The organism is Parabacteroides chongii, from assembly GCF_029581355.1.
Taxonomy (GTDB): domain Bacteria; phylum Bacteroidota; class Bacteroidia; order Bacteroidales; family Tannerellaceae; genus Parabacteroides; species Parabacteroides chongii.
Genome location: NZ_CP120849.1, coordinates 721,877 through 779,547, shown reverse-complemented (window position 1 = coordinate 779,547; position 57,671 = coordinate 721,877). Strand labels below are relative to the sequence as shown.

At 45.2% G+C, this 57,671-nt stretch carries 50 protein-coding genes, 1 tRNA gene and 1 pseudogene (2 of these 52 running past the window's edge); 23 read left to right on the top strand and 29 right to left on the bottom strand.

Translation table 11 applies throughout. The annotated features are described in order from the left end of the window. The 4 genes from P3L47_RS03325 to P3L47_RS03310 form a co-directional block, all read left to right on the top strand. Window positions 1–1,095 carry the 3' portion of an MATE family efflux transporter gene (locus P3L47_RS03325; protein ID WP_277782674.1) on the top strand. 258 nt of this gene lie to the left of the window's left edge, so 1,095 of the gene's 1,353 nt are visible here — the last part of the coding sequence; its start codon lies off the left edge, out of view; its stop codon occupies window positions 1,093–1,095. A gap of 459 nt (window positions 1,096–1,554) precedes the next feature. Then, the gene (locus P3L47_RS03320; RefSeq protein ID WP_277782673.1) at window positions 1,555–5,400 is read left to right on the top strand and encodes a DUF6383 domain-containing protein; all 3,846 of its coding nucleotides are present in this window, start codon (window positions 1,555–1,557) and stop codon (window positions 5,398–5,400) included. A gap of 264 nt (window positions 5,401–5,664) precedes the next feature. Beyond that, window positions 5,665–6,036 carry a hypothetical protein gene (locus P3L47_RS03315; protein ID WP_277782672.1) on the top strand — a complete coding sequence of 124 codons (372 nt, stop codon included), beginning with the start codon at window positions 5,665–5,667 and terminating at the stop codon, window positions 6,034–6,036. Window positions 6,037–6,125: 89 nt separating this feature from the next. Continuing rightward, on the top strand, window positions 6,126–8,276 hold the full coding sequence (locus P3L47_RS03310) for a VapE domain-containing protein (RefSeq protein WP_277782671.1): 2,151 nt from the start codon (window positions 6,126–6,128) through the stop codon (window positions 8,274–8,276). 246 nt (window positions 8,277–8,522) lie between these two features. On the opposite strand, the gene P3L47_RS03305 is transcribed toward P3L47_RS03310, so the two are convergent. Both P3L47_RS03305 and P3L47_RS03300 read right to left on the bottom strand, forming a co-directional pair. Continuing rightward, a complete protein-coding gene (locus P3L47_RS03305; RefSeq protein WP_122361175.1) occupies window positions 8,523–8,819 on the bottom strand; it encodes a helix-turn-helix domain-containing protein in 297 nt (98 codons plus the stop codon). 151 nt (window positions 8,820–8,970) lie between these two features. Then, entirely contained in the window at window positions 8,971–9,195 is a 225-nt protein-coding gene (locus P3L47_RS03300) for a DUF4248 domain-containing protein (RefSeq protein ID WP_122361174.1), read from the bottom strand. 198 nt (window positions 9,196–9,393) lie between these two features. On the opposite strand from P3L47_RS03300, the gene P3L47_RS03295 reads away from it, so the two are divergent. Together P3L47_RS03295 and P3L47_RS03290 are read left to right on the top strand one after the other, a co-directional pair. Beyond that, window positions 9,394–9,840 carry an HU family DNA-binding protein gene (locus tag P3L47_RS03295; RefSeq protein WP_277782670.1) on the top strand — a complete coding sequence of 149 codons (447 nt, stop codon included), beginning with the start codon at window positions 9,394–9,396 and terminating at the stop codon, window positions 9,838–9,840. 117 nt (window positions 9,841–9,957) lie between these two features. Further along, window positions 9,958–10,898: pseudogene (locus P3L47_RS03290) on the top strand (type II toxin-antitoxin system death-on-curing family toxin). A 188-nt stretch (window positions 10,899–11,086) separates the two neighbouring features. Here the strand turns inward: P3L47_RS03290 and P3L47_RS03285 are convergent. Together P3L47_RS03285 and P3L47_RS03280 are read right to left on the bottom strand one after the other, a co-directional pair. Next, window positions 11,087–11,159 (bottom strand) — tRNA-Lys (locus P3L47_RS03285). A 110-nt stretch (window positions 11,160–11,269) separates the two neighbouring features. Beyond that, window positions 11,270–12,406: an AI-2E family transporter gene (locus P3L47_RS03280; protein WP_277782669.1), complete on the bottom strand. Its 1,137-nt coding sequence runs from the start codon at window positions 12,404–12,406 to the stop codon at window positions 11,270–11,272. Between the two features lie 59 nt (window positions 12,407–12,465). Here P3L47_RS03280 and dacB point away from each other — a divergent pair, with 59 nt between their 5' ends. Further along, window positions 12,466–13,935, top strand: a complete 1,470-nt coding sequence (gene dacB, locus P3L47_RS03275; protein WP_277782668.1) for a D-alanyl-D-alanine carboxypeptidase/D-alanyl-D-alanine endopeptidase — start codon at window positions 12,466–12,468, stop codon at window positions 13,933–13,935. A gap of 86 nt (window positions 13,936–14,021) precedes the next feature. On the opposite strand, the gene P3L47_RS03270 is transcribed toward dacB, so the two are convergent. From P3L47_RS03270 to queC, 9 genes are all read right to left on the bottom strand, one after another. After that, a complete protein-coding gene (locus P3L47_RS03270; RefSeq protein WP_277782667.1) occupies window positions 14,022–14,792 on the bottom strand; it encodes a LytR/AlgR family response regulator transcription factor in 771 nt (256 codons plus the stop codon). A gap of 113 nt (window positions 14,793–14,905) precedes the next feature. Continuing rightward, complete coding sequence (locus P3L47_RS03265; RefSeq protein ID WP_122351809.1) at window positions 14,906–15,979, bottom strand: sensor histidine kinase; 1,074 nt, start codon at window positions 15,977–15,979, stop codon at window positions 14,906–14,908. A gap of 26 nt (window positions 15,980–16,005) precedes the next feature. Next, window positions 16,006–17,226, bottom strand: a complete 1,221-nt coding sequence (locus P3L47_RS03260; protein ID WP_277782666.1) for an ABC transporter permease — start codon at window positions 17,224–17,226, stop codon at window positions 16,006–16,008. Window positions 17,227–17,238: 12 nt separating this feature from the next. Continuing rightward, entirely contained in the window at window positions 17,239–17,979 is a 741-nt protein-coding gene (locus P3L47_RS03255; RefSeq protein WP_122374859.1) for an ABC transporter ATP-binding protein, read from the bottom strand. A 49-nt stretch (window positions 17,980–18,028) separates the two neighbouring features. After that, on the bottom strand, window positions 18,029–19,249 hold the full coding sequence (locus P3L47_RS03250) for an efflux RND transporter periplasmic adaptor subunit (protein WP_122351806.1): 1,221 nt from the start codon (window positions 19,247–19,249) through the stop codon (window positions 18,029–18,031). 25 nt (window positions 19,250–19,274) lie between these two features. Next, entirely contained in the window at window positions 19,275–20,630 is a 1,356-nt protein-coding gene (locus P3L47_RS03245; protein WP_277782665.1) for a TolC family protein, read from the bottom strand. Between the two features lie 220 nt (window positions 20,631–20,850). Beyond that, window positions 20,851–21,636, bottom strand: a complete 786-nt coding sequence (locus tag P3L47_RS03240; protein WP_277782664.1) for a 3-keto-disaccharide hydrolase — start codon at window positions 21,634–21,636, stop codon at window positions 20,851–20,853. An 89-nt stretch (window positions 21,637–21,725) separates the two neighbouring features. After that, on the bottom strand, window positions 21,726–22,190 hold the full coding sequence (queF, locus tag P3L47_RS03235) for a preQ(1) synthase (RefSeq protein WP_277782663.1): 465 nt from the start codon (window positions 22,188–22,190) through the stop codon (window positions 21,726–21,728). 4 nt (window positions 22,191–22,194) lie between these two features. Then, window positions 22,195–22,857 (bottom strand): 7-cyano-7-deazaguanine synthase QueC, encoded by a 663-nt coding sequence (queC, locus tag P3L47_RS03230; protein ID WP_277782662.1) that lies wholly within the window; start codon window positions 22,855–22,857, stop codon window positions 22,195–22,197. 235 nt (window positions 22,858–23,092) lie between these two features. On the opposite strand from queC, the gene P3L47_RS03225 reads away from it, so the two are divergent. Beyond that, complete coding sequence (locus tag P3L47_RS03225; protein WP_277782661.1) at window positions 23,093–24,469, top strand: OmpP1/FadL family transporter; 1,377 nt, start codon at window positions 23,093–23,095, stop codon at window positions 24,467–24,469. A gap of 272 nt (window positions 24,470–24,741) precedes the next feature. Here the strand turns inward: P3L47_RS03225 and P3L47_RS03220 are convergent, their stop codons facing one another. The 5 genes from P3L47_RS03220 to P3L47_RS03200 form a co-directional block, all read right to left on the bottom strand. Beyond that, entirely contained in the window at window positions 24,742–25,071 is a 330-nt protein-coding gene (locus tag P3L47_RS03220) for a T9SS type A sorting domain-containing protein (protein WP_277782660.1), read from the bottom strand. An 86-nt stretch (window positions 25,072–25,157) separates the two neighbouring features. Then, window positions 25,158–26,072, bottom strand: a complete 915-nt coding sequence (locus tag P3L47_RS03215; protein ID WP_277782659.1) for a ribonuclease Z — start codon at window positions 26,070–26,072, stop codon at window positions 25,158–25,160. A gap of 259 nt (window positions 26,073–26,331) precedes the next feature. Beyond that, window positions 26,332–27,486, bottom strand: a complete 1,155-nt coding sequence (locus tag P3L47_RS03210) for a cytochrome d ubiquinol oxidase subunit II (RefSeq protein WP_277782658.1) — start codon at window positions 27,484–27,486, stop codon at window positions 26,332–26,334. Between the two features lie 74 nt (window positions 27,487–27,560). After that, complete coding sequence (locus tag P3L47_RS03205; protein ID WP_122361158.1) at window positions 27,561–29,150, bottom strand: cytochrome ubiquinol oxidase subunit I; 1,590 nt, start codon at window positions 29,148–29,150, stop codon at window positions 27,561–27,563. A gap of 11 nt (window positions 29,151–29,161) precedes the next feature. Further along, on the bottom strand, window positions 29,162–29,389 hold the full coding sequence (locus tag P3L47_RS03200; RefSeq protein WP_122352010.1) for a DUF4492 domain-containing protein: 228 nt from the start codon (window positions 29,387–29,389) through the stop codon (window positions 29,162–29,164). A 288-nt stretch (window positions 29,390–29,677) separates the two neighbouring features. On the opposite strand from P3L47_RS03200, the gene P3L47_RS03195 reads away from it, so the two are divergent. From P3L47_RS03195 to P3L47_RS03175, 5 genes are all read left to right on the top strand, one after another. After that, on the top strand, window positions 29,678–31,168 hold the full coding sequence (locus P3L47_RS03195) for a Gfo/Idh/MocA family protein (protein WP_122361157.1): 1,491 nt from the start codon (window positions 29,678–29,680) through the stop codon (window positions 31,166–31,168). A gap of 21 nt (window positions 31,169–31,189) precedes the next feature. Continuing rightward, window positions 31,190–32,041, top strand: coding sequence for a 3-keto-disaccharide hydrolase (locus P3L47_RS03190; protein ID WP_122361156.1), 852 nt, complete (start codon window positions 31,190–31,192; stop codon window positions 32,039–32,041). Between the two features lie 163 nt (window positions 32,042–32,204). Continuing rightward, window positions 32,205–32,570 (top strand): DUF6249 domain-containing protein, encoded by a 366-nt coding sequence (locus P3L47_RS03185; protein ID WP_277782657.1) that lies wholly within the window; start codon window positions 32,205–32,207, stop codon window positions 32,568–32,570. A gap of 10 nt (window positions 32,571–32,580) precedes the next feature. After that, on the top strand, window positions 32,581–33,144 hold the full coding sequence (locus P3L47_RS03180; protein ID WP_277782656.1) for an RNA polymerase sigma factor: 564 nt from the start codon (window positions 32,581–32,583) through the stop codon (window positions 33,142–33,144). Then, window positions 33,141–33,515: a hypothetical protein gene (locus tag P3L47_RS03175; RefSeq protein WP_122361153.1), complete on the top strand. Its 375-nt coding sequence runs from the start codon at window positions 33,141–33,143 to the stop codon at window positions 33,513–33,515. Before P3L47_RS03180 ends, P3L47_RS03175 begins: the two co-directional genes overlap by 4 nt. Before the next feature lie 7 nt (window positions 33,516–33,522). Here the strand turns inward: P3L47_RS03175 and P3L47_RS03170 are convergent, their stop codons facing one another. The 6 genes from P3L47_RS03170 to surE all read right to left on the bottom strand — a co-directional run bounded on the left by P3L47_RS03170 (window position 33,523) and on the right by surE (window position 38,544). Then, entirely contained in the window at window positions 33,523–34,599 is a 1,077-nt protein-coding gene (locus P3L47_RS03170) for a hypothetical protein (RefSeq protein WP_277782655.1), read from the bottom strand. Between the two features lie 13 nt (window positions 34,600–34,612). After that, window positions 34,613–35,158 carry a hypothetical protein gene (locus tag P3L47_RS03165; protein WP_277782654.1) on the bottom strand — a complete coding sequence of 182 codons (546 nt, stop codon included), beginning with the start codon at window positions 35,156–35,158 and terminating at the stop codon, window positions 34,613–34,615. Between the two features lies 1 nt (window position 35,159). Then, on the bottom strand, window positions 35,160–35,729 hold the full coding sequence (locus tag P3L47_RS03160) for an RNA polymerase sigma factor (RefSeq protein ID WP_427910532.1): 570 nt from the start codon (window positions 35,727–35,729) through the stop codon (window positions 35,160–35,162). A 95-nt stretch (window positions 35,730–35,824) separates the two neighbouring features. Then, window positions 35,825–36,556, bottom strand: a complete 732-nt coding sequence (locus P3L47_RS03155; RefSeq protein ID WP_277782652.1) for a NigD1/NigD2 family lipoprotein — start codon at window positions 36,554–36,556, stop codon at window positions 35,825–35,827. A gap of 85 nt (window positions 36,557–36,641) precedes the next feature. Further along, on the bottom strand, window positions 36,642–37,775 hold the full coding sequence (lpxB, locus tag P3L47_RS03150; RefSeq protein ID WP_277782651.1) for a lipid-A-disaccharide synthase: 1,134 nt from the start codon (window positions 37,773–37,775) through the stop codon (window positions 36,642–36,644). Between the two features lie 4 nt (window positions 37,776–37,779). Continuing rightward, entirely contained in the window at window positions 37,780–38,544 is a 765-nt protein-coding gene (gene surE / locus P3L47_RS03145) for a 5'/3'-nucleotidase SurE (protein WP_122361446.1), read from the bottom strand. A 1,054-nt stretch (window positions 38,545–39,598) separates the two neighbouring features. Between surE and P3L47_RS03140 the strand changes: the two genes are divergently transcribed. The 8 genes from P3L47_RS03140 to P3L47_RS03105 all read left to right on the top strand — a co-directional run bounded on the left by P3L47_RS03140 (window position 39,599) and on the right by P3L47_RS03105 (window position 50,579). Continuing rightward, on the top strand, window positions 39,599–42,766 hold the full coding sequence (locus P3L47_RS03140) for a DUF6383 domain-containing protein (RefSeq protein WP_277782650.1): 3,168 nt from the start codon (window positions 39,599–39,601) through the stop codon (window positions 42,764–42,766). Between the two features lie 410 nt (window positions 42,767–43,176). Continuing rightward, window positions 43,177–43,941 carry a ParA family protein gene (locus P3L47_RS03135; protein ID WP_122361146.1) on the top strand — a complete coding sequence of 255 codons (765 nt, stop codon included), beginning with the start codon at window positions 43,177–43,179 and terminating at the stop codon, window positions 43,939–43,941. Between the two features lie 89 nt (window positions 43,942–44,030). Beyond that, window positions 44,031–44,915, top strand: a complete 885-nt coding sequence (locus tag P3L47_RS03130; protein WP_122361445.1) for a ParB/RepB/Spo0J family partition protein — start codon at window positions 44,031–44,033, stop codon at window positions 44,913–44,915. Window positions 44,916–44,975: 60 nt separating this feature from the next. Further along, complete coding sequence (locus P3L47_RS03125; RefSeq protein WP_317127510.1) at window positions 44,976–45,653, top strand: DUF5683 domain-containing protein; 678 nt, start codon at window positions 44,976–44,978, stop codon at window positions 45,651–45,653. A 6-nt stretch (window positions 45,654–45,659) separates the two neighbouring features. After that, the gene (locus tag P3L47_RS03120) at window positions 45,660–47,186 is read left to right on the top strand and encodes a lytic transglycosylase domain-containing protein (RefSeq protein WP_122361144.1); all 1,527 of its coding nucleotides are present in this window, start codon (window positions 45,660–45,662) and stop codon (window positions 47,184–47,186) included. 95 nt (window positions 47,187–47,281) lie between these two features. After that, window positions 47,282–49,561, top strand: coding sequence for a RelA/SpoT family protein (locus tag P3L47_RS03115; RefSeq protein WP_277782649.1), 2,280 nt, complete (start codon window positions 47,282–47,284; stop codon window positions 49,559–49,561). 99 nt (window positions 49,562–49,660) lie between these two features. Beyond that, complete coding sequence (gene fldA, locus P3L47_RS03110; RefSeq protein WP_277782648.1) at window positions 49,661–50,170, top strand: flavodoxin FldA; 510 nt, start codon at window positions 49,661–49,663, stop codon at window positions 50,168–50,170. Window positions 50,171–50,213: 43 nt separating this feature from the next. After that, window positions 50,214–50,579: a DUF2023 family protein gene (locus P3L47_RS03105; RefSeq protein WP_075559068.1), complete on the top strand. Its 366-nt coding sequence runs from the start codon at window positions 50,214–50,216 to the stop codon at window positions 50,577–50,579. A gap of 156 nt (window positions 50,580–50,735) precedes the next feature. Here the strand turns inward: P3L47_RS03105 and P3L47_RS03100 are convergent, their stop codons facing one another. The 5 genes from P3L47_RS03100 to P3L47_RS03080 all read right to left on the bottom strand — a co-directional run bounded on the left by P3L47_RS03100 (window position 50,736) and on the right by P3L47_RS03080 (window position 56,036). Further along, a complete protein-coding gene (locus P3L47_RS03100; protein ID WP_277782647.1) occupies window positions 50,736–53,045 on the bottom strand; it encodes a TonB-dependent receptor in 2,310 nt (769 codons plus the stop codon). Window positions 53,046–53,261: 216 nt separating this feature from the next. Beyond that, entirely contained in the window at window positions 53,262–53,612 is a 351-nt protein-coding gene (locus tag P3L47_RS03095; protein WP_277782646.1) for a hypothetical protein, read from the bottom strand. 139 nt (window positions 53,613–53,751) lie between these two features. Next, complete coding sequence (locus P3L47_RS03090) at window positions 53,752–54,081, bottom strand: DUF6686 family protein (protein WP_082212058.1); 330 nt, start codon at window positions 54,079–54,081, stop codon at window positions 53,752–53,754. Between the two features lie 197 nt (window positions 54,082–54,278). Then, entirely contained in the window at window positions 54,279–55,559 is a 1,281-nt protein-coding gene (eno, locus tag P3L47_RS03085; RefSeq protein WP_122351766.1) for a phosphopyruvate hydratase, read from the bottom strand. Between the two features lie 90 nt (window positions 55,560–55,649). Continuing rightward, on the bottom strand, window positions 55,650–56,036 hold the full coding sequence (locus P3L47_RS03080; RefSeq protein ID WP_075559064.1) for a thioesterase family protein: 387 nt from the start codon (window positions 56,034–56,036) through the stop codon (window positions 55,650–55,652). A gap of 114 nt (window positions 56,037–56,150) precedes the next feature. On the opposite strand from P3L47_RS03080, the gene P3L47_RS03075 reads away from it, so the two are divergent. After that, window positions 56,151–57,305, top strand: a complete 1,155-nt coding sequence (locus P3L47_RS03075) for a DUF362 domain-containing protein (protein WP_277782645.1) — start codon at window positions 56,151–56,153, stop codon at window positions 57,303–57,305. Next, on the top strand, window positions 57,302–57,671 hold the start of the coding sequence (locus P3L47_RS03070; RefSeq protein ID WP_277782644.1) for a DUF6599 family protein. The gene runs 395 nt beyond the window's last position; only the first 370 of its 765 coding nucleotides appear in the window; its start codon is at window positions 57,302–57,304; its stop codon lies beyond the right edge, outside the window. Before P3L47_RS03075 ends, P3L47_RS03070 begins: the two co-directional genes overlap by 4 nt.

Sequence of the window (57,671 nt, the reverse complement as noted above, 5' to 3'; positions counted from 1 at the left end):
GGGCAGGGTGACCGCAAGCGTGCCGGAAAAATATTGGGGAATGGTTTCATTCTGCTGATCCTGTTTACCGTACTGACTTCTTCCGTCGCCTATACCTTTATGGAGCCCATCCTGCTTTTTACCGGTGCTTCCGAGCATACGCTGGGGTATGCGGTCGATTATCTTTCCATTTATTTGCTGGGTACTATCTTTGTGGAGATTTCCACAGGATTGAACTCTTTTATCAATGCGCAGGGGCGGCCTGCCGTCGCCATGTGTTCGGTGCTGATCGGTGCTTTTCTGAATATCGTTCTCGATCCGATCTTTATTTTTGGGTTCGACATGGGAGTGAAAGGGGCTGCGTTGGCAACGGTGATCTCACAGGCTTGCAGTGCCATGTGGGTGTTGTTTTTCCTCTTTTCCCGACGTGCGTCTTTGCCTTTGGAACGGCGTTATATGAAGCTGGACAAAGGGATTGTGCTTTCGATGCTGGCTTTGGGTGTTTCTCCGTTTATCATGGCGAGTACCGAAAGCCTGGTCGGCTTTGTGCTGAACAGTAGTCTGAAAGAGTTCGGGGATATTTACGTCAGTGCCTTGACGGTGTTGCAGACTTCGATGCAGTTTGCGAGTGTGCCGCTGACAGGATTTGCGCAGGGTTTTGTCCCGATAGTTAGTTATAATTATGGCCATGGCGACAAGCAGCGAGTGAAGGAGTGTTTCCGTATCGCACTGGTCACGATGTTTTCTTTCAATCTGATCCTGATGCTGTTCATGATCTTATTCCCTTCCACAATAGCATCTGCTTTTACCAGCGACGCGAATTTGATAGAGACTGTACGATGGACGATGCCTGTTTTCCTTGGTGGCATGACCATTTTCGGATTGCAGCGTGCTTGTCAGAATATGTTTGTTGCCTTGGGGCAGGCGCGGATATCCATTTTCATCGCTTTGCTTCGCAAGGTAATCCTGCTGATCCCGTTAGCACTGATATTGCCGCACTTTATGGGTGTGACAGGTGTGTATGCCGCTGAAGCCATCTCCGATGCTACCGCAGCCATTTGTTGTACGCTGTTATTCTTTTGGCAATTTCCGAAGATTCTGAAGAAGATAAAATAGGGCAAAATCAGACAACGAAAATGGCAAAAATCTCCCTTTTTTGAGTGACTGCTCCAAAACCGAAAAATGCTATATTGAAAATCAATGAGTTATAAATTGGCTTTATCGATTTATTACTTATCCGGAAAAGAGGTGAAATGATGGTTATTTTTCTGAGGTAGAATGTATTACTAATAGGTCGTAATGACGAGAAAAATCGTTCCTTTAAATTCGTCAGCAAAGTTACTGCATTTTTCCGAACCGCCAATACTTTCCCAAATAATTTTCCTTTTCCTATATCCTTTCTTATCAACCGAATAGCAAAGTTTGTACAAAATAGCCGCTTCAACTCACGAATCCCCAAAAAATGACTAGAAAAAAGGAACGTTTAAACTCGTCATTTAACATTTCGATGATATAAACGGGACTTGTGAAAAGGCTTTTTAAGTAACACTATTATTAATATTAAATTAAAGATTTATGAACAAAAAGTTTTCTACGCTTGTAGCAACGTTACTGCTTAGCGGTGCGTTGTTTACTTTGAATGCTGCTACGTTCAATGATGATGTCTTTAAAGACAAGTATCAGAAAGAAGTGGTAGGAGAGGTTACAACTTACAAACTTACGAGCAATGTGACGCTTGCTTACAACAATCCGTTGATCATTTCTGAAAATAACGTGGTTGTGGATGGTCAAGATAATAAGTACACTTTAAACGGTCAGATTATCATTACAGGTGAAAATGTTACCGTTAAGAACTTGAACGTTGTTTTCGTAAATGAAGGTTTAAATGGTTCTACTCCAGGAATTGATGGTACGACTCCTCAAGCTAAAAATGCAATCTTGTTAGTTGCTAAAAGTGGAACATTAACAGGTAATGTAATTACAAGTTCTGCTAAAGAAGCTACATGTAATGCGAATGCTATTTGTGTTCTACCTACTGATGCCAAAGGGACATATACTATTAGTGGTAATACCGTTACTGCTAACAGTATAACATCTCACGAAGGCGCTGGTAAAACAGTTTCTGCCGGTATTGTAGTTTGGGCAAATATGCCTGCAGATGGATACACGGAAGGATCTGTTGCATTGGAAACTCCTATCAATTTGTCAAATAACACATATAAAGATTGTTCAGCAGACTTTATTGTTGAAGCACTTGATGATTCTTATAACACTGTAGTGGAAAGTATTCAAGTAACTCCGCTTGTGAAGGATGGCGAAATCATTAATGGTGCAGCTTTGACTGGTGCTGATGGTTTAAATTTTTCTACAGAGACAACTTCTATTGTATTCAAAGGTACTACAGAACAATTGGTAGAAGCTATAGGAAAAGCAAATGTTGAAAATCTTTCTATAAAGACTAATGACGGAATTGTTGTTTCTGGTGTTACACAGTTGGATGCAGAAATTAAAGGCTATGACTTGGTTGCCAATATCTCTGACAAGGATTCTTATGAAACTTCAGAATATTATCTATTAGTTGTAAAAGGTGATGATGGCAAATCTTATGCTGTAACAGCTGATAAAGACGGTAAACCTACTTGTGTAGATGTGGCTAGCCTTACTACTGAACAGGCTACAGCAAACACTAATTTGTGGAAGATGAAGCAAACTTTGGATGATGACCATAAGTATACTTTTACTTTCACTAATAAAGCGGGTAAGGTATTGACGGTAGCACAGACAGATGGTGATGTAGACTTCTTCCAGTCTGTAGCAAATGCACCTTATGGGTATGGTGTCGTATTTAACTTGAATGGTGCAAATTTGAATGAAAAAGACGCGGAACCTCATTACTTCGGTCTGTACAAATCAGGCTTGTACACATTGACAGCAGAAGACTTGTATTTCTTTGAAAAGACAGGCTTTACAATCACTATCGAAGATGAAGTTAAAAAAGCATTAGCAGGCGATCCGTTCACTGGCAACCGTCTGGCTCCGATGACTTGGAATGCTTCTACAAAAACATTTGTAAAAGCTGCTGATGTTGCAACTGCTGTGTCTCTCCGATTCAAGAACGCAGACGATGAATATGAATATATCGTAGCGAAGAAAACAAATGCAGGTGGTACGGCTGTTAACCAGTATGTATATGCTTTCACGACTGTTTCTGAAAAGGATTTGATCGCAGAACGTAAACTGGAAGATAAGGAACGTACTATGTTCGACGTATTCACAACATTCCACAAACCGGTTAGTGCAGATGATAACTTAGAAACTTTGACAAGCATCGACAGCATGACTGTTCAGGTTTTGAATAAGGATAACCAGTTGCAAGCTGCTCCTGTTGGTTACTTCAAGCTGACAACTGACGGAACTAAGACTCTGGGTGCTTCTATTGATTACAAGTTGTTCCAAATCAAGATCAGCATGGGTAACAACGTTGTTGATCCGGTCGCTTTCTTGAAGAATGCTTTCTTCACTATCACGAAGTTGGATGAAAAGAACGGCAATAAGATTTACGCTGTAAATGGTTGTGATCAAAAAGGTTGGGTTAAAACAGTTAATAACGAATTGGATGCTCAGTGGGCAATCACTTATGATGCAGAAAAAGCCTTGTATACAGCTGTAAACCGTGAAGATAAGGATGTTAAGTTTACATTCACAAAGAACTCTTTGCGTGAAAACGGAGATAAGACAGACGATATCTATACAGACGGTGAAGACCTGTACAAGATTGAAGCTGTTAAAGATGCAAAAGAATCTGACGGTTACAACTGGCTGGGTGATGTGAAGAACCAACGTTATGCTATCGCTCACTTCTCTTCTGTATATGAAAACAATGCTTGGGTTTCTGCCGACAAGGATGGTAATGCAATCCTGGATCTTGACAAAGGAAATGCGGTTGAAATGGTTGCTTATGAAGTAGTTGATACGATCAAAGTAGAAAGTATAGTTGGTTTCTATGAAGGAACTACTTACAAAACAGATAAGCATATTTTGAAAGTGCCTGTATATGAATTCAAAAACGTAGCCGGTAAAGGTTTTGGTTATGACTGGAATGCTGAAAAATATACATTTGATGGATATTGGTCAAGATTGGCTATCCGTAAAGATGGTGTTGATGATAAGTTCAACTTGCGTATAGTTAATAACTATTCTGACGTCTTGAGTTTAGGATGCGAAAAGATCTACGCAGGGACTTCTACAAACTTCTTGGCAAATTGTCCTTTGTATGATGTAAACAACAGCTTGTTCATTGTTGAAAATTTGAACCGTCCTGAATATCGTCGCTTGGGTGCAACTGTAGCTAACGATGGTTTCGAAGACATGAACGTTAACTTGGCTAAGTTCTTCCGTACAAATGTTCCGAATACATTCTTGTATGAAAATACAATGAACCGCAATGCAAACAATGGCAACAGTATCGCTAAAGATAGCTTGAACTTCTTGGGTGAAGTGAACTTGTCAGACAAACCAGCTAACGCAGCTCTGCCTTTGTTCGTAGATACAGCATTCGTTCGCGAAGATGTAGCAACTGGCGAACCTACTACTAAACCGTTGTATATGCTGGCTGTACGTAACGGTGACTGGGTGGAAGATGAAATCGTAGTTGCTCCTTGTGATGCTACTAACCACCAGCATATAACAGCTGACGGTGAAAAGACTGAAGATGCAAGCAAGTGTATACATGCTACAACGAAGAAGATCCATTCTCGTACAGCTGATTACTTGGTAGCTTTGACTGATACAGCTTATCAGAATAAAGAAGATAGATATCCGGTTGCTAATCCTCAGGCATTGTATCAGGGTAATGTTCGTTTGGCATTTGTACCGGCTACTCACTTCGAAAACGATACAATGGTTATCGTTAACTCTAAGTACACTGGAACTAAACTGGCTGCTAACGATACATTGAGCTTCGTAAATGAAAAGGGCGAACAACAGATGAACGCAGCAACCTTCGCATTCCGTTTGGTTGATCCGGCTGCTGAAGACGGTGCATTCTATATCGAAGCTGAACCGAAAGTATATGCTAATGACGACTATACATGGTCACAACCTCAGTATGTACGTATCCACAACAGTGTTCCTGTATTGGTTACTAGCTTGGATCAGGCTGCTACATTCAACGTAGAACAGACTGAAGAAGCTGCTACATCTAACGAAGGTATCGAAGCAACAGGTGTTAAGGTTGTTGCTACTGAAGGTGCCGTAATCGTTAAGGGTGCTGAAGGCAAGAAAGTTACTATCAGCAACGTACTTGGTCAGACAATTGCCAACACAGTAATCACTTCTTTTGAAGCAACTATCTCTGCTCCTGCAGGTGTAGTCGTAGTAGCCGTAGAAGGTGAAGCCGCTGTAAAAGCAATCGTAAAATAAGAAACTATTTATAATCAATAAATTTAAATTGACTGCGTGGTGATATCGAACCAAGTATCCCGTGAGGGTGAACAAGCGGTCAGTATTAATACTAAAGTAATGAAATAAAGTTCTTCTGTTCGATCTCTGTGAAGAGCGAAGACAGACAAAAACAAGCCCCGACGGTTCACTCCGCCGGGGCTTCGTTTTTTATGTGCTACAGATTATCTGTGAAACCAATCATATAAAATAAATAAACATGAAAAAAAAGTAGATATCCTTCAGTTGAACGAAGCAGTCAGAGAGCTGAGAGAACAGTGCGAACGGATGGAAGCCAATTTGCACGAAATAAATAAAAATGCAAGAATCATCAATCGGTTACTCGACCATGTTGATTTTGAAGAAAATCTAGTGGAAGTGGAGAAGATCGTTTTTCAGGGTGATACCAGCGAGTTTGTCGAACTCATTGCTCCCTTGCTCCGTAGTAACAAATGGCGGGTGAACGGGACAGCGAAGGCGAAAAAGTTTCTGCGTGCCATCGATGAAGTCTTTAAGATTCAAAATAAGAAGATTCAGGGCTTTCTCAAATTCGACAGTCTCTATTCTGCCGTGAAAGAATATTTCGACAGCTACTTCCCCGACGATCCTTTTTCGTAAAAAAAGGAAAAAAGCAGGAAGCTATTTAATAGCTTCCTGTACCTTTGAAATATACCGGATAACCGGTAAACCTCCTAAATCTAAATGATATGATAGAAGCAACTCTTTTCACTAGTTTCAGGTATTGTCAGGGTAACAAGCCGCTTATCGAGATTCTCTACGACATCCGTGACGGAAAGTATGAAACAACTGTCAGCCTGCACCAAGCTGCGTTGAAAGCAGGCGACCGGGCTACCGCCGACCGGATCAAACGTTCGCTCAACGCTTTTACCGTCTCCGCTACCTATCGGAATGTACGTAAGGAAACTGATATCACCCGCTACAATCCGCTTTTGATCCTTGATATCGACCATCAGCCGGTGGAGACCATCGCTCGCCTGCGCGCGACGATCAATGAGTCTGTCTATACAGTTGCCAGCTTTCTGAGTCCCGGCGGACAAGGGCTGAAAATTATCACCTGGTCAGCCGTGAATATCGAACTGCTCCCGAAGAACCACCGGATCATTTACAATACGGTCAAGGTTTGGTACGAACAACTGCTTGGTGTGGAGATCGATGCTTCGGGAAGCGACGTGGGCCGCCTCTGCTTCGTATCCAGTGATCCGTCGCTTTATATCTCTCCCCGTTTCGACGACTGGCAGGATGCCGGCGAAGCGTTGCCCGACGACCTGCCGCTGCTGCCTCCCCGAGGGCAGGAAGCGAAACTCCCGAAGCCTGCCCGTACTGCCATCGGTTTGTTTGAAAAGGCACGTAAGCAACTCGACAAACAGGAACGGTATGAGGAAGGCAATCGCAACAACTACGTCTATCATTACGCTTGTCTCTGTAACCGCCTGGGAGTACCCGAGCAACGGCTGGCAGACTATTGCGGGGAAAACTTCACCGATCTTTCCGCCGAAGAAGTACTCAGCGCGATAACAAGTGCCTATAGTCACAAAGAGGAACACAATACCAATTCGAAAAAAGCAAACGGGAAGAAAGTAGAGTGTATCCAGGAATATCTGTCAAAGCATTTCTACCTGCGGAAGAATGTCGTCCGTAACCTGGTGGAATATCGCGATAAAAGAGCCAAAAGCCAGAAATACCATCCGGTCACCGATTACTGGGAAAACACGGTCTGGTGCAACCTTCAGCTGAGCGGTATCTTCTGTAAAATCTCGGAGTTGCGTTCGGTGATCCATTCCGGTTTCAGTAAAGAGTTCGATCCTTTCAAATCCTATTTCAGCAAGCTGCCCGCCTGGGACGGGGAGACCGACCATATTGCCTGGCTAGCTTCGACCGTCAGCACCACCCGCCCTGAATACTGGTTGACCTGTCTCCGCAAATGGCTCGTTGCCGCCGTAGCGTGCGCCATAGACACTAATATGGAGAATCATACTGTATTGCTGCTGAGTGGGGGACAGGGATTGGGAAAAACAACCTGGTGCCGTAACCTGGTACCGCCCGAACTGCGCGAGTACACCTATTCCGGTAATCTCGATCCCTCTTCGAAGGATGCTTCCCTGCTTCTGAGTGACTGCTTCCTGATCCTCCTGGACGAGCTTTCGGGACAGAGCAGCATGGAACTGAACCGGCTGAAGGCGATGATCACAAAAAACTATGTGCACGAGCGGCGTGCCTATGCACATAATTCGGAGACCTACGAGCGGCGTGCGTCGTTTGCCGCCACGGTGAATGACAGCCAGGTGTTGAGCGACCGTACCGGTTCGCGTCGTTTCCTTTGTTTCGAAGCGGCGCGGATAGACTATCTGTCTCCTGTCGATTATAAGAACGTGTATGCTCAGGCATTGGCTTTGTATAAGGATGGTTTCAAATGTTGGTTCTCTGACACCGATATTACGGAGATCAATGCAAACAACGAACCTTTCCAGCAGAGTAGTCCGGAAGAAGAGCTGTTCTATACTTATTTTCGTAAACCCCGTCGTTTTGAGGCTTTTTTGCAGTTATCCAGCAGTGAAATCCTGGCTAAAATAGCCGAAAAGACACGTATGCCTATTACAAAAATCAACGTGGTTAACCTCGGGAAAATGCTGAAAAGGGCAGGTTTCGAACATTTTGTTCGTAATGGCAAACGTCTTTTTACTGTCATAGAGCTCACGTTCGACGAAGTGAAATCTATCCAGCAGGGAATCTCTTCCTATGAAATAGGTGTTGATGAACCGGTTGATAAACAATATGAACATGCTGATAATGAACCTGGGAAAGAGAATGAAAATCCGCAAATATCCTTGCCTTTCTAATGTTTCCGGGTGGAGAAGGTGGAGATGAAAACGTATTTCCCTACTTTTAATATATTGTATATTCCTATTTAGCATCGGTACTCCTCCAAAATGTCTCCAACTATTTATAAAAGTTACCCAAAACACCTTTTTATCTCCACCTTCTCCACCCGAAATCGTCCCGTACCCTTTTCCGAAACAGCTCTTGACCGAAAAAAAATAGCTCCCGACCCGTTTCTTTTCGGTCGGGAGCTATTTTTATTATAATCAAAAGACTATTTCAAGATGAAGTTTAGCTCCTAAACCTTTCTCTACAATATCGAAAAGTGTTTTCAGGGTGATATTACTCGCATCATTTTCAACTCTTGAAATATATGAACGCTTTTTATTCACAAGTGCACCTAATTCTTCCTGCGTTATTGCTTTCTTTTCGCGAGCCTGGCGAAGTAGCAATCCGATTTTTAAGGATTCAAACTCTCTTTCAAGTTCGTCTCTGCGTTGTGTTCCGATTTCACCATAAACACTATCCTTAATATCGCTCCATGATTTTATATTATTTTCCATATTCTAGTTGTGACAGCAAAAACTGTTCAAAATAATCTTTATAGGCAATAATTGTTCTTACTTTTTTCATAGCTGGCTTTTTATTTTGTTACAAAGGTAACTTATAAGTTACGATAAGGCAAATAAAAATGAAATATTTTTTGATTATTTTTTAAGGTTCTCCTAAATGTTCCACAATACATTCTACCTGTTTAGGGGTGAAGCAGCGTGTTCCCGGATGGTAACCCAGGGCGGTTAGTTTTTCTTTGAGGATGCCGTGATGGTTGATCCAGCGCCAAAGTTGCATGATGGCTCCGCGATGGGAGAGGTGGGGATTGTATAGTAGGGCTAGTTCGCCGACACCGTATGCCCGGATGATAAATGTTTTTTGTTCCATGGTTTCTGTGTTTTTTCTACTGTAAATATAGCTATTAAGAGTAAGATAAACAAGGGTTTGATTGATTAATAAACGAAATAAAGTGTCGCATCGTCACGTCCCGTCATCCCAGGTTTCAGTAGGGGTATCCGGCTGCCCTATCTTTACATTGTAATTAATTACAACGCGATTTATCAACTATTAAAAACAATACAGATTATGGCAGTACAGTATCATTTGGTTCTCAGAAAAAACATGAGTAAAGAAGTAGAAGCAGGTAAGGAAAAGCTTTATTATGCCCAGACACGTGCAACGCGCACCTGTGGCTTTGAAGAATTATGCGATCTGATTGCGGAGAGTTCAACGGCATCGAGCGGTGATGTCAAAGTGGTTCTCGACCGCATGGTTAAATTTGCAACGAAGGCACTCGAACGTGGTGAAGTGATACAGCTTGGGGAACTCGGTAGTTTGCAGCTGATTATGGGGAGTAAGGGTAGTGAGACTGTGGAAACTTTCTCTTCAACCTTGCTGAAGAAAGCACGTTTATGTTTCCGTCCCGGTACCCTTTTGCGGAACACGACGCAAACAGCAAAAGGAGAGCGAACAACTATCAATATCACACCGCCCAAAGACGACGGTGAGGACGATCGCCCGGTAATCGAATAGTAATCCTAAAAAGAAAACAGCCTCAGAATAAATCTGAAGCTGTTTTCTTTTGATTTGTAATTTGTTATCAAAGAATTCGTTATCTTTGTGGAAGTGTGTAATCAAAATTTTAGCGATATGGAAAATAAGATTGTAATATTCAGAGATAATGAAATGACACTGGAAGTGCCGGTATCAATCAATGAAAAAACCGTATGGTAAAACCGTCAGCAGATGGCTGAACTTTTTGATAGAGATGTGAAAACGATTGGTAAGCACATTACCAATGCTCTGCGCGAAGAATTAGAAGGTGAAGTGGTAGTCGCAAAATTTGCGACCACCACACGTCATGGTGCTATTGAGGGAAAAACTCAGGTTCGACAGACGGAATTTTATAATCTTGATGTGATTATTTCGGTAGGGTATAGAGTTAAGTCAAAACGAGGTGTGGTTTTTCGTAAGTGGGCTAATTCTGTCTTAACAGACTACGTCATCAAAGGTTATGCCATTAACGACCAACGTCTGCAACAACTTGGTGAAGTTATTCGTATCATGAAACGCACTCAGAACGCTCTCGATGCCAAACAAGTGCTGAACGTGATTGAGAATTATAATACGGCACTGACCCTGCTTGATGATTACGACCATCAATGTATGCAACGTCCTAAGGGAAGCGAAGCAACCTATGTACTGACTTATGAAGAATGCCGGAATATTATTGACCAAATGCGTTTCAATGCCGATTCGGACTTGTTCGGGCATGAGAAGGACGATTCTTTTAAAGGCAGTATCGGTATGTTTATCAAAGTTTTGCTGGAGAGGATGTCTATCCAACGCTACAAGAGAAAGCTGCCAATTTGCTCTATTTTGTCACCAAAAATCATAGCTTTAGCGATGGCAACAAACGTATTGCGGCTACTGTCTTTCTCTATTTCTTGGATAAGAACGGTATTCTTTACGATGAAGACGGACAGAAGCGCATTGCTGATCATACGTTGGTGGCACTGACTATTATGATTGCTGAGTCGAGAACGGAAGAAAAGGAAATGATGGTTAGTATTATTATGAATTGCATATAAAAAGTAGTAACCCTGTTTCAACAGGCTTTTCAACATAGTTATCAACAGGTTAATTTATTGATATTAGTTGCTTTAACTGTTTTGTTGATAGGATATGAACAAAAGCTTGTAACACGGTTGTGAATAACTTAGGCGAGTTATAAAAAGAAAACAGCCTCAGAATAAATCTGAAGCTGTTTTTTTTTGAGTGATCCGCCTGGGGTTCGAACCCAGGACCCCATCCTTAAAAGGGATGTGCTCTACCTGCTGAGCTAGCGAATCATCCTGTGCATACTTTGTATTGCGGTGTGCTTTACTTCTGTATTGCGGGTGCAAAGGTAGAGTTTATTTTTTAATTTGCAATAGCTGATGGATATTTTTTTTGAAAAAAGTTACTTTTTTTCTTTCTTCTCCGGTTGAATATCGGCTGGCGGAGGAGGAATAATATCCCCTTCCAGCAAGATAAAACGCTTATAATAAGAGAGACAGAGTGTCGTAAGCGGTAATGCGATGATCAATCCGATAAATCCGAGTAAAGTTCCCCAAATGGATAAAGAAAGAAGAATGATGGCAGGATTCAGGCCCATCGCTTTTCCCATGATACGGGGCGTAAGGTATAAATCCTGGATGCACTGGACAATTCCGAGTATCAGCAATCCCGATCCGAAAATGATCCAGAAATTTTGTCCTGTCTCTGCCGACTTCAGTAAGCTGAGGATAATCATCGGGATCAGTCCGATCGTTTGCAGGTAAGGGATCAGGTTAAGTACTCCGATAAGCAGCCCGAGTGTGACCCCCAACGGGAAACCTACAATCTTGAATCCGATAGCCAGCAGGACACCGACACACAATGCGATCAGCGACTGGCCGCGGAAGTAGCGGTTCATGCTCTGCTCCACGTCGTCGGCAAGCCCTTTGGCGAAAGGACGGATATGCGCCGGGATCAGGTTGATCCATCCGTTGGCTATCTTCTCGTAATCCAGCAGGATGAAAATGAAATATAACAGGATCACAAAGATAATCGTTATGCTGAAAAGGATGGAGAAAGTGTTCGACAGGATATTCCATACTTTGGGAGCCAGCTGCTTGATGGCATTCTGTATGTTCTCGCGGCTGAGAAGCTCCATCAGCTGGTTGATGTCCACATTGGTTTCCAGATACGTGATCCAGGACTCGGGGATCAACGGGATATGTCCTTCACCCGGATTGTGCGTACGCATCAGGCTGAGAGTTCTCTCGGCTTCCTGGGCGATGGAGGGAACAACCAGTGCAGCTGCCGTACCGATAACGAGCGAAGCGCAGATGATCACGGCTATGATAGCCAGGATACGGCTTTTCAGCTTCAGCTTGTATTGGAAAAACTTCACGAAAGGTTGCATCATATAAGCCAGCAACCATGCGATCAGGAAGGGAAGCAACGCGGTCCGCAGTATGGTGATCAGATAGAGCAATGCGCCGATGATGACGATACTGAATACGATACGTGTGACACGGTCGAATGTAAATGGCCTTTCAAATAATGAGTTCATATTTTAATTTTTATCTTTGCCTGTGACAAAGATAAAATAAACTGGAATAGGATAATAAGATGATAAAGAAAATATTATGTGCAGCTTTGCTGTTAGGCTGCCTTTCACAGCCGAAGGCACAGACTCCCCAACCTGTAAAACAATTGCTGAATGCCCCTTATATGAAGGGGGCGACCTTCTCCATTGTGGTGAAAGACGTGCAGGATGGAAAAACGGTTTACAGCTATGACGAGGATCGTGCCGTTTCTCCGGCTTCTGTTCTGAAAACGGTCGCGACGGCTACGGCTCTCGAAATATTGGGAGACGATTATCGGTATGCTACGTCGCTGGAGCATGACGGGAGTATCAAAGAGGGTGTCCTGAACGGAAATCTGTATATCAGGGGAGGCGGTGACCCGTCGCTGGGGTCGTCGCATTTCGCTCCCGACAGGAATCGTTATACGCCCGCACAGAATACCTTTATTCCCGAATGGATAGCGGCGCTGAAGAAGGCGGGTATCCGGAAGATCACCGGGGCGGTGGTGGCCGACGAACGTATTTTCGATACGGAGGGTGCATCTATCAAATGGCTGCGGGAAGATATGGGGAATTATTATGCACCGGGAAGCTACGGGCTTTCGGTGTTCGACAATATGTATAAGTTGTCCCTGAAGACGGGGGCTGCCGGAACTCGTCCGGAGGTTGTTGGGACTGATCCGGCAATTCCTTCCCTGCGGTTTATCAATTATCTGAAAGCGTCGTCGTCTGATAGTGCTTATATAATCGGTGCCCCGTTGTCCGGCGAGCGTTATTTACAGGGTGTTGTTCCTGCTAACCGCGAGAATTATGTGTTGAAAGGCGATATTCCCGATCCGGCTTTGTTTCTGGCGGAATATCTGACCGGTTGCCTTGAGCGCGAAGGTATTGTGGTAGGAAAGGAGCCGACTTGTTACCGGATCGAATCGGAAGCCGGGCGGTGGAAAACGGTCGAGAGGAAGCCGGTTGTAACGACTTATTCGCCGACATTGAAAGAGATTGCGAGCGTGACGAATCATGTCAGTCATAATTTGTTTGCGGATGCGCTGGTGAAAACGGTCGGTCTGCAATATGTTCCCCGGAAAAACGAGGTGATCTCTTCTTTCGGACGGGGCGTGCAGGTGGTACTCGATCATTGGAGGAAGAAGGGGCTGGATGTGTATCCGTTGCGGATGTATGACGGCAGCGGACTGGCTCCGGCCGATAAGGTATCGGCTGAGTTTATTGCTGATCTACTGGTGTATATGGCGACGAAATCGGAGGTTTCCGAAGCTTTCTTCGAGTCATTGCCGCAGGCGGGTGTGGAAGGCTCGGTCCGCAACCTGTTGAAAGGAAGCAAGTTGCAAGGGAAAGCTCGTTTGAAGAGTGGCGGGATAACGGGAGTACGTAGTTATGCCGGGTATATAGACAAAGACGGTAAACGCTATGCTGTTGCCGTTTTCTCCAATAATTATTCCTGTAGCATGGGGCAGATGACGAAGGGGCTGGAAAAGTTGCTGTTGCAACTTTTCTAGTTGACAGTTGACAGTTGACAGTTGACAAGTGACAGGTTATTGATAGAGTCTCAAACTGTCAACTGTCACTTGTCAACTATCAACTGCTAAGGCAGTAGCGACCTCTGTGCCAGAAACTCCATGAACTTCTGTTTGTAGTTGTCGGAGATAGGGATATATTCTTTGCCAAAGACGATGCGGTTGCGTTCGATCACTTTGATCTTTTCCGGCTGGACGATGAAGGAACGGTGTACACGGATGAAGCGGTTGGTCGGCAGCATGTCTTCCAGGCTTTTCATGCTCATCAGCGAGAGGATCGGATGCGGTTCGCCTTCGATAAATATTTTGACATAATCTTTCAGTCCTTCGATGTATAATATCTTGCGGAGTTCGACCTGCACCAGTTTGTATTCTGTCTTGATAAAAATGCTTTCGATCGATGTCTGGGATTGTACTGCCGGGGCGGTCGGCTGGTCGTTTTTCCCGGGATCGGCTTTCCCCTCTTTCCCTTCCCGCAACAGTTCGTACCATTGCAGCGCCTTGTTGGCCGATTTCAGGAAGTCGGCATAACTGATCGGTTTCAGCAGGTAATCGAGAGCGTTTACCTTGTAACTGTCGAGTGCATATTGGCTGAAAGCCGTTGTGAAGATGATCCGTGTCTCGGCTTCCAGTATGCGGGAAAATTCCATGCCGTTGAGTTCGGGCATCTGGATGTCCAGGAACAGGAGGTCGACAGGCTCTTTGGTGAGCATGGGCAGGGCATTGACCGCACTGTTGTATTTCCCGGCAAGTTCCAGGAACGGGGTCTTGTTGACATAACTTTCCAGTAGGCTGATTGCCAAAGGCTCGTCGTCGATGATTGCACAAGTCAGTTTCATAAATAATACTTATTTAGTTGACAGTTGACAGTTGACGGTTGACAGTTATTTCGGCTTTTACCGATTTGTTTACCGGATGCGAAGCCTAACTGTCAACTGTCACTTGTCAACTGTCAATTGATTTGTATTTCCAGCATGCTATGATAACTGTCACCGTCTACACCGCATGAGAAAATATGTTTGTTCGGATAAATTAATTCAAGCCGTTTGCGCAGGTTCTTGATGCCGATTCCCGAACCGCTCTTGTCCTGTTCCGCATCTTTGGGGAAATAACTGTTTTTCAGGATGCAGACAACCAGGTCGCCGTTCTGGTGTATATCCAGATGGATGAACGAGGGCTGGCTGTTGCTGACGCCATGTTTGAAGGCATTCTCGATCAGGGAGATGAACAACAAGGGGGCGATCATGGCATCCGGTTTGGCGGCAGATATCTCCGTTTTCAGTTCCACATGCTCCGGCAGGCGGATGCGCATCAGTTCTACATAGTTGCGGATAAAATCCAGTTCGCTTTCCAGCAAGACGTGCGGCTGGCTACTGTCGTAAAGGACGTAACGCAGCAGGCGACTTAGGTCGTGGACTGCTTCTTGTGCTCGTTCGGGACTGAAAGCGATCAGGCTGTAGATATTGTTGAGCGTGTTGAACAGGAAATGCGGGTTCAGCTGGCTTTTCAGGTTCTGAAGTTCGGCTTCCGCCCGGCTCTTCTCCAGTTCGCGGCGCATGGATTCTACCTGATACCAGCCGCTTGTCATCTTGATGGCGACACTCAGTCCTGCCACCAGTGCATACAGCATGGCATTGACGAGGAAGAAGCCGATGATCTCCTGCAACTCCCTTTCCGGACGGTGCGGGCGGTGTATCTCTGGCGGCGGAAGCAGTTGCATCAACAGATGTACCGCCAGCATCGCAAAGGCGATCAGCAGGACGTTGCTGAGGAAGAACTTCCATCCGTGGCGTGAAAACAGATAACGGTTTACCAACAGGAAATAGTTCACATAGAAAACCATCATGAACGAAAGCGGAACGATGACGGAGCGCAGATAGCTGATCACCGTCAGTTCCTGTGATTCCCTGCCCGTAAAGAAGAACGGCAGGCCGAACAAAATCCCCCAGGCAGCAATATGGATAATGCTGCCCATTCCCTTGAAAGGGGGAGATATATGCGTATGTGTTGTCGTTTCTGTTTTCATCTTTTACAAAGATATTAAATAATTTCTTATTCGTAACGGATTGCTTCGATCGGATCGAGCTGGGCGGCTTTCTTGGCCGGATACCATCCGAAGAAGACACCGGTGACGGTACAGACAGCGAATGAAAGCATAACGCTCCACGGTTGGATATAGATCGGGAAGTGGGCGATGCCGTTCACCACCAGGGCGGCTCCTACACCCAATACGACACCGATCAGTCCGCCGGTCACACTGATCAGGATGGATTCGATCAGGAACTGGGCGAGGATGTCGATCCCTTTTGCCCCGATACTCATACGCAAGCCGATCTCGCGGGTACGCTCCGTGACGCTGACATACATGATGTTCATAATACCGATGCCACCAACGAGCAACGAAATACCCGCCACAGCCGCCAACAGCACGGTCATCATGTCCGTAGTACTTGTCAACATCGTGCTTAACTCCTGCTGACTACGGATGGTAAAATCATCATCGTCACTTTCCTTCAACTTATGGTTGCGGCGCAGTATTTCCGTTATCTCGTCAATGGCCTGGTCGGTGTATTCCTCTTTGAGGGCCGAACAGGTGATGCCTTGCAGATGGGTGATGGCCAGAACTTTTTTCTGAATAGTTGTGTATGGAGCTAAGATTAGGTCGTCCTGGTCCATTCCCATGCTGTTGTATCCTTTGCTTTCCAGCACACCTACGATGCGGAAAGGTAATTTCTGAAAGCGTATGACTTTGCCGACGGGGCTTTCGCCGTTGGTAAAGAGGTTGTCGACTACGGTTTTACCGACTACACAGACCTTTGCTGCTGTCTGGATGTCCTGTTCGGTGAACATATCGCCGTCTTCCACCTTGTAACGGCGGATTTCGAGATAGTCGGGACTGATACCGTAGACGGTGGTCGGGGCGTTGTTGGCTCCGAAGATGGCTTGTCCGCTGCTGTTGACCGAAGGGGAGACGGCAGAGACGTAACGGGTTTCGTCGACGATGTTCTGATAGTCTTCCAGCTTCAGTGTCTCCATAGCGGAAGCATCCTGACGGACACCTCCCCGGACATCGGCACCGGGATGTATCATGATCATATTCGAGCCCATCTCGCTGATCTGTTCCTGTATGCTCCGCTTCGATCCTTGTCCGATGGCAAGCATCGTGATCACGGAGGCAACGCCGATGATGATACCGAGCATCGTCAGGAATCCGCGTAGCTTGTTGTTGGCAAGGGCACGGAGGGCTATTTTTATGAGGTTTGTTCCGTTCATTTTGAATAATTATTAATCGTCATTCTTAGGCAGCCTGGCTAATGCCTCTGCTGCATTTTGTACATTGTTGTTCACCGTGTCGGCTGTTACATGTCCGTCACGCAAGGTGATGTTACGGCTGCTGTACTGGGCAATTTCCGGGTTGTGCGTTACGAAGATGATGGTACGTCCTTCGGCATGCAGCTTCTGGAAGAGTACCAGGATTTCGAATGACGTACGTGTATCCAGGTTTCCCGTTGCTTCGTCGGCAAGGATCACTGCCGGGTCATTCACCAGGGCGCGGGCGATGGCTACACGCTGCATCTGTCCGCCGGACATCTGGTTGCTCTTGTGCATCAGGCGGTCGCCCAGGCCGACGGCGACCAATGCCTGCACGGCTTTCTCATGGCGGGCGGAGGCACTGAAGTTGGGGTTGTACATCAGAGGTAGTTCTACATTTTCTACGGCTGTCGTTTTGGGCAACAGGTTGTAACTCTGAAAGACAAATCCGATCTTCCGGTTGCGCAGGGTGGCACGGGCATTCTTTCCCATCGTGCGGACGGAGACGCCGTCGAGATAATATTCGCCCTTGGTCGGTGTGTCGAGACATCCCAACGTGTTCAACAGCGTACTTTTTCCCGAGCCGGAGGTTCCCATGATGGTGACGAACTCTCCTTCGTGTATCGTGAAGGAGACGCCACGCAGGGCATGGACGATCTCGTCTCCGACTTTGAAGTCACGCCTGATGTTATCTAATTTGATTATCTCTTTCATTGCTGTTGTTTTTAACTGTCAACTATCACTTGTCAACTGTCAACTATTTTTATTTCTTCTTCTTATCGCTTCCCGGAGGGCCAGGCATGAACGGACTCTTTTCCGTTGGGGCAGCGGCCTGTGCCGGTGCGTCCGAAGTAAGGTCGACAGCGATTTCTTCGCCTTCGTTCAGTCCGTCGATCACTTCGATCATATTGCCGCTTGTCGATCCGACAGTAACGGCTTTCGGGTGCAACTGCTGTCCTTCTTTAACCCAAACCAGACGTTTGCCGGCAGGTGCTTCCTGGGCACTGTTCTCGGCGATCAGGCCGGTGCCGACGAGTAGTTCTTCTTCCGGAACGAAACGTAATGATTTGGTCGGAATGGTCAGGACGTTATCGCGTTCGAGCGTGTAGATCGTCACGTTGGCTGTCAGACGGGGTTTCAGTTTCAGGTCCGGATTGTCGGCGGTAATCACTACTTCATAGGTTACGACCGTAGAGGATGAGCTGGTAGAACTGCTTGAACTGCTGCTACTGCTGTCGCCCAGGCGGATCTGCCAGACGGTTCCTTCGAATACATCGTTCGGATAGGCATCGACGGTAAAGCTGACACGCTGTCCGTCGTGTACGTTGCCTATATCGGCTTCATCGACATCGGCGATCACCTGCATCTTGGTCAGGTCGGCGGCGATGGTGAACAGGGTCGGCGTTTCGAATCCGGCGGCAACGGTCTGCCCTTCTTCGACGGCACGGTTGATAACGACACCGTCGATCGGGCTGGTGATCGTGGCGTATTCGAGGTTACGGTTCACTTTGACCATCGCTGCCTGATTCTGTTCGTAAGAGGCTTTCGACTTTTCGTAATTGTAAGTCGCTGTCTCATAATCGGAGTCGCTGATCAGTTTCTTTTCGTAAAGCACCTTGTTACGTGCGTAATTCTTCTGCTGGTATTCGTATTCGCTCTTGCTGCTTGCCAGCTGGGCCTGGGCGGATGCCAGTTCGGCCTTCAGGTTTACTTTATCCATTTCTGCGATCAATTGTCCGGCTTTCACTACGTCGTTGTAGTCTGCGTACAATTTATCGATGATGCCGGATACCTGCGTACCGACTTCCACTTCCGTCACCGGTTCTACTGTTCCGGTAGCTGTCACTGTGTTTGAGATGGAGCTGCGGTTCACTTTGGCGGTTTCGAGGCTGATGCCGCCTTTCGACGATTTACCTGTAAAGAACCAGATTCCTCCGGCTACGACCAGCACGCCTGCTATACCGATAATAAGTTTCTTGTTCATATCTTTTTCTGTTTTTATTTTTTACTTAGAACATCACGATTTCTTCACCTTGGTAGAAGCGCAGCAAACCTGCGTTGAGGATGGCCGTATATTTGGCCTGTAGCGTTTCCTGCTGAGCACTCAGGAGATTGTTTTTCTCGGTGAGCAGTTCTACCGTATTTTTCATGCCGACGTTGAACTGTTCGCTGACAAGGGCGTAGCTGGCTTCTGTGCTTTTCAGCTTCTGTGCTGCGGCTACATATTGCTGTTGGGCGCTGTTGGCTGTCAGCCAGAGGCTTTCAATCGTTTTGTAGAGTGTCTTCTGGTTGTCCATCAGGTCGAGCTCGCTGGTTTGCTTTTGCAACTTCGCTTTGTTGACAGCTGTCTTTGCCTGTCGTTTGTCGAAGATGGGGATACTCAGGGTCAGGCCCAGGGAGTTATTCCAGTTCTGTTTGACCTGTTCGCTGAAGCTGAAATCGTTGCCGTTGGCATTGGTCGTTCCGATCCCGGCGCTGAGGCTCAGTGTCGGGATATATCCGGCACGTGCCATCTTGATACTCAGGTCGGAAGACTGGATATTCAGTTTCCCGGATTCTATTTCAGGGCGCAGGTTGAGGGCGGTCTGGTAGACATCGTCTTTGCCGGGCAGCGGTATCAATACGCTGCTGTCGTCGAGTTGCGGCATGTAAAGATCCATTTCGAAATCGCCGTCCAGTTCGAGCAGCTGTTTCAGTTGCAGCTTGTAATCCTGCAAAGTTGTTTGAGAGGTGACCAGTTGGTAGTTATTGCTGCTTACCTGTGCTTCGAGTTGGGCGAGGTCGCTGGAGGCGATGCTGCCGGCGTTGAACAGTTCCTGTGCACGTTCGTATTCTTTCTGACTGACTTCCAGGGTCGATTCGTTCACTTTGACTGCTTCGGCGGAATAGAGTATCTGTACGTACAGCTGGGTGATGTTTTCCTTGATGGTGTTTTCGCTTTCATCGACGGAGAGTTCGGCGATGCGGCTGTTCAGTTGTTGCTGTTTGACAGTGTTTACCCGTTTGCTGCCGTTGTAAACCGTCCAGTTGGCATCGATGCCGTAACTGCCGTTATAAGAGGTTTTACTTTCGCTGGTGGTGATGTTGTCGCCGCTGATGATCGTACCGCTGGCACTGTTCGGGCGGTTCACGATGCGCTGGCTGATATTTCCACTCAGGGAAGGAAGGAAATCCGCCTTTGCCGACTTTACATCTTCTTGTGTGCTCTCGACGCTGATGCGGTTACGGCGGATGGTGATGTTATGCTCCAGGGCATAATCAATGCAATCACGAAGCGTCCACTGCTTCGGCATGTCGTCCTCTGCTTTCATTCCGGCAGGCAGAAGAAGCAGGCAGGATAGGATTATTAGAGAGATCTGTTTCATAATGCTTTCGTTTTGCGACCTAAACAATCTTTTTACCTTTATTTTCTGAAGCAAAACTACTTTGTATTAAATTCCTATACAATTAGAATAGAAATAGGAGGTTGGTTCATAGACGAAAACGGGGATTTTGCCGATAAACGGAATAGAGGGGGAACGATAAGGTTTGGTAATTAGATTTGTAATTAGAAAGGGGACGCAGATCTGCGTCCCCTTTCTATGATTACATTTCTCTTAACCAGATATTGCGGAAGCTGATCGGTTCGCTGGGATCACCGTGGCTCTGCAGGATGATCGGGCCGGCTCCGTGAGGGATCACTTTCGGGAAGCCGATGTATTCGGTTGTTCCGAGGATCGTCGTGTTGTTCTGCAAAACGATGCCGTTTTGGATAACGGTGATGCTGGGCGGCACGCGATAGGTTCCGTCTTCTTTGAAAACAGGAGCGGAATAAATGATATCGTATACATTCCATTCACCCGGTTTACGCATGGCGTTTGCCAACGGCGGTGTCTGTTTGTAGATACTTCCGGTCTGTCCGTTCACGTATGTTTCGTTGTTGTAGCAATCGAGCACCTGGACTTCATACATTCCTTGCATAAAAATACCGCTATTACCGCGTGCCTGGCTTGTTCCTGTGATGTTTTCCGGAACGCACCATTCGATATGCAGCTGGTAGCTGTCGAATTTCTGTTTGGTTTGGATATCTCCGGCTTTCTTATTCACGGTGAATACGCCATCGTGTACAATCCATTGAGCCGGTTCTCCTTTGGTGTTTTCCCAGGCGGAAAGGTCTTTGCCGTCGAACAGGACGATCGCGTCGGACGGAGCCGAGTTTGTTTTGATATCTCCCGGAGTGACGATCTTGGGTTGCGGTGTCCAGTATTCCGACATGCCCGGAGTCATTTTTTCAGGTTGTGGATACTCTTTCTGTTGCGCACTCATGCTTACACAAGCCGTACAAGCTATGGCTGCCAGTACGGCTTTGCTGGTGAAGTCTCTTTTCTTCATGGTCTAAATTATTTTAGGTTTACATATTTTATGATGCAAATCTACATAATAATTTGCCATGTTGTAACTGCTTTTACCGGAAAATACGTTTAACTGTTGTGATTGAAAAGGCGTTGTTCCGCCAGCTTTTCGTATTTGGTTCCGGGACGGCCATAGTTACAATAAGGATAAATGCTGATTCCGCCTCGTGGGGTGAAAATTCCTGTCACCTCGATATACTTCGGATCCATCAGTTTGATGAGGTCTTTCATGATGATGTTGGCACAGTCTTCATGAAAAGCACCGTGGCTGCGAAAACTGAAAAGGTATAACTTCAGGCTCTTGCTTTCCACCATTTTCACATCAGGGATATAGTCGATATGGATGGTTGCAAAATCCGGTTGTCCGGTGATCGGGCAAAGGCTGGTGAATTCCGGGCAGTTGAAACGTACCCAGTAGTCGTTGCCTGGATGTTTGTTGGTGAATGCTTCCAGTACTTCGGGGGCATAATCCTGTTTATATTCGGTAGAACCGCCTAACAGGTGCAGTTCGTTTTCTTCTTTTCTTGTATCCATAATCTTATTTCTTCTTCCTGTTTAGGTATTTCTCCAATCCTTCTCTACGCAATTTGCAGGCGGGGCAATGACCGCAACCGTCGGCAGGAACGCCGTTGTAGCAGGTCAGTGTCTGTGTGCGGACCAGGTCGAATACGCCCAGTTCGTCGGACAACTCCCATACTTCACTCTTGTCACGGTCCATCAGCGGGGTGTGGATGACGAACTGTTCATCCATAGCCAGATTCAGCGTGACGTTCAGTGAGCGGACAAAGGTGTCGCGACAGTCGGGATATCCGCTGAAGTCAGCTTCCGAGACACCGGTTACCAGGTGGAAAATCCCTTTGCTTCGTGCCATGATGGCAGCGAAAGTCAGGAAAACCATATTTCTTCCGGGAACGAATGTGTTGGGGTAACTGTCTGCCGGTTTATCCTCGTCCATGACGATCGAGGTGTCTGTCAGCGAGTTCGGAGCCAGCTGGCTGATCAACGATACGTCCAGCAGCTGGAACGGAACATGGGCATCGGCTGCGATCTTTCTTGCAATTTCAATCTCCTGGGAATGTTTCTGACCGTAAGTAAAACAAACGGCTTCTACACGTGTAAAATGCTTCTTTGCCCAGAACAGGCAGGTCGTGGAGTCTTGTCCACCGGAGAAGCATACCAAAGCGGCTTCTTGATGTTTCATATTTTTCTTGTTTTATACGTGGTTCAGCAAGCACACGGAAAAGGAGACGTTCCTTTTCGCCGCAAAGATACTTTTTTAATTGAAAATGGAGAATTGAAAATTGAAAATAGAGGGGTATAACTAGAACTATTGCACAGAAATGACGTAATTGTGCCGCACATTCTTGTTAAAAGTGTGCAATATTGAAGAAAAGTATTTATCTTTACCGCCGTTTTGTAATAATGAAAAGTAAAACATGAAGAAAAAAGTATTATTAGGTGCGGCATTGATGATGATGCCTCTGCTTTCTTTCGCTGGTGGATTATTGACGAATACCAATCAGCATGCAGCCTTTTTAAGATCACTTTCGCGAGGTGCTGCAATCGATATAGATGGTGCTTTGTCTAACCCAGCGGGCCTTTCTTTCTTGCCGACAGATGGTTTTCGTGTAGGCGTGAGTATACAGAGTGCTTTCCAAACTAGAAATATCGATGCCTCTTTTGGCACATACAATGGTTTCGATCCGGCCAATCAGAAGCCGACAGTGGGAAACTACAAAAAGTATTACAAAGGAAAAGCGGCTGCTCCTGTGATTCCGAGTGTTTTTGCGGCTTATAAAAAAGGTGACTGGACTATTTCCGGATTCTTTGCCATCACGGGAGGAGGCGGTAAGGCTTCGTTTAACGATGGTCTGCCCATGTTCGAATCGGCTGCTATGGCTGGTATATTCAAGGAAAGTTTGACGAATTATGTGGCGTCAGGCGGTAAAAGTCCCATCGTGACTCCGGATATGTATACTATTAACAGTGCGATGGACGGTAGACAGTATATTTATTCTCTACAACTTGGTTTGGGGTACAAAATCACGGATTGGATTTCTGTTTTTGCCGGTGGACGAATGAATTATTTTTCAGGAAACTACGAGGGTTATCTGAATGCGAAACTAAAACAGAATTTAGGCGGATCGGAATTGATGCCATTAGCTTTGGATTGTGACCAGACGGGTTGGGGACTCACTCCGGTTCTTGGAGTCGATGTCAAATATGGTAAATTCAATTTCGGTGCTAAATATGAGTTCATGACGAACCTGAACATCGAAAACAATACAAAGAAGTTGGATTATCCTGATAGTGCGGAATCTTTGGTTGGTGCTTACAAACATGGTGTGAATACGCCGAACGATATTCCTTCAATGCTTTCTGTAGCTGCCTCTTATCGGTTTTTACCCATGTTAAAAGCATCTGTCGAGTATCACTTCTTCGATGACAAGAAAGCTGGAATGGCTGGCGGAAAGCAGAAAGAGCTCGAAAGAGGTACCAATGAGTATTTGCTGGGCATCGAGTGGGATGTTATCAAGAGATTGACTATTAGCGGTGGTGCTCAGATTACAGATTATGGTTTGTCAGACAAATATCAGAGTGATACCAGTTTCTCCTGCGACTCTTACTCACTGGGCTTCGGAGCTAAGTTGATGTTGAGCGAAAAGATGGCATTGAATGTGGGGTATATGTGGACAAGCTACCGTGATTATACAAAGAAATCGGATGATTACTGTGGCACGGGCCTTCCCGGAACTAACGTATATAGCCGTACCAATAAAGTATTCGGCTTAAGCCTGGATTACGCTTTTTAACCTATACATATATATAATAATCAGAAGAGGAGGGCTTGTCTTGGTGACAGGTCCTCTTTTCTTTTTTTATAAATGCCTAATAACCTGGTGATTCCAGTTTCGTGAGATTTCTCTATGATGAAACAAAAGTTATATAATATATGGAACTTTTGTTTTATAATATATGGAAAACTATTTCCATAATATATGAAACTAGAGTTTCATAATATATAGAACTACTGTCGCATAATATATGCAATTCTTATTACAAAGGAGATAACAGGAAAAGATGCTTAGCGGATTGCTATTTTGCGGACAGTTTCGCCGATGCGGACGATGTAGTAACCTTTGGCGATGTCGACAGTATATTCGCCGTCCGGTTGTTTCAGTTTTATTTCTTTGACGCGGATACCTACTACGCTGTATATTTCAAGCTTGCTGCCGACTGGAGCATTTTTAACAACGATCTTGTTGTCGTAGGCACTGATTTCGATGGAGTCGGGTTCTGTTACCTCTACCTGTTTTACGGCATGCGTAGTAGTGACCGCCTGCTGTGCATTGACAGTGAGCGGGTTACCAGCATAGGTGCTGATCAACAGGATTATGGTAAATAATGTTCTCATATTCAAAACCCTAAATTCGTACAAATGTATGAATAATTTTGAATATGGCGGATATTTGTCGGTTATTATTTGAGAAAAGGGCTCTATTATATAGGTAAAACCATTCCTTCGCTTCCTAAAATGGTTCCGGGAAACCATTCTTCCGCTTCTTTATGTAATTCGGTGAGTTCTTCGTAACGGGCGGAATAATGACCGATAACAAGCCGTTTTACTTTTGCTTTTAATGCAATCTCTGCCGCTTGGCGGGCAGTGGAATGAAATGTTTCTTTGGCACGTGCTTTATCACATTCGGCGAAAGTAGCCTCGTGGTAAAGAAGGTCGACCCCTTCAATGATAGGGATCACGGATGGACTGTAAGCCGTATCCGAGCAATAGGCATACCGTTTGGGCGGAACTGCCGGGCGTGTCAGACGGGAGTTGGGAATGACTTCTCCTTCCGGCGTGATGTAATCTTTCCCCTGTTTGATATCCTTCATGCAACGGATGGGAACCTGGTAGAAATCGATCATTTCGCGGATGATATGTGCTTCTTTCGGTTTTTCGGCAAACAGGAAACCGCAAGTCGGTATCCGGTGTTTCAGCGGAATGGAATAGACTGAGAGGGAACGGTCTTCCATAATCAGCGAATGACTGTGGGTATCCACATGATTGAAACGGACCTCGTAAGGCATTCCCTTGCAGAATGTATCCAGGACAGGACGCATGTAGTTTTCAATTTCTTTGGGAGCATGTATCACCAGTTCGCCGGTGCGTCCTAGCATTCCCAATGTGGAGATCAGCCCCGGCAGTCCGAAGCAATGGTCACCGTGCAGATGAGAAATGAAGATATGATTTAACCGGCTGAATTTGATACGCATATGACGCATCTGCACCTGCGTGCCTTCACCACAGTCTATCATATATAATTTATCACGTAAATCTACTACCTGAGAAGTTGCCAGATGCCGTGTTGTGGGTAAGGCTGAACCGCATCCCAGAATGTTTAAATTGAAATCTGCCATAAAGGAATCCCTTGGATAATTGTTTGCAAAGATAATACAAAAGCATCTGTGTTCTGTGAAAAATAACAAAAAAAGCGGTCCGATTGTTCCGAAGATGGCTCGGATTACATATATTTGTTTGCTGTCCTTAGGAAGGCAATGTTTAGTAAGTAAAAAAGACTTAAGATATTTTATTCTAAGCCTTAACTAACTTTTTCTTTTTGTTTAAAACGGTTAAATGTAGAAACGGCCAAGCGTGAGCTTCGCCGTTTCCTTTGTTTTAATAGGTGTGACTGTCTTTCTCTTCCATTTCTTCCGCATCTATCTTGTGAAGATCCAGAGCCCGCCATGCATAGAATATATAGGCGAGGACGAAAGGCACAAGGATGGATACGTAGCTCATCACTTTCAGGGTGAACTGGCTCGAACAACTGTTCTGCAGGGTTAATGAGCTTTGCAGGTCGGTCAACGACGGATAATAAGCCGTGTTGTTCCATCCGGCGCAGAGCAATAAGGCCAATACGGTCAGAACGGTTCCTGTTCCGGCAAACCAGATTCCTTTTCGCCATGTCTGCGATGCGATCGTCCGGATGATACCGTACAGGACAAGCACCACACCGATAAGTAATACCGCCAATACGGCAGGCATCTCTATCAGATTGATGAAATATTTATAGGGTTGCATAAATATTTCCTGCGTTTCCGGATTTACGGCAAATCCGCTCACCAGCATCAGGCGTACGAGGAAGATCAGGAAGAACACCAGGAACAAGGCAGTTTCCGGTATCAACCGTTTCCGACAACGACTGACGATGTCTTTATTGTCGATGTTGTTGATGAAATATAGCAGAGCCTGTACGCGTGCCAGGAAGAATACCGCCAGGCCGAGACATATGTTCCAAAAAACGAAAGCAGCTTCCAGTCCGTGCAGTGAATTGTTCCAGGTAGAAATAACCGGCATGGCTATATCGGTCATCTGTCCTTTGTTGACAGAAAATTCGGCTCCGTTGAAGAAGGTGGCGACTGCTGTACCCAATAGGATCGGGCCGAGTACGCCGTTGATGATCAGGAATGCCTGATATGTTTTCTTGCCTAATAAGTTCCCTTTCTTTGCCTGGTATTCGTAAGATACAGCCTGGATAACGAAGCAGAGCAGGATCAGCATCCACACCCAGTAAGCCCCACCGAAGCTGGTCGAGTAGAACAGGGGGAAAGAAGCGAAGAACGCCCCTCCGAAAGTAACCAGCGTCGTAAAGGTAAATTCCCATTTACGTCCGGTGGAGTTGATTAACATCTTTTGTTCCAGTTCCGTCTTTCCGATCGAGAAGAGTAACGACTGACCTCCCTGGACAAAAAGCAGGAATACTAACAGTGCTCCCAGCAGGGATACAAGGAACCACCAGTAATGTTGTAATAATATATATGTACTATCCATAGTGTTAATTGAAAATTGAAAGTTGAAAATTGAAAATTAATTATTCGCGGAAAATGGAAAGCTGCAGGCGAAGGTTAATTGTCTCCTTCATTTTCAATTTTCAATTTTCCATTCTCAATTTCCTCCGGCCCTTTCTTGATGGCTTTCACCATAATACCTATTTCGGCGATCAGCAGGATCGTGAAGAGGATCAGGAAGAGGAAGAAAGTAGTCTGCACAGACGAGGTTGCCAGTTTAGAGATAGAAGCACTTGTCGGAAGGATATCCTGTATCGCCCAGGGCTGACGTCCCACTTCGGCAACGATCCATCCGGCCTGTCCTGCAATATATCCCAGCGGGATAGACCACAGGCATACTTTTTGCAGCCAGCGGGCATCCTGGAATTTATCTTTCTTATTCCATACCAGGGCGATGATAAAGAGCAGAATGAAATAACCGCCCAGGATAACCATGATACGGAATGAATAGAATGTCATGCCGACATGCGGAACCAGGTCGCCCGGATCCTTGATATACCCGTAACCGAAATAAGGGAAGTTCTCTTCCAGCGTAGCCCGGTATTGCTGGGCAGCCGTTTCGTCTTTGTCTTTTTTAGCCTGCCGGTAATTGGCTAATGCCTGGATAGCCAGCTGCCCTTTTGTAATCTTTTCGGCTGCGGAGAGGGCAGGAGTGCCTTCTTTAGTCGTGTAACCGCCTTCGATCAGGTTGACAATGCCTGGAACATAACCGTCCATTTTGCGTTCGGCCAGCAGAGACAGCATTTTCGGGATTTGTATGTTGAATATAAAAGGTTCGATGTTGTCTTTATAACTGGTCTTATCCGGATTCAACACGCCGATCCCAACCAGGCCGACACCATTTCCTCCTTCATAAAGACCTTCCATCGCAGCTAGTTTCATCGGCTGTTTCTGTGCCACCTGATAAGCGGAACCGTCACCTGTCCAGACGATCAGAATAGAAGCGACCAGTCCGAAGATAGCTCCGATCTTAATACTTTCCAGTGCAAAACGTGTATTCCGTTTCTTCAACAGATACCAGCTGCTGATGCCGATAACGAAGAGGGCACCCACGATCCAGCCGGATAACACGGTATGGAAGAATTTATTGATGGCAACCGGTGACAAGGCAACCGCCCAGAAGTCGAACATTTCGTTTCGCACCGTGTCCGGGTTGAAATGCATACCTGCCGGATGCTGCATCCATGCGTTGGCGATCAGGATCCATAAAGCGGATAGGGTAGCGCCGATAATAGTCAGCCAGGTAGAAGCCAGGTGGAAACGCTTGCTCACCTTGTCCCAGCCAAAGAACATCACGGCAATGAATGTGGCTTCCATGAAGAAAGCAAGGATACCTTCGATGGCAAGTGGCGCTCCGAAAATATCTCCGACGAACCAGCTGTAGTTCGACCAGTTCGTCCCGAATTCAAATTCGAGGATCAGACCGGTGGCAACACCGATCGCGAAGTTAATACCAAACAGCTTCATCCAGAACTGAGCTGTCTTTTTCCAGAATTCGTCACCTGTTTTGTAATAGATGGTTTCCAGTATTGCCTGGATCACGCCAAGCCCTAAAGTCAGGGGTACAAAAAGCCAGTGATACATAGCCGTAAGAGCGAACTGCGCCCTCGACCAGTCAATCAAAGAAGTGTCAATGCTTTCGATCATAACTATATTAATTAAGGAGTAATTGCTCGATTGATCAATTCACCCGATACGTGTTCTTCTTTTTCGGAATTGCTGTCAAACTGTCCCAGGTAATTAGGAAAGAAAAACAGTTTTAATATAAAAAACATGATAAAAAGCTTGACCAATATAATCAGCCATAGCGTTTTACCCAGCTTCATCTCGCGGAATCCTTCCAGGTAAAATTGGTATATTCGAACAAGTATTGGTTTCTTTTTCATGTTCTTCTCTTCATTAATATAACAGAAATCGGATAAATATGTTTTGTATTAGACAAATATAAAAGAAAAGGCGACTTTTCAAACGCCTAGTCTCATAGATAATATTTATGAAAAAATAGACAATGTCTATAAGGTCTGTTAAAAAAGACTATTTTAAAAAAGAAAGCCGGATATACAGGCTTGTTGTTCTTTTCGCATTGGCTATATTTGCGTCAGTTTGTGTTTTTAAGCTGTGAAATTTGAATCAGAATATTATTATTAAGTGCTAATCTATAAAAAATTATTACTATGTCAAACATCACAAGAAGATCATTTCTTCAAAGAGGAGCAGCTGCAGCAGCTGCATTGACCATTGTACCGGGCTCCGTTCTAGGAAAAAGTCATGGACATATTGCACCCACAGATAAATTGAACATCGCCGGTGTTGGTATTGGCGGTATGGGTAATGCTAACCTGAAAAACGTTGAAAAGACAGAGAATATCGTGGCTCTGTGCGACGTTGACTGGAAGTATGCAAAACCGGTTTTCGACCGTCATCCGAATGCGAAGAAATATTGGGATTTCCGTAAGATGTACGATGAAATGGGTAAGTCGATCGATGCTGTTATTTGTGCTACAGCCGACCATACTCATGCGATTGTTTCTGCTGATGCCATTACGTTGGGTAAACACGTATATTGTCAGAAACCGTTGACTCACTCTGTTTATGAATCTCGTTTGCTTACCAATCTGGCTAAAGAATATAATGTAGCTACACAGATGGGTAACCAGGGTTCTTCGGATGAAGGAACCGACCTGGTTTGCGAATGGATTTGGAATGGTGAGATCGGTGAAGTGACAAAGGTGGAATGTGCTACCGACCGTCCTATCTGGCCGCAGGGTTTGAATGCTCCTGAAAAAGTAGATAAGATTCCTTCTACGTTGAATTGGGACCTGTTCTCTGGTCCCGCAGAAGTTCGTCCATACAATAAAATTTATCATCCATGGAACTGGCGCGGATGGTGGGCATATGGTACAGGTGCGTTAGGTGATATGGCTTGCCATATTCTGCATCAGCCGTTCAAAGCCCTGAAACTGGGTTATCCTACAAAAGTTCAGGGTTCTTCTACACTGTTGCTGCAGGATTGTGCTCCTACGGCACAACACGTAAAACTGACATTCCCGGCTCGCGACAATATGCCTAAATTAGCTTTGCCGGAAGTTGAGATCCATTGGTATGACGGCGGTATGATGCCGGATAGACCGAAAGGTTTCCCGGAAGGCAAACAACTGATGGGTCCTGGTGGCGGTTTGTGTATTTTCCACGGAACAAAAGATACGTTGATCTGCGGTTGCTACGGACAGCAGCCTTGGTTATTGTCCGGTCGTGTACCAGCTTCGGCTCCGAAAGTTTGCCGTCGTGTACCGAATGCCATGAGCGGTGGTCACGAAATGGATTGGGTTCGCGCTTGTAAGGAAAATGCTTCCAGCCGCGTGAAGACTAAATCTGATTTCTCTGAAGCAGGTCCGTTCAACGAAATGGTTGTAATGGGGGTTTTGGCTATCCGTTTGCAGACGCTGAACAAAGAGTTGCTGTGGGATGGTCCTAGCATGCAGTTCACAAACATCAAGGATGACGAAATGATCAAGATATTGATCAAGGACGACTTTAAGATCGTTGACGGTGACCCGAAATTCAATAAGATTTGGACTGATCCTATCAATGCAAAACAGTTTGCTAACGAACTGATCAAGCATAACTACCGTAATGGTTGGAACTTGCCTGATATGCCTAGATAACAGTTTTAAACTACATAAAAAATGAAGAAGTCAGTATTATTTGCCAGTGCCGCATTGATGATGTGTTATTTCACTTCCTGCGGTGGCGGAAAGAAAACAGAAGATGCTGCCGCCGATGCAGCTGAAACAAAGACTGAGGCTGCCGTGCCCGAATACAAATTATTGGATTTGCCGACAGTAGACTTGTCTAAATTCCCGAAAGATGCCGATGGTTGGATTACTATCTTCGATGGTAAGACACTGAATGGCTGGAGAGGGTATGATCGTACGGACGTACCTAATGCCTGGGAAGTAAATGACGGTGCAATCCATATCAAAGGTTCCGGAGCCGGTGAAGCCGGTGCTAAGGATGGCGGCGACCTGGTTTTCGCTCATAAATTCAAAAACTTCGAATTGGAATGGGAATGGAAAGTGGCTAAAGCTGCTAACTCTGGTGTGTTTATCCTGATCCAGGAAGTAGAAGGACAGCCTTCTTACATCTCTTCTCCTGAATTTCAGATTTTGGACAATGCCAACCACCCGGATGCTAAATTGGGTAAGGACGGTAACCGCCAGTCTGCTTCTCTGTATGATATGATCCCGGCTAAACCGCAGAACTCTAAACCGTTCGGCGAATGGAACAAATCTAAGATCATGTGTTACAAAGGTACGGTTGTTCATTATCAGAATGACGAACCGGTTGTTGAATATCACTTGTGGACTCAACAGTGGAAAGAAATGCTGGATGCAAGTAAGTTCAGTAAAGACAAATGGCCGTTGGCTTACGAACTGCTGTTGAACTGTGGCGGACCTAACAAAGAAGGTTTCATCGGTTTGCAGGATCATGGCGACGACGTTTGGTTCCGTAACATCAAGATCAAAGTATTAGACTAATTTCGTAATTTACGGATAACTAACTTATTAATACCCGGAATCGGTAATATGCCCGACTCCGGGTATTTTTTTCAAAAAAGTTTCTTTATCCTGTAACCTTTCCTCCGAAGTGTTAGTCTTATCTGTAAACGAAACAATTAGAAACATTTTAAATATTGAAATTATGGAAGAATGGTTAATTCCTTTGGTTGCAATTCTTTGCGGGGCTGGTCTGCCTATTATATTGCTTATGGTTGTGGTTGTCAGAACTACCCGGCAAAGACATGAAGAGCGTATGGCTATGATTGAAAAAGGCATTGTTCTTGAAGAACCGGAAAGAAGAGCGAATAAGTATGGTGCACTTCGTAATGGCTTATTGATGGTCGGTCTTGCCTTTGGGGCTATACTCGGTGTCTATATGGATGGAACAATGTCGAGCGAGTGGGAAGGTTTCTCTGTCGTTATTTATACAGTGCTCGGCGGTGGAGTAGCTTATCTGGTATACTTCTTTATTGTTCTTAAAATGATGGAAAAAGAGAAAGAACAATAAAACCGGATTGATGGACGAACAAAAGTGGATAAAAAGCATTTTGGCAGGGGATACCAAGAGTTTCTCCTGCCTCGTCGCGAAGTACCAGCAGATGGCATTTACGATTGCCTTCCGCATACTGGAGAATCGCGAGGAGGCAGAAGAAGTCGTGCAGGATGCTTTTGTGAAGATGTATCGTGCGCTTCCGTCTTTCCAGTTTGGCAGTAAGTTCTCTACCTGGTTTTATAAGATTGTTTACAATACCGCGATAACGGCGCAAAGGAAGCAATCGGTTTTTGAGAGCTATGATGATGCTATTGCTACCGATCTTACTACCAGCGAAGTGGATAGTGCGACTGCTATCCTGGAGCGGGAAGACCGGAAAGAAATAATTGCCCGTGTACTGAAAAAGCTGCCGGCCGATGAAAGCCTGGTGCTTAATCTCTTTTATCTGGAAGAGTGTTCGATTGCTGACATTGCTCAGATCACAGAAATGACTCCTTCCAATATTAAAGTAAAATTGTTTCGGGGACGTAAGCACTTCTACGAAACATTGCAGTTAATGATGCAGAACGAAACAGCGAATGTGTTATGAATACATCGGATAAAGATATAAACCGCCTGACCAAAAAGATACTGAAAGAGGGTATGGTCGAGCCGTCTCCGGATTTGAGCCTGAAGATCATGGATCTGATCATGCAGGAGGAACCGTTGAAAGTCCCTGAAGTGAAAAAGGTAAAGTTACATTCCGGGATGCCGCCTTTTATGATAGTTGGCATAATTATTGCCTATCTCGTGGTATTTGCCGGATTATTGATGTTTGTCGGACAGCTTCCCGCAGGAAACGCTAGCCATATGCTGGGCGGTCTGAAAGAGAAGCTGCCGTTTATCCTGACGATGGCAGTGATTGCCGGATCGTTAATATTTTATTCGACTCTGGATAAGGTATTGACGTTGAGGTATTGAAGGCGTTTTATAACGCCTTCACCCGAATATTACTGTAGCTATTTCCATCGAAATAGATGCGTCCCTTGTTTCCGCCATTGATTTCGTAATAATGGTTTACTTTATCTTCTGTCGATTTATTGGTGACATTGAAACCGCTGACATTGTGGTTGCCATATTTCATGCTTTCAGCACTCACCTTGAAAGAGGCACCCGACGAAATGTTCACATTCAGATTGCCGTAACGGGCATCGACATCCAGCTTTTTGAAATTAGAGGAAAGCTCTTTTATCGTTAGTGTGCTGTAAGCCAGTTCGCCGACTACCAGTTCGTCTTTTACCGAGCCGATTGTTGCCTCGCTGTATTTTATCCCCATATCTCCTTTGTCAAGACTTTCAATCTTCACATTGCCATATTTGTTTTCCAAAGTGATCTGCGTACATTTTTTGATACTCAGATTTGAATACTTGTTATCAACTTCCAGCTGACTGGCATTGCCTATAGATGCATTGCCGCAATAACCCAAATACAAGTATGCCTTTGTTATATCGTTGATATCTACATTCCCGTACTTAACTTCCAGATCGAGCGACTTTGTAAAACTACCTGCATTCAGATTACCGTATTTCACTTGTATAGTGCTGTTCCCTTCGTTCTTCTCCGGAAGATTGATGTTCCCGTATTTCTGAGCCAGATTGATAGCCAGCTTGGACGGCATGCTGATAAAATAGTTGATCGTAAAACGTTCATTCCTGTTCCCGTTCCATTTCTGCTCTTTGAGAGAGGTCACGGCTGAAACAGTGTTTCCGCTTTTCTTTATTTCTACCTGTACACGGTCGAGCGTAGCCTGTGCGGCATCGTCACTTTCTGCTTTCGCTTCGATTTCGACACGGATAGAGACCTCGTTCTTGTTCCAGTGAGTGATCGTCGTATTGCCGTAACGGTTGTCCGTTGTCAGTAAATCGCTGAGGCTCACGTCATATGAACGGCTGATCTCTTTCTTTTTTATACTCTCGGGTTTGGCAGCCCAGCCGATGGCTGTACTTGCGATTAGCAACACGGCCAGAAGCAATAAAGAACGGCTTTTTGTTTGTTTTGTATTCATGATTTGTTTCTATTTATTTGTTATCATTCTCGTTTGTCACTCGTTCCATCTGTTTCAACATGATGTTCAGACTTTCCACACTCGCGCTGTAATGCTGGTTCATGGCAAACAGACCGTCGTTTGAGCAGGGTAGGGTCGGGAGGATCGTCTCTTCGAACATATAGTTGTCTTTCAGGATCCTTCTGCTCTCCTGCAGCAGGTCGGCTGCTCCCGTCGTTTTATCCTGTTTGTATAACGTCTCCATTTGTGCCATGATATCGTTTATCTGCATCTTGTAATACATCTGCAGTTCGTTGAACTCCTTTTGCTCGCTGCACTGCTTTTGTACGGAGGCCTTTTGGTTGTTCGACGGAACCGGTGTCCCGCCCGGCATCCGGAACAGGAAGAACAGGGCGATAGAAGCTGCAGCAGCAAAAGCACATAAGCTGTAGAGCTTGAAATGCCCTTTGCGCGGTGCGTTCGGCAGTTTCTTTTCGAAGCGATCGAAGTGACCTTCCGGCAGAAGGTCATCTTCAAAAGCTTCTTTATTGGTGTCTATGAAATTCTTTAATTTGTCCATGTCAATTAACTGCTATAATGTCTAACAATTTGCGCTTCGCCCGCAGATACTGGCTGCGTACGCTTGGCGGCTGAATGTGCAGGATAGAGGCAATCTCTTCCATATCATATCCCTCAAAGAGGTAAAGCGAGAGGATCACGCGATAGCCGGCGGGCAGTTTTTGGGTTGCCTCTTTGAGCAGCTTCACCGAATATTGTATTTCCTCCTCGTCCGGCTCGTCCGATTCCGGTGCGGCATAGTTGTCCGACAACTCTTCCCATTCCGGGTTCTGACGGCGTACGTAATCGATCGCCGTATGGACGGCTATCCGGTGGATCCAAGCTTCGAAACATTGGTCGTCCTTATATTGGTCGATGCGGGTGAAGATTTTCAGGAAGGCATCCTGCATGGCTTCTTCCGCTTCGCCGCTGTTTCCGACAATACGCAGGCAAGCTATGTACAATCGCTGGGCGAATTGTTTGTACAAGGCCAGTTGCGCATCTCGTTTTCCTTTGCGGCAACCCTCTATCAGTTGTACTGTTGTTTCGTTCATTTGTTTATATAAACGAGAGCAAGCGGCCGACCGTTGCATCTACGCTACGAATTTATGCAAAAAAAAAGAAAGGCATCATCACGATGCCTCTCTCCCTGAACTAAATGATAAAAATAAAAGTTATGTGGGAAGGTTTAATTTGTCGAATGAAAATTCTCTTCTCCCATCATAGGTGCCTTACCTGCGGGAGAACCGGATTTGTACTTGAGCTCAATCGTCTTGTCACCTTCATACGATTTGTATTTGATCTTCATTGTCACTGTCTCACCGTTCGTTTCCGGCAGGTTGTTCAGTCTGAATGAGGCAAGTCCCCATCCCTTTCCGCCTGACAGATTATCGTATGCATTATGACGGAACTCCAGTTCGTATGTATCCGTATTATCCATCTTTACCAGGTTGAGGAAGTGTTTGGTATATCCGTCGAAATATGATTCGAACTGGAAATTAATATAACCGTCCTCAATCCAGACAGACTTCATCCACACCGGATCATTGCCGTAATATTCATCATTCTTCTCACCCAGGTCGGCAACGATCGATTTTGTCAACACACTGTCGATTCTGTTTACACGGATAGCGTAATCGTATCCTTCAAAATCATTATCCAGTAGCGTAAAGTTTATAAAAACACGTCTTTCCTTATCTACTCCAAAATGTGGAGTTGCGCCGGCTGCCGGCCAGAAAGTCGTGGAGTCATCCCACTGCAGGTAATATGTATTACCTCCCAATGGCTTTATTGTCGCTACTCCAACACTGTATTTGTCAAGAGAATAATCGTCATCATCCAAACAAGAATACAAGGAGGTGGAGAGCAGAATAGTTCCCAAAACCAGTATAAAAGTTTTCAACGTCTTCATCACATTCATATCACTAAAAATTGTCTATTTCCCATTCTACTAAGGTAGATGTGGAAAATACGGAAAACGCTGCAACAGAAGATGATAAAAGATGTTAATGCTTTAAAGACCGGTAAATAAGTTCGGCAGTACGTTGTGAAGCGCCCGGTTTTCCGAGCAGGCAGATGATCTCGTCGTACCCGTCGAGCATCTGTTGGCGATAGGCGGTATCGTGTAGTATTTTACCCAGTTCGTCGTGTATCTGCTGATAGGAGAAACGCGCGCCGAAAAGTTCCTGTACGACTTCGCGTCCGGCAATCAGGTTGACCAGCGAAATGTATTTGGTATGAAAGAAGTTACGGAAGATGAAACTTGCCAAACGACCGGCAGCCACGTAATAGCAGACTACTTGGGGAACGCGGAAGAGCGAGGTCTCCAGGGTTGCCGTACCGGATGTGACCAATGCGGCACGGCTGTGTTGCAACAGGTCGTAAGTTTTGCCGAAAACGATCCGCGCAGGGTGGTTGCCTATGTATTGTTTGTAATAGTCCGGTTCCAGTCCGGGAGCTCCGGCTATGACCGGCTGATAGTCGGGATAAGCGGCGGCTACCTCCAGCATCGTCGGGAGATTGTCTTTAATCTCCTGGCGACGGCTTCCGGCAAGAAGGGCGAGGATCGGTTTGTCCGCCAGTCCTTCGTCCGCAATGAAAGTATCGGCTCCAGAGACCTGCTTTTTCTTGTATTGGGCAACCGAATCGACGGAAGGATTGCCTACATAGTCGACCGAATAATTAAGTTTGCGGAAAAACTCCGTTTCGAAAGGCAGGATGCAGAACATCCGGTCTACATAGCGGCGGAAGTCTTTGATACGGTATTGCTTCCATGCCCATATCTTCGGTGAGATATAATAGTAGACAGGCAGGTGCAGCACGGTCTTTACGAATTTGGCTATCTTCAGATTGAATCCGGGGTAATCGATCAGGATCACTACGTCCGGCTGATATCGGCGAATATCTTCCTGGCAGGTTTTCATGTTATTCAGGATCGTACGCAGGTTAAGCAGTACGGGGATAAAGCCCATAAATGCCATTTCCCTGTAATGTTTCACCAATGTGCCGCCTACAGCCTGCATCAAGTCTCCCCCGAAGAAACGGAAATCCGCTTCGGGGTCTTTCTCTTTTAATGCCGCCATCAGGTTCGACGCATGTAAGTCGCCCGAAGCTTCGCCTGCTATCAGAAAGTATTTCATATTATCACATTGGCATATTGTAATGATTTTTTATCCACTCATAGTCTGTAACATCCAGTTTGCAGGGCACGAGTGAAGCGTATCCGCTGTCGAGTGCCAGCGTGTCATTGTCCGGATGGATCGGTTTGGCATTCTCAAAAGAGCCTGTCAGCCAAAATACAGGTTTACCGGCTCCGTTTTCCGACCGTTTGTATTCTTTCACCCATTTTCCGGCAGCCTGGCGGCATACTTTTATGCCTTTTACTGTCTCCACTTTCGGCACATTCAGATTCAGATATGTTCCGGCAGGCAATCCTTCTTTCAGTATGCGGCGTGCCATCATACGTGCCAGGCGGCAGCATTCCGAAAAGTCTGCATCCGGTTCATGGTCGAGCAATGAAACGCCTATCGAAGGTACACCGAATACGCAACCTTCTGCAGCAGCTCCCAGCGTTCCTGAATAGAGTACGGCTATCGCCATATTCCCTCCGTGATTGATACCGGAGACAAGCAGGTCCGGCTTGCGGTCGAGTACTTCGTTGATGGACAGTTTTACGCAGTCGACTGGTGTTCCTGTACATTTATATACAGTCAGTCCGTTTTCTTTCTTCACCAGGCTGTATCTGATCGGATTTTCAGCTGTAATCGCACTGCTCATACCCGAACGGGGTCCGTCGGGAGCAAATACAACCAGGTCGCCCAAGTCTCTCAGGCATTCTGTCAACTCTTTGATACCTTTGGCTTCTACGCCATCATCATTCGTAATCAGAATAAGCGGTCTATCGTTCATCGCATACATTTTTATAATTCCTCCTACAAATGTAACTATAATCTTTTGACGAAGGATGCTTTTTTTCTTTAAGATTTGGCGTCATCAAAGGGAAAAGATGATTTGTGTATTGATAGTCAATGGCTGTTGTGGTGATGCCGTGCTCGGTTCCGGCATCACCACAACTTTTGCTATGTCTGTGTGTTTTTTTAACATTGTGGAGATCGAGCGCATGATTCCCGACAAACTGTAGTCTTGAATGGATTAAGTTTCTACTCTTGGATATCTAAAGGAATAACACCTTTACTTTAAGCAATAAACACTGCAATATTATATATGTGATATTTTATTTACGAATATGTAAGGCATAGATTTTGTATTTGTAATGTATAGTATACATAAATGTAAGGTATACCTTTCGTAAATAAATGTGCTGTGTTTGGGGTATAATTATAGGGTATTAAGATATTAGGTGTCCTTAGGTGGATTCTTGCTTTATAGGAGGTGGATGGGGGACACCGTTTTTAAGCGTGGCGTCACCAGTGTAGAACTTGATAGACAATGGTTATAGGACTGTTTTTGGGGTGATGACGCTGTTTTTTATAAAAATATTGTGGTAAGGCTATATTTTCTTGGGGTTGTTTGGATGGAAGCATCATAGGGAGGTTCTATGTTCGTTTGGAAAATCAAAGGGTATATAGGTAATATTATATTAATGTACGCGTGTATGTACATTAATATATGTAAATATACTATCGGATAAAATGCGCAAAATGATTAAAAGAAGAGAAAGTGAATGACTAGCTAAAAGGATCGTTTTTTCTCGTCAACAAAAGTAAGCATTTGTTTCATTTCGGCAATTCTTTTTCCATTATTTTTTTCAATCATATGTGCTTTCTTATCAACTGAATAGCATAGCTTGTATGAATTTATAGCTTTAAGGGACGAACCTTCAAAATCATGACGAGAAAAAACGATCGATAAAATTAGTCATAGGATTAGAAGGTATTTTTGATAGCGATCGTATTGAATAAGAACTTATTACACTTTAGTATTAATATTAAATTTTAGAATTATGAACAAAAAGTTTTCTACTTTGGTAGCCAGCTTGTTATTTGCTTCAGCTTTTAGTGCTTATGCAGGAACGGCGGCTTCAACATTAGCAGTGCCTACTGCAATCGAAACCAGAGCTACAGCAACTGTATTAGACATTAATACAGAGGCTCCTGTTGCAGATGATGCTGTAAAAGATTTAGTGTTGTCAGGATTTAAAGACAATTCCCGTTTACTTGTGTTTTCTAGTACAGGGGCAAATACTTGGACTCCAGCTTCGGCAAGCTCTTTTCTTATGTTTGATGGCAATGGTATTCATTTGGCTGACTACAAGGGTGGGGCAGTAAGTTCAGTACCTTCTAACGCTTTTTACTTTAATTACACTAACAAGCAACTTGAAACGAAAGCTGGTTTAGTTTTGAATTTGGCAGGTTATTCAAAATTTGATATTGTACCTGTTACTTTTAAGGGAAAATCTTCTAGCTTTTTCGTGTTGAGAGCTTGGTATGATGCAACAACACCAGTATATATTAACATGACTGGAGGCTTTAGTTCTGGTACTAGTATTACTGTTGTGGATGATGTTACAAAGGCTGCGTTATTTGCATCGGCAGAAACTGCATTTGCAACAACTGCAACAGATGGTGGTGTTTTGAATAAAGAGTTGAAAAATGGTTTTGAACTGACTATTTCTTCTGCAAAAGATGGTGTGACTGTTACTGGAGCGGACGCATTTGCTGGTAAATTGACAGCAATGAAGTATGATGCAGGTGCTATGCACGTAATGAATGCAGGTGATGCTAATCCTTATATGTTGAAGAATAAAGATGGTAAATACATCTATTGGGATGCTGAAACAAATAAGGATTCTGATAAGCCAGGAGCTTTCAAATTAGCATCAGAAGCTGATGTTATAAAAGCTGTTGAAAGTGGAGTAGCTGCGAATTATGATCCTTATCGTTTTACGATTTACGCTGCTGATAACGGTTCTAAAGCTGTTCAGGTAAATATTGATGCAACTGCTCCTAAAAGATTGTATATCAATAATACAAATAATGAAGGTCGTCTGACTGCTTTTGATGTGAATGGTACAGTAGCTAGTGCTAACTGGGCTGTTACCTCTTTAGGTAGTTCAAATACTGTTGATTTGACTCAGTTCTTGACTGGTCAGTTTGTAAAAGTAAACTATGTAGCCAACGGTGAAGAAGGTGCTTCTAATACATACAAAATTGACGGTGTTCTGACAATTTCAGAAGACGGAACAAAAGAAGACTTTGCTAAAGCTAAAAGCTTCGTAGCAGAAGACCCTGCAACTCATTGGGCTGTGACTACTGAAAACAGAGGTGCAACTATTAAGTTGACTAACCGTGAAAATCCGAGCGTAGAAGTTACTCTTTCTGAATTGCGTGGTACTAATAAAACAGGTGTTTATGAAGTTGCTGTAACTTCAGCCACTAATTTGAAAGCGGAAGAATTGATCACCATCACTCCGGTGACAACGGTTACTATGACTGACGGTTATATGGTAGAAAATGAAAACGTGTTGCGTAACACTTCTTACTATTTGGCTCAGTCTCGTCAGAATGCAGATCAGGATATTCCTGCTTATTGGGCTGAAAACCATAGCATGTCTCACCAGATCGGTGCTACTGTAAATAAAGATGCTGCAACTAAGTGGAATTTGGCATTCAAGGTAAAAGGCGGTGATAAAGCTTACAAGAACCAGATTGACTCTGTATTGATCGTTAGCACATTGCACAAATGGAATGCAGCAGCTAAAGATGTAGAAGAAGTAAAGAGTACATTGGCTATCCTTCCGTATACATTCCAAAATCGTGAAAACAATGAGTTTGTTAAGAACTACAAATACACAAATCTGGAATATTATATCTGTGACAAGGATAATAATGAAGCTGCCGATAACGGTGCTGCTCAGAAGTTTGCTTTGAAGAAGAAACCGGGTAATACTTACAACTATGTAACGTTAGGTGGAGCAAATACATATGTAACTGATAATGGTTATGTGAATGTATCAACAGGCAAATCTGTTTTCACTCTTGCTGGAGACAAGCTGTTCTTAGGCAATAGCTTGGAAAATGGTTCTTGGGAAGAAATGGCTATGTACGCAAAGGATAACAACTCTTTGATGTTGGTACAGCCTTCTGATGATCCTGAATATCACTTGGTAAATGGTGATGTTTTGGCTTGGGGTGATACTATTAAATTGTATCGTGATGAAAATGCAAATCAAGCTCTTTACGAAAAGGGAGATAGCAAGTCTATTGTTGAAAACGACACTTTGAGTTTCTTGAACATTGATAATGTTTATGATCCTCAGTTCAAATTGAATCCGGCTATCTTTGTAGATACTGCTTATGTAAATCGTGAAAATAATACTTGCTGGCAGTATCTGTTGGCTGTAAATGTAGATAACAGCGTTAAGACTTATTGTCCGGATGATCCAAAACACAACGATCCTGAATGGATTAAAGAACATGGTGTATGTCCTCATGCAGAAAAGACTCCGGTTGTAAAAGGTCGTTTCTTGGTGAACTTGATTGATACTGCTAATATCTATGGCGCAACTCACTTACATACAAATCCGTATGTAAATACAAATGAAGCTGGTGAACAACGTGCTAAGTTGTCATTCGTACCGGGTATGCACATCAAGGATACATTGTTCTTGTTCACAAATGATGATACTGTAAAAGTAGAACTGGGTACTCCTGATTTCAATGTAGCTAAGTTTGCATTCCGTTATGAAGATGCTGCTGAAGGTACATTCAAAATTCAGAATATGTGGAAAGCTTATAATCCTGAACAAGCTGTAAAAGATGATTCTAAGGTCGCTTCTAATAACGAAGGTTACTTGAAATGGATCAATGGTACTGTAGTTGTAGAAGATGGCTATAATAAGGGTGACTTGTTTAGAATCGAAGAAGGTTTCGAAGGTAACCCGACAGCTAACGAAGAAGCTCCTGAAGTATCTTCTATCTCTGTAGTCGCTACTAACGGTGCTGTTGTTATCAAGGGAGCTGAAGGTAAGACAGTTGCTATCAGCAATGTACTTGGTCAGACAGTTGCTAACACTGTAATCACTTCTAGCGAAGCTACAATCGCTATTCCGGCAGGTATCGTAGTAGTAGCTGTTGAAGGTGAAGCTGCAGTAAAAGCAATCGTTAAGTAATAACGACTATTTATAAAAGAAATTTATAATCAAAAATTTATCACCCGCGCAATGGTTCTCCTTCGGGAGAGCCATTCAGTAAGCCGTGATGGCGGAACAAGTGGAGTGATACATATTAAGTAATAAAATAAAGTTCTTCTGTCAAGTATTCCTGCGAAGGAAGAAAACAGATAAAAAACAAGCCCGTCCGGAATATACCGGATGGGCTTCGTTTTTTTAAAACTTAGTTATCATTTCCAAAAAAGTATATGCATATTCCTCATTTGGAACAAGTTATTAAATATTCTGTTTATATTTGCAAGTTATCAACAGTTAGGGCGACTTTTCAACAAAACGAGCATTGTTTTGCTTAAACCTGATTTCGTTAGGTTTTTAATGTTTAGTTTTGCCGCTGAATTAATAGACGAAGTATGGGAAAGATTATCGCTTTAGCAAATCAGAAAGGTGGGGTTGGTAAGACGACGACCACGATTAATCTGGCTGCATCCCTCGCTGCACTCGAAAAGAAAGTGCTTGTTGTTGATGCGGATCCGCAGGCAAATGCCTCTTCAGGACTGGGCGTGGATATTCGCAATGTCGAACTGTCCATCTATGAATGCCTGGTGAATGGAGACGATTCGAAAGGAGCCATTATCCCTACCGAGGTGGAAGGGCTGAATATTATCCCGTCGCACATCGACCTGGTGGGCGCGGAGATTGAAATGCTGAACATGGAGAACAGGGAACAAATCCTGAAACAGATTCTCGTCCCCCTGAAGGATATGTACGATTTTATCCTGATTGACTGTTCTCCCTCTCTGGGGCTGATCACTGTGAATGCCCTTACTGCAGCCGATTCAGTCATCATCCCCGTTCAATGCGAGTATTTTGCGCTGGAAGGTATCAGTAAACTGTTGAATACGATAAAGATTATTAAGTCGAAGCTGAATCCGGCTTTGGAAATTGAGGGATTCCTGCTGACGATGTACGATTCGCGTCTTCGCCTGGCTAACCAGATATATGAAGAGGTGAAACGTCCGTTCCGCGATCTCGTTTTTACAACCGTTATTCAGCGTAATGTGAAGCTGAGCGAAGCCTCCAGTTATGGCAAACCCGTAATTCTTTACGATGCCGAATCGAAAGGAGCGCTTAATCATATGCAGTTAGCACAAGAATTGATAGATAAAAACAAATAATAATAAATTGACAATTGACAATTGACAATGGACAATTCAATGCTCCTTATCAATTGTCAATTGTTAATTATCAATTGTCAATTAATATTATGGCAGTAATGAAAAGATCGGCACTTGGCCGCGGACTGGATGCTTTAATCACGATGGACGACCTGAAGACGGGTGGTTCGTCTTCTATCAGCGAGATAGAACTGAGTAAGATCCAACCCAATCCGGATCAACCCCGTTCTATATTTGAGGAAGAGGCTTTGGAGGAACTGGCGACTTCTATCCGTTCACTGGGTGTTATTCAACCGATAACCCTGAAAGAGATCGGTACGGAAAAGTACATGATCATCTCCGGTGAACGTCGTTACCGCGCCTCCCTGATGGCTGGACTGGAACAAATCCCTGCCTACATCAAGACAGCCGCCGACGAGAATGTAGTCGAAATGGCGCTGATCGAGAATATACAGCGCGAAGACCTTAACTCGATAGAAATTGCACTGGCTTATCAGAAGCTGATAGATAGTTACGGTCTGACCCAGGAGAAACTCAGCGAACGGGTAGGAAAGAAACGGGCGACTATCGCCAATTACCTGCGTCTGCTGAAGTTACCGGCTGAGATACAGATGGGGTTGAAAGATAAGAAAATAGATATGGGACATGCACGTGCCTTGCTGCCGGTGGAAGATCCGGAAGTGCAGCTGGCATTGTATGAACAGATATTATCAGACGGTCTTTCCGTACGTAATGTGGAAGAGATCGTACGCAACGGAGCCGAGGCGGTTACTCCAGAGAAGAAGGAGAAAACAGCCGGACGCAAGCAGATGCTTCCCGAAGAGTTCAATCTGCTGAAAGACCATTTGTCACGGTTCTTTAATACGAAGGTACAACTGGCATGCAACGAGAAGGGAAAAGGACGCATCACAATCCCTTTTACCTCGGAAGAAGAATTGGAAAGACTGATCGGTCTGTTGGATAAATTGAAATAAGTGGACGGTAGATTCGTGAGGATGAAATTAAAAATAAGCAGGATACTGTGCTTACTGGTGATGCTGGCAGGTATCTCCTTGTATACGAAAGCACAAGGTGTTATACTGGATGCCGATACGGTTATTGTCGAATCGCCGGATTCTACGGTACAGGCTGTACTTCAGTCCGCCGACTCTGCCAGCCAGGTCAAGGTGAAGGCTGTCGATATGAAGCCGTTCAAACCTAATCCGACAAAGGCGGTTATCTTTTCGGCTATTTTGCCGGGTTTGGGACAGATCTATAACAGGGCATACTGGAAACTGCCTATTGTTTACGGCGGTTTTATGGGATGTATCTATGCGATAACCTGGAACAATAAGAACTATAAGGATTATTCGACGGCTTATTTTGATTTGATGTATGATGTGAAGAATAACCCGGATAATCCTGATAAATGGAGTAATTCCTGGCAGGATATTGCCAAGAAGAATGGATATGAACCCGAAAAGTTCATTACAGACACACGGTGGCAGGATAACATCAAGCGCCGTAAGGATTATTTCCGTCGTTACAGGGATTTGAGTATCATTATCACGGCGGGCGTTTATGCGATCTGTATGATCGATGCTTATGTGGATGCCCAGTTGTTCGACTTTGATATATCGCCCGACCTGAGTATGCGGCTGGAGCCGATGGTGATGCCTAAGACCAGTTTCAGCGAGCGTATATATGGCCTGAATTGCAGTATAAAATTCTAATAACACATGAAATATTTATTATCATTACTCTGTTTCTGCTGTTTCGTTACTGTTGCCGGTGCACAGGAAACAATAACTGAAAATGAAGAACCTCGGTATTCGGACCTCTCTGCCGACTCTCTGTCTGTCGATGTGGGGCTGATACCCGAAAGTTTGGATGCAGATGTGGACAGTCTGCTTCGTTCCTGGCATGTGCAATACTTCTCCAAGCGGGATGAATATTGTCATGATGACGCAGCGAATGTGTGGTTTCCTGACTCCGTCTACCGGGAACGTCTGGAAAGCTTGCCGCGTGTTATTTCTTTACCTTATAATAAGGTAGTACGCGATTGTATCGATTTATATGCCGACCGCCGCCGTAACCTCGTACGCTATATGCTGGGTATGGCGGATTTTTATTTCCCGATCATCGAGCAGGTGCTCGACGAACACGACCTGCCTATCGAACTGAAATATCTGGCTGTGGTGGAAAGTGCGTTGAACCCTGTTGCGCTGTCCCGTGTAGGAGCCTGCGGCTTGTGGCAGTTCATGCTTCCGACAGGAAAGATTTACGGTCTGGAGATCAACAGCCTTGTCGACGAACGTCGTGATCCGGTAAAGGCTACGCATGCAGCCTGCCGTTATTTTAAAGATATGTATGCCATCTATGGGGACTGGAATCTTGTGCTGGCTTCTTATAACTGCGGTCCGGGGAATGTAAATAAAGCGATCCGCCGTTCGGGAGGGAAGACGGATTTTTGGGAGATATTCCCTTATCTGCCTAAAGAAACCCGGTCGTACGTTCCGTTGTTCATCGCGGCTAATTATATCATGAACTTTTATTGTGATCACAATATTTGTCCGATGCAGACCAGTATGCCGTTGGCTACCGATACGGTTGTGGTTACAAAACCCCTGCATCTGGAGCAGGTGGCAGAGGTTTTGCAGATGGACTTGGAACAGGTGCGTGCCTTGAATCCGCAATATAAACGCGATATTATTCCCGGAAATGCAGCACCTTGCGTACTGAAACTGCCGGTGAATCAGACCTATGCCTTTATCGATAAAGAAGATACAATCTATACGCATCGTGCGGAAGATTTGCTGGAAAATTGTCTCGCTTATAATCCGAACGGTGCGGACGAAGGTAAATCGTCCAACCGTGAAAAGATTACCCATCGCGTGGCTTCCGGCGAAAACATCTATACGATATCCGATCGCTACGGAGTGACTCCGAAAGAAGTTCGCCAGTGGAACGGTTTGAAGTCGAATCGACTGGCTAGCGGTCGTCGCTTGACCTTATACGTGGATAACGGGGGAGTGGCTTTCGCTTCCGCTACGAAATCGAAAACTGTACCGAAAAGAACTTCGCCGTCTGAAATTGTTGAAAAACAAAGTAATGGCTTTGTCTCTTATAAGGTCAAATCGGGAGATTCGTTGTATACGATCTCTAAAAAGTATCCCGGTGTATCGGCTGCTTTGATACAAAAGGCGAACGGTTTGTCGAATGCAAATATTCGTCCGGGACAGGTTCTGAAAATTCCTGTGGGATAAAACGTGCTATTTTCTTGGCTTCCGTGCTGATGTTTCATGAATATTTGTATATTTGTGGGTACAGACGTTATATATAAAAAGAAGAGGCTGTAACCATGAACGATGCGATAGACACAAAAGACACAAAGGATGCAGGTGAAATGACACCGGCTATGTTGGCGGATGAAAAGATGATCCAGGACGGTTTTAACGAGTTGCTGGAGGACTATCTGAAATCGAATCACCGGAGAAAAGTGGAACGCATAACGAAAGCGTTTAACTTTGCCAATCAGGCACATGCGGGCGTGAAACGTCGTTCCGGCGAACCCTATATCATGCACCCTATCGCTGTTGCGCGGATTGTTTGCCGTGAAATGGGATTGGGTTCTACCTCTATCTGTTCGGCATTGCTCCACGATGTGGTGGAGGATACGGAATATACTGTACAGGATATTAGCGATATGTTCGGTCCGAAGATTGCCCAGATCGTGGACGGGCTGACCAAGATCTCCGGAGGTATCTTCGGTGAACAGGCTTCGGCGCAGGCGGAGAACTTCCGCAAATTGTTGCTTACCATGAGTGACGATATCCGGGTGATCCTGATTAAGATTGCCGACCGTCTGCATAATATGCGAACCCTGGGTTCGATGCTTCCCGCCAAACAGTTCAAGATTGCGGGAGAAACGCTTTACCTCTACGCTCCTTTGGCACATCGTCTGGGACTTTTCACGATCAAGACAGAACTGGAAGACCTGAGCTTCAAATATGAACATCCGCAGGAATATGATTTTATCGAGCAAAAGCTAAAGGCGACGGAAGAAAGCCGTAATAAGCTTTTCGAACATTTCGCCGTTCCTGTCGATGAGAAGCTGAAAGAAATGGGGCTGCATTATGAAATGAAAGCCCGCGTAAAGTCCGCTTATTCCATCTGGAACAAGATGGAAAGCAAAGGGATTACTTTTGAAGATATCTATGATCTGTATGCTGTTCGTATCATTTTCGATCCGCTGCCGGGGGTGGATGAAAAGAATATGTGCTGGGATATCTATTCTGCTATTACGGATATCTACCGTATCCGTCCGGACCGTATCCGCGACTGGGTGAGCCGTCCGAAAGCAAACGGTTATCAGGCATTGCATCTTACCGTCATGGGACCCGATGGGCAATGGGTGGAAATACAAATCCGCAGCCGTCGTATGGACGATATTGCCGAGAAAGGGTTTGCTGCTCACTGGAAATATAAGGAACATAGCGTAGAAGAAGATACGGAGCTGGACAAATGGCTTCAGACTATTACGGAAATCCTGGAAAGTCCGGACCCGAATGCACTCGACTTCCTGGATACGATTAAACTGAATCTGTTCACTTCCGAAATATTTGTATTTACTCCGAAAGGAGATATCAAGACACTTCCGCAGGGAGCCACAGCACTTGACTTTGCTTATGCCCTGCATACCAATATCGGAAATAAATGTATTGGAGCGAAGGTTAATCATCGCCTGGTTCCTCTCAGTCATCCGTTGGCAAGTGGTGACCAGGTTGAGATCCTGACTTCCCGTTCGCAGGAACCGCAGGCGGAGTGGCTTAACTTTGTCACGACGGCAAAGGCGAGAGCCAAGATCGATGCCGTATTGAAACGTGCCCGCAAAGATGCGGCTAAGCTGGGAGAAGAGAAAGTGATCTCTGCATTCAAACGTTCGGAGATGGAAGCAAGTACGTCCAATCTGGATAAGCTATGTATGTATTTCGGTTTCTCCAAGCGTGAAGAATTTTATTATGCCGTAGAAAAAGGAGATGTGGTACTTCCTGAGAATATCAAGAAGTTGCTGAAAGAAAAGACGGATAACCTCTTGTTTAAATACGTAAAACAAGCGTTAGGTGTCGGCTCTAAAAAGACGGAAGAGGAGAAGCCGGAAGAGAAACCTAAGACAAAATACGATAAATCGAAACCTTATATCCTTCGTGAAGAAGCATTCGAACGTAACTATGTGATTGCCGAATGTTGTAAGCCGATCCCGGGCGATGATGCGTTAGGCTTCATCAACGACGATGGAAATGTGGTGGTTCATAAACGTTCCTGCCCGATTGCTATGCGTCTGAAGAGTAGTTTCGGCGAACGTATCCTGAATACCGAGTGGAGCAGTCATAAGAATGCCTCTTTCGAAGCTACGCTGGAAGTGAAAGGTATCGACTCGATCGGAGTGTTGAATACGATCACCAAGACGATTGCCGATGATTTCAATGTGAACATTATGCGCCTGTTGATCGAAGCGAAAGACGGTGTGTTCGAAGGGCGGATCAAGATGAAAGTGCATGATGTGGAAGACATTCAGAAGATGTGCGTGACACTCTCCAAAATCAAGAATATTAAGTCGGTAGGACGTGTTGCCGATTAGTCAGTAGGTATTTTCAGCCTGCAAAATACATATTTATAGGTATTGCCTTTGTAACCGGGATATCTGACCTTTGTCTTCATCAATTAAATTATAAAATAGATGAAGACAATAGGTATTTTTTACGGTTCGTCAACCGGAACGACAGAGGATATTGCAAAACGTATAGCAACCAAGTTAGGTGTGGATGCTTCTAACCTGTATGATGTGGCGAAGGCTTCTCCTTCGGATCTGGGTAATTATGAAGCATTGATTCTGGGTAGTTCTACCTGGGGAGCAGGCGATTTGCAGGATGACTGGTACGATTTTCTTGCCAAAGTAAAGAAGCTGGATTTATCCGGTAAGCTCGTTGCTATTTTTGGTTGCGGCGACTCTTCCTCTTTCAGCGACACGTTCTGTGATGCGATCGGAACAATCTATACGGATCTTCAGGGTACAGGATGTACGTTTATCGGGTCAGTACCGACAGATGGTTATTCGTATGATGACTCGACAGCTGTTGTTGACGGTAAATTCGTCGGACTTCCTTTGGATGAATTGAATGAAGACGATCAGACCAACCCGCGTATCGACCAGTGGATCGAAACGTTAAAACAGGAAGGTCTGGAATAAGCATTTTCGAATTGTAGTTTTTAAGATAATATCAGCAGGCAAGATGGTAACAACCAGGAACAGGATACCCGGAGAAGTGAAAGTCTTTCTTAATCATATCTATGAATATAAGAAAGGGATACGGAGTATGGTTTTATGTACGATCAATAAATCGTATGAGCAAGTCGTTACGGACCGCTTGGAAAGTCAACAGATTTGTTATGTAAAGCAGGATGCAGGAGAGAGAAGTGTCAATATTTATTTTGGAAGGCCTGAATGCATAGAAGCTATTCGTTTATTGGTGACCCGTCCGTTGAACTTACTTACACCGGAGGAGGATTTTATTCTTGGAGCTTTACTTGGGTATGATATCTGCATGCAATGCGAACGTTTCTGCACAAGGAAAAAGCAGCGGCTAACGTCTGCCTGATCGATATGGTTGTTTAAAGTTTTCCCTAAAGTTGTTTATTTTCCCCGTTATCCTGTCTGGATAGCGGGGTTTTTCTTACCACGCAAGAGGTCGTTGCCTGAACGTGCAAAGGGTCTTTGCGTGGGAAGGCAAAGACCCTTTGTCATAAAAAGTATCTTAGTAAGATATCTTGATACCGGCGAAATAGCTTCTCGGCGTTGCCGGTCCGTAGATGTAGGCAGAGTCACGGTTCGGACCCTGGTCGAAGTCGGACTGGTAGGCTTCGAAGATATTCTGTACACCGGCATTTACTTCCAAGTTGATATCTTTGTAGATATGGAAGTCATACGCCAGTTTGATGTTCATGTCGAAGAAATCCGGTGTATTGACTGCTTTATCCATAGGGATATAACCCGCCAGATGCTGCACCAACATGCTGCCGGTGTAAGTTCCCGACAGGGAAGCCGTGAAATGTTTCAACGGAGTCAGTGTCGCGGTAAAGTAACCGTATGTATTAGGTGTACGGAACATTTTCTTTTCAGTCGGCACGTTCTCGTTTTCACTCCATTTCTCCGGTTCGTTATAACGGCTGCGCTGCAAGGTGGCTCCTGCCTGTAAAGATAACCAGGAAGAAAGGACGCTTTTCCCTTCCAAGGTCAGTCCCATCACTTTTGCTCCCGAACCGTTACGACGTTCTTTGATGATATTGCCCTGTTCATCTTTCCCGATTTCTTCCAATACGAATACATCGTTCAGACTTGTATAAAAACCTTCCACCAGGAAGTTGACCTGGATACCGTTCTTAAAACGATGATAAAAGTCGACCGATGTGCTGAGGCTCTGCGATTTCTCTTCCTTCAGGTCTTTCGCCCGTCGTATCATCGCTATCTCACCTCCGACGGCAGAGATATGCATGTCTTCGTCGAACGCCTGCGGAGCACGGAAGCCACTGGAATAGCTGGCACGTATATTGATATCCTCCGTCGGGTTGAAACGAACGTTGGCACGGGGACTGAATACCACATTGTCTATCATGTTGTGCTTGTCCATACGCGCTCCGACCAGGAAGCTCCACCGTTTGTTTTTCCATTCGTTCTGCAGGAAAAGGCTTTCGATATGGACCTTCTGGTTGGTGTAGCGGTTATAACCGATCATTTCGTCTTTCAGATGGTCGTAGTTGTATTCCAGTCCGGCGGTCAGGTCTGACGGCATAAAGAGGAACTTGTCGAAGCTGTACGAATATTGTGTCCCGGTCATAAAGGTCAGGTCGGTTGTCTTACCGTACGCATTCGGGTCTTGTCCGGTGCCGTAATAGCTGTCACGGTCGGTGTTCTGAGCCGAGGTGAAGACGCTGAATTTATGTTTGTAATCGGATGAGAAAAGATCGAACTTCAATCCTCCACCGTCGATGGAGTGCTCCAACTGTTCGGCAATATCCGCTTCATGAGGCGGACGATCCAACAGGTTACCGCCACGACGGTATTCGTTCATGTGATGATATTCGAACGTCAACTTGCTGTACGTGCTTGTTTTCAGATAGGAGCGGAAACCTACCGTCTGGTTCTTCAGCTTGGGTAGTTCGGTGTAGCCGTCATTATCATAATCGTAGCCGGAACGGTGGCGGTTCTGTCCGAAGATATACATGCCGGCCTTCCCGTTTTCCGTTACCAATGAAGCATTCAGCGTCGTATTATTGTCAAAGGAAGAACTTCCCCCGATAGAAGACAGGGTATGTGTCAGTTCGCCCGAGTTGCGCAGCGGCTCCTTGGTAATGATATTGATCGTCCCGGCAATGGCAGAAGAACCGAACAATGCCGAACCACCGCCACGCATCACTTCCACACGGTTGATCATATTTGCTGGAATCTGTTCCAGCCCGTAAACACCCGAAAGTGCACTGAATATGGGACGCGAGTCGATCAGTATCTGCGTATAAGGTCCGTCCAACCCATTGATACGTACCTGCTGGAAACCGCAATTCTGGCAATTCGTCTCTACACGTACACCCGGCTGGAAGTTCAGTCCTTGCGCCAGGTTAACCGCACTGGTCGTATTAAAGACTTTCGAGTCGATCACATTTACCAGCGTAGGAGCCAGGCGGCGCGATGTTTCACTTCGGTTGGCCGAAACGACTACACCGTCCAGGGCGATGCGATCTTCTTCCATCTCTACATTGACTTCCTGTGTTTTCCCTTTCTCCAGTTTCACATCCCGGGTGACAGTCTTGTAACCGAGATATTTAAATTCGAGGGTGAACTTACCTTCCGGCAGGTTTTTCAGGAAATAGTGACCGGAGTTGTCGGTTGTCGTTCCGATGGTTGTTCCCTTTAGTATAACGGTGATAAATGGCAGATGCTCACCGGTTTCTTTATCCAATACATGCCCGAATACGTTTGCATCCGATGCGTTCATTTTCTCTTCTTCTGTGGCCCATGCAACCGTAAGGGTACAGCAAAGGCATAGTATAAGTGTTATAATCTTATTCATATTGATTTAATCTGATAAATAGGTAATACAATAATTGAATGCCCGGTACTTTCCGGGATTCTTCTTCCCAATTGAAGAATTTGCCACAAGCATGGCATAGTTCTGCCACAGGCATGGCACAACTCTGTCACAGGCATGGCATAACTTTGCCATAGGCGTGGCACAACTTTGCCAACGTGATGAAAAAAGTTGGCAAACAGCATGGGGACATATTTATCAGGCTACAGGAGGGGCACGAAGAGACGGTTCTCCTTGTATGGGAACCAGATAATCCGGGTAGACCGGATTGCAGGATAATCTGAATAATACGGTGAGGAAAGCGGCAAGCAATAAAGATACAAATGCAGCACCGCTAATCTGAATAGTCGATAGTTGATGAAGTAACTGGAACTCCGCATAACCATGTTCATGGTCCGGACGTCCGTCGTCTGTTTTGTGGTAAGGATGCGAATGGACGATCGTTACCCCATTCACGATATGAACGTGGGTAAAGGCTATCAAACATCCCAGATATGCAATGAATAATGCCGGGAGTGCAATTCGCAAATATTTCCTATATTTCTCCATCACCTTTTGCAAATATAGGGCATTTTATTGTATTGTCAGATAGTGGGATATTAAATCTATATTAAATACCTATTGATGGGTACTGTGCTTTTGTTGCCAATAAACACTCGGAAAGGAAGTGTTTGTTTGAAAGAAGATTTTAATTCAATGAATAGTTCTGTGCCAGATAAGGGGACTTCTTTCCGTTTCTTTTGGCGGAGAGAAGTTCTTTCAGTTCTTCCAATTCCATTTTGTTGAGGCAAAAGTAAATGCTTTCGGATTGTACTTTGATGCATATTTTGCGGTTGGAGGCGAAATGTTGGTTACGTTGTTCCGACAGGTCACCATCGATGCTGTTTATGTACTTGCGGAAGCCCTGGAAGCCTGCTTCCGTAAAGCAAAAGAAGAAGTTGCCGAACTCCAGGCTATAAGTGTTACAACACTTACAGAAGGAGAGCTGACCGTTGAATGTCTTATTTATTATTGTCATAATGGATAAATGAGATGTTCTGTTTTACTGTTGTCAAAGGTCATTATTCTCAGGAATATGTGCAATCGCCATAAGAGGGTAAATTGAAGGCTTCCGTTACCTATAAAAAGGTAAAAGCCTCTCCTCACGGGGAAGCTTTTATCTAAAAATTAGCTTTTAGCTTGCAAATTAGCGATTATGATTTATTTAAAATGAGATTACTTTAAGCGTTTGTAACCGTATACTGCTTTGTTACCCAACTCTTCTTCGATGCGGAGCAACTGGTTGTATTTAGCCATACGGTCTGAACGGCTCAATGAACCGGTCTTGATCTGTCCGCTGTTGGTAGCAACGGCGATGTCGGCGATCGTTGCATCTTCTGTTTCGCCGGAGCGGTGAGAAGTGACGGTCGTGTAACCGTGACGGTGAGCCATCTCGATAGCATTCAGTGTTTCTGTCAATGAACCGATCTGGTTAACCTTGATCAGGATCGAGTTGGCGCAACCTTCCTGAATACCTTTCGACAGGAAGTCGACGTTTGTAACGAACAAGTCGTCACCCACCAGCTGGCAACGGTTACCGATACGGTCGGTCAGCTTCTTCCAGCCTTCCCAGTCGTTTTCGTTCATACCGTCTTCGATAGAGTCGATCGGGTATTCGTTGATCAGTTTTTCCAGGTAGTCTACCTGTTCATCGGAAGTACGTTTGACGCCTTTGTCACCTTCGAACTTCGTATAGTCGTAGATACCGTCTTTGTAGAACTCAGAAGAAGCGCAGTCCATACCGATCATGATGTCTTTGCCCGGTTCGTATCCGGCAGCCTTGATAGCGGCAAGGATCGAGTTCAATGCATCTTCCGTTCCTTCCAGAGCAGGTGCGAAACCACCTTCGTCACCTACGGCAGTGCTCAGGCCACGGTCGTGCAACACTTTCTTCAATGCGTGGAATACTTCGGCACCCATACGCAGACCTTCCTTGAAAGAAGGAGCACCTACCGGGCGGATCATAAATTCCTGGAAAGCGATCGGAGCGTCACTGTGTGAACCGCCGTTGATGATGTTCATCATCGGAACCGGCATAACGTATGTGTTTGTTCCGCCGATATATCTATATAAAGGAATATCCAGATAGTTGGCAGCAGCCTTGGCAACTGCAAGGGAAACACCGAGGATGGCGTTTGCACCGAGGTTTGATTTGGTCTTCGTTCCGTCCAGTTCGAGCATAGCCTGGTCGATACCTACCTGATCCAGTGCTGACATGCCTTTCAGGGCAGGAGCGATTATCTTGTTTACGTTTTCAACAGCTTTCAGTACACCTTTACCGCAATAGCGTTTCTTGTCACCGTCGCGCAGTTCCAATGCTTCGTGTTCGCCGGTCGATGCGCCGGAGGGGACAGAAGCTCTGCCTGTTACACCTGATTCCAATAATACATCTACTTCTACGGTAGGGTTGCCTCTTGAGTCGAGGATTTCACGTCCTGTAATCTTTTCTATTTTCATTGTTTGTTCATTTTTAAGACGGAACAAATATAGAAAGAGATCGGAGAACGTGAAATCACCATAAATGGGCATTCTGTGCCCGTGAAATACCTATTTGTTGGTAGGGTAGATCTTCGATAGGAACTTCTCTTTGTCTACGATGAAACGGATATGCGTCCCTTCGCCGATCGTCCCCTTTGAGTCTTGTGCCACAACGCTGAAAGTGAGTTTGCGGCCATCCGCTTCCTGTAAGGTTGCCGTGGCGGAAATTGTTTCTCCCAGCGGGGACGGTTTGATATGTGAGGTGTTCATCTGTGCACCTACGGTTGTCGAGCCTTCCGGCAGTCCGGAGGCAACAGCCAGCATGGCTGCGTTTTCCATTAAAGCCACCATCGACGGTGTGGCGAATACATCCAGGTCGCCCGATCCCATGGTACGGGCTGAGTTAGCGGCACTGACTACGGTGCTGCTTGTGTGTTGTAGTCCTTTTTCCAGCATATTTATTGAGTTCTCGAATTGTGTCGCAAAAGTACAGGAAATAACCGGAAAAAAAGACGGAAGCCCCACAGGATTTTAATATCTTAGCAGCCTGAAGACTTAATCAGTAATACCATGAAAAGAAGAAACTTTTTCCGTTCGCTGGCCCTTGGTGGAGCAAGCGTTGCTTTTTCTCCCATTGTAAAGGCTGCTCCGGCGGTGCACGCAGATAAAGAGAAGCCGGCAACCAATATAAAGGATGCCCTGGCCATCCCCCGGAACGAACATTCCATGCCGGGTAAATATCCCGGTAAAGTAGCCCTTACAACTCATCCCGGCTGTATTGTCGACGGACAGCCTTCGGAAGGGATCGCCTATGAAATGCTTCGGAACAGTATGTTGAATCTGACAGGGAAAAGTAACCTGAAAGAGGCGTGGTTGCAATTTGTCGGTCCCGACGATGTGATCGGGCTGAAGGTAAACCCGATTGCCGGTAAGCTATTATCTACTTCGCATGCTTTGACGCAATCCATTATCAACCAGCTGGAAGAAGCCGGCATCCCCCGAAAGAATATCGTTATCTGGGACCGGCGTGAAGCGGATTTGAAAGAGTCGGGCTTTACCGCTGAGAACTATCCGGATATAAAGATCATCGGTACGGAATACCCCGATGAGAACGGCAGTTACATCAATGCCGAAGGTAAGTTCTACGGTGAAGAGCGGATCGATAAGGCGCAGTACTTTTCTGTCGACATCGAAGGAGAATATGACGCTTACACCATGCCTTTCATGATTAATGGCGGAAAGAATTCTTATTTCACGAAGATATGTACGGAGATGGTGACGAAGATTATCAACGTCCCCGTTTTGAAGAATGCCGGAACGACGATCACTTGCTGCATGAAGAACCTCGCTTTCGGTTCTATTACGAATACCGCCCGGCTTCACGGTCCGATGTGGCATGATACCTGTGCTTCGGTTTGTGCTTTCCCTCCGTTGCGGGATAAGGTGGTGTTGAATATTGTCGATGGAATGATTGGTTGCTTCGACGGCGGGCCGGCTGCCAATCCGCAATTTATCTGCCATTATAATACTATCCTGGCGGGAAGCGACGCGGTGGCAGTCGACCGTATCAGTTACGATATAGTGATCGCCAAACGTATCGAAGAGGGGTTGCAGGAGGAAGAGAAAGCCGGAGCACGTACCTTTATGGATATGGCGCAGGAGTTTCAACTCGGCGTGGCCGATAAGGATAAAATCGAACTGATAGAAACAACGTTGCAGGCATGAAACATTTTATACGATGGGCAGGTTTCCTGCTGTTGATCCCCGCCTTTCTGGTTGCACAGGAGGTCGAAGTGAAAAGGGAACGGGTGTTTACAGGCTCGGGACTCTACGGTTTTATGAATGGAGGAGCGGAGCAGTTCCTCGAATACGGTGTCAGTAAACTGACAGCCCGCGATGTCGTTTACGAGGGGCAGGAATATACGATCGAGATTTATGAGATGCCGACACCTGAGGATGCTTTCGGTATTTATTCGTTGCATGTGTTCCGGTGTCAGCGGGCGGATACGCTGGGTTGCATCGATTGCCTGTCGCCTTACCAGTTGCAGGCTGTGGCTGGCGATAAATACGTATCGGTGGTTTTCCCTTCCG

Coding starts and splice junctions, on each gene's coding strand:
- P3L47_RS03160 (WP_427910532.1), bottom strand. CDS start 35,729: ATGCAACGGTCGGCCGCTTGCTCTCGTTTATATAAACAAATGAACGAA.
- P3L47_RS03240 (WP_277782664.1), bottom strand. CDS start 21,636: ATGAAGAAAAGAGACTTCACCAGCAAAGCCGTACTGGCAGCCATAGCT.
- P3L47_RS03115 (WP_277782649.1), top strand. CDS start 47,282: ATGAACGATGCGATAGACACAAAAGACACAAAGGATGCAGGTGAAATG.
- P3L47_RS03185 (WP_277782657.1), top strand. CDS start 32,205: ATGGAAGAATGGTTAATTCCTTTGGTTGCAATTCTTTGCGGGGCTGGT.
- P3L47_RS03190 (WP_122361156.1), top strand. CDS start 31,190: ATGAAGAAGTCAGTATTATTTGCCAGTGCCGCATTGATGATGTGTTAT.
- P3L47_RS03165 (WP_277782654.1), bottom strand. CDS start 35,158: ATGGACAAATTAAAGAATTTCATAGACACCAATAAAGAAGCTTTTGAA.
- P3L47_RS03265 (WP_122351809.1), bottom strand. CDS start 15,979: ATGAAAACAGAAACGACAACACATACGCATATATCTCCCCCTTTCAAG.
- lpxB (WP_277782651.1), bottom strand. CDS start 37,775: ATGAAATACTTTCTGATAGCAGGCGAAGCTTCGGGCGACTTACATGCG.
- P3L47_RS03125 (WP_317127510.1), top strand. CDS start 44,976: ATGCTGGCAGGTATCTCCTTGTATACGAAAGCACAAGGTGTTATACTG.
- P3L47_RS03310 (WP_277782671.1), top strand. CDS start 6,126: ATGATAGAAGCAACTCTTTTCACTAGTTTCAGGTATTGTCAGGGTAAC.
- P3L47_RS03140 (WP_277782650.1), top strand. CDS start 39,599: ATGAACAAAAAGTTTTCTACTTTGGTAGCCAGCTTGTTATTTGCTTCA.
- P3L47_RS03210 (WP_277782658.1), bottom strand. CDS start 27,486: ATGGATAGTACATATATATTATTACAACATTACTGGTGGTTCCTTGTA.
- P3L47_RS03215 (WP_277782659.1), bottom strand. CDS start 26,072: ATGGCAGATTTCAATTTAAACATTCTGGGATGCGGTTCAGCCTTACCC.
- P3L47_RS03200 (WP_122352010.1), bottom strand. CDS start 29,389: ATGAAAAAGAAACCAATACTTGTTCGAATATACCAATTTTACCTGGAA.
- P3L47_RS03295 (WP_277782670.1), top strand. CDS start 9,394: ATGGCAGTACAGTATCATTTGGTTCTCAGAAAAAACATGAGTAAAGAA.
- P3L47_RS03100 (WP_277782647.1), bottom strand. CDS start 53,045: ATGAATAAGATTATAACACTTATACTATGCCTTTGCTGTACCCTTACG.
- P3L47_RS03180 (WP_277782656.1), top strand. CDS start 32,581: ATGGACGAACAAAAGTGGATAAAAAGCATTTTGGCAGGGGATACCAAG.
- P3L47_RS03260 (WP_277782666.1), bottom strand. CDS start 17,226: ATGAACGGAACAAACCTCATAAAAATAGCCCTCCGTGCCCTTGCCAAC.
- P3L47_RS03300 (WP_122361174.1), bottom strand. CDS start 9,195: ATGGAACAAAAAACATTTATCATCCGGGCATACGGTGTCGGCGAACTA.
- P3L47_RS03105 (WP_075559068.1), top strand. CDS start 50,214: ATGGTAACAACCAGGAACAGGATACCCGGAGAAGTGAAAGTCTTTCTT.
- P3L47_RS03135 (WP_122361146.1), top strand. CDS start 43,177: ATGGGAAAGATTATCGCTTTAGCAAATCAGAAAGGTGGGGTTGGTAAG.
- P3L47_RS03320 (WP_277782673.1), top strand. CDS start 1,555: ATGAACAAAAAGTTTTCTACGCTTGTAGCAACGTTACTGCTTAGCGGT.
- P3L47_RS03255 (WP_122374859.1), bottom strand. CDS start 17,979: ATGAAAGAGATAATCAAATTAGATAACATCAGGCGTGACTTCAAAGTC.
- P3L47_RS03250 (WP_122351806.1), bottom strand. CDS start 19,249: ATGAACAAGAAACTTATTATCGGTATAGCAGGCGTGCTGGTCGTAGCC.
- P3L47_RS03170 (WP_277782655.1), bottom strand. CDS start 34,599: ATGAATACAAAACAAACAAAAAGCCGTTCTTTATTGCTTCTGGCCGTG.
- P3L47_RS03175 (WP_122361153.1), top strand. CDS start 33,141: ATGAATACATCGGATAAAGATATAAACCGCCTGACCAAAAAGATACTG.
- P3L47_RS03095 (WP_277782646.1), bottom strand. CDS start 53,612: ATGGAGAAATATAGGAAATATTTGCGAATTGCACTCCCGGCATTATTC.
- P3L47_RS03120 (WP_122361144.1), top strand. CDS start 45,660: ATGAAATATTTATTATCATTACTCTGTTTCTGCTGTTTCGTTACTGTT.
- P3L47_RS03280 (WP_277782669.1), bottom strand. CDS start 12,406: ATGAACTCATTATTTGAAAGGCCATTTACATTCGACCGTGTCACACGT.
- P3L47_RS03155 (WP_277782652.1), bottom strand. CDS start 36,556: ATGAATGTGATGAAGACGTTGAAAACTTTTATACTGGTTTTGGGAACT.
- P3L47_RS03220 (WP_277782660.1), bottom strand. CDS start 25,071: ATGAGAACATTATTTACCATAATCCTGTTGATCAGCACCTATGCTGGT.
- P3L47_RS03305 (WP_122361175.1), bottom strand. CDS start 8,819: ATGGAAAATAATATAAAATCATGGAGCGATATTAAGGATAGTGTTTAT.
- eno (WP_122351766.1), bottom strand. CDS start 55,559: ATGAAAATAGAAAAGATTACAGGACGTGAAATCCTCGACTCAAGAGGC.
- P3L47_RS03195 (WP_122361157.1), top strand. CDS start 29,678: ATGTCAAACATCACAAGAAGATCATTTCTTCAAAGAGGAGCAGCTGCA.
- P3L47_RS03270 (WP_277782667.1), bottom strand. CDS start 14,792: ATGAAACTGACTTGTGCAATCATCGACGACGAGCCTTTGGCAATCAGC.
- queC (WP_277782662.1), bottom strand. CDS start 22,857: ATGAAACATCAAGAAGCCGCTTTGGTATGCTTCTCCGGTGGACAAGAC.
- P3L47_RS03090 (WP_082212058.1), bottom strand. CDS start 54,081: ATGACAATAATAAATAAGACATTCAACGGTCAGCTCTCCTTCTGTAAG.
- dacB (WP_277782668.1), top strand. CDS start 12,466: ATGATAAAGAAAATATTATGTGCAGCTTTGCTGTTAGGCTGCCTTTCA.
- P3L47_RS03245 (WP_277782665.1), bottom strand. CDS start 20,630: ATGAAACAGATCTCTCTAATAATCCTATCCTGCCTGCTTCTTCTGCCT.
- P3L47_RS03080 (WP_075559064.1), bottom strand. CDS start 56,036: ATGCTGGAAAAAGGACTACAACACACAAGCAGCACCGTAGTCAGTGCC.
- P3L47_RS03130 (WP_122361445.1), top strand. CDS start 44,031: ATGGCAGTAATGAAAAGATCGGCACTTGGCCGCGGACTGGATGCTTTA.
- queF (WP_277782663.1), bottom strand. CDS start 22,190: ATGGATACAAGAAAAGAAGAAAACGAACTGCACCTGTTAGGCGGTTCT.
- P3L47_RS03225 (WP_277782661.1), top strand. CDS start 23,093: ATGAAGAAAAAAGTATTATTAGGTGCGGCATTGATGATGATGCCTCTG.
- surE (WP_122361446.1), bottom strand. CDS start 38,544: ATGAACGATAGACCGCTTATTCTGATTACGAATGATGATGGCGTAGAA.
- fldA (WP_277782648.1), top strand. CDS start 49,661: ATGAAGACAATAGGTATTTTTTACGGTTCGTCAACCGGAACGACAGAG.
- P3L47_RS03075 (WP_277782645.1), top strand. CDS start 56,151: ATGAAAAGAAGAAACTTTTTCCGTTCGCTGGCCCTTGGTGGAGCAAGC.
- P3L47_RS03205 (WP_122361158.1), bottom strand. CDS start 29,150: ATGATCGAAAGCATTGACACTTCTTTGATTGACTGGTCGAGGGCGCAG.